Here is a 57,671-nt window from a genome sequence, read left to right as displayed (position 1 = left end):
CCTGAGAGGAATCCCACATCACATCGTCATCACAAACCGAGTGAATCGGCCTGGAACGCAGCTCACTCGCTGTAACGTCGATTGAGTGCGTACCGAACGAAACCTCACCCGTCTGGACCGGGTCTTCGCCCGGCTGGACCGTGAGCCGGAACGACCGGCCCACATCGATGTGCCGAAGATGAGTCGGCACAGGGTTGTCCTCTTCGCGGCGACCCTGGCCTTCTACCTGGCGATCGTGTGGGCCGTGGCGATCACGTCGTGGCTGGTCCGGTTCGACTGGCAGGTCATGTTCTTCCGGCCCTATCAGCAGTGGCCGGAGATCCACGCGTTCCTGGACTACTACGTGGTCCTCGGCCAGCGCGGCCCCACCGCCGTGATGGTCGCCGCCTGGCTGGGCTGGCGCTCCTGGCGGCAGCACACGCTGCGCCCGCTGCTCACCCTGGGCGCGTCCCTGCTGCTGCTCAACATCACGGTCGGCGCCGCGAAGCTCGGCATGGGCCGTCTCGGCCCGCACTACGCCATCACGATCGGCTCGAACGAAATGGGCCTGGGCGGCGATATATTTCCGTCGGGCCACACCGCCAACGCCGTCGTGACCTGGGGAATCCTGGCCTATCTGGCGTCGACCCCGAGGGCCAGACGCTGGCTCTCCGCACTGTCCGCCGTGACCTCCCTCGGCGTCGGCCTCACCACCGTGTACCTGGGTACGCACTGGCTGAGCGACGTCCTGCTGGGCTGGGCGGCGGGCCTCCTGATCCTGCTGGCGCTGCCCTGGTGCGAGCCGCTGATCGCCCGCGCCGAGGCCTGGATCTTCGCGCTGCGCGACATCCTGCGCTCCCGTCCCGGTGCAACCGCGCCCGCACCGGCGCCGTCGCCGGTCGGCGCACCGGTCATGGCCACGCGCCCCGCCCCCGTGGACGGCGACGTGCCGGCCCGCGATCCGGTCGCGTCCCGTCCGACCAGAGCCCCCGTCCACCTGGCTCCGGGCCCGCACACCGCCCGCTCGGAGCGCACCCCGGTGACGCCGGTGGGCAGTCGTCGCCCGCCGCACGCGGACCGTGCGCGCGGGGCCACGGCCGTCTCGGCCCGCCCGCTGACGGGCGGCTGAAGACTGCGGGGCCGGTACGCACACCCTCGCCCCGCACCGCGAAGGCCCCCGCTCGACGAGCCGGGGGCCTTCGCACATCCCGTCCAGGCGCCCGCTCGGCGCCGGCGCCTGCACGTCACAACGGGCGCATCTCCCGCCGCGGCCGGGCGCTCAGCCCTTCCAGCAGCGCGTCACCCTGCCGTCCCTGACCTCGAAGTTCAGCCGCCCCACGAGGTATTCCATCGTGATGATCGCGCCGGGCGGCAGCGAGCGCACCGAGGACCAGCCGTGCTCCCGCGCACGTTCCTCCGCGCTGCTCACCTCCAGTCCGACATAGCTCTCCGGACTGTCCTGCGGCTCTGTGTGTGAGGGGTGAATGGGTGCCATGACCGCCACGTTAGGCGGAGCGCCCCGGCCGTGGAAGCCCGATCGGCGACCAACCGTCCCCTGTCCCCCGCCGGTCACACTTCTGTCACAGGATCACGACACACGTTTCGCCGAACTCCGTCACACGTATGAGGGGTTGCCCACGTGTTCCGCACGCCTTCGAACGTAATTCGGAGTCATCCCGAGAGCATCCCGAATAGCCCTGCGGAATGCGCGGAACCATACATTCGATGGCGCCTTTCCTTTCAGGTCCGCTCCGATTCCGCCGCGTACCGCGAAATCTGACGCCGCATAGGAAAAACACGCTCCGGACACAGAACCCCCGCATGATCTCCGTCGGCACCCCCAGGGTCCGCTACGGCGCGCGGACCGTGTTCGGCGCCCCCTGGGATCCCGGCCTCTCCAGCGCCCGGGACAGCCGGTCGCGAGCCGTCCTGATCGCGTCGGCGAGCTCGGCGGGTTCCAAGATCTCGAACTCGAAACCCATCAGCATCACGTGAATGACCATGACGTCGAGGCTCGCCGCCCCGGTGCGCAGAACGCAGCTGTCCGTCCCGGAGGCCTCCAGGGTCCCGGTCGAGGGTGAGATCCGCGCGGCGGCCTCCTCCAGCGGCACGAGCAGCCGGACGACGGCGTTCGTGGCGTACGCGCGGGTGGAGACGCCCTTGGAGACGTACTCGGCCAGATTCTCCGCCGGTGGGGTACGGGGCGTGAAGCGCGGTCCGTGCGGCGGCCTCGGCGTGACGCGGTCGGCCCGGAACGTACGCCAGTCGTCGCGGTCCACGTCCCAGGCGACCAGGTACCAGCGGTGCTCGGTGCACACCAGCCGGTACGGCTCGACGGTACGGCGCGACGAGGAGCCCTCGTGGTCGCGGTACTCGAAACGCAGCCGCTCGCTGTCGCGGCAGGCGTTGGCCAGCTCGGTCAGGACGGCGGGGTCGACGGCGGAGGGCTGCGGACCGCGCAGCATCGGCACGGTGAAGGCGTTCAGGGCGCCGACCCGGCGGCGCAGCCGGCTCGGCAGGACCTGCTCCAGCTTGGCGAGGGCGCGTACGGAGGACTCGCCGATGCCCTCGATGCCCTGCCCGGCCGCCGTGCGCAGTCCGACGGCCACGGCGACCGCCTCGTCGTCGTCCAGGAGCAGCGGCGGCAGCTCGGCCCCCGCGCCGAGCTGGTAACCGCCGCCCGTACCCGGGCTGGCGTTGACGGGATAGCCCAGCTCGCGCAGCCGGTCCACATCACGGCGGACCGTGCGCGGGGTGACGCCCAGCCGCCCGGCGAGGTCCGCGCCCGACCATTCGCGGTGGGCCTGCAGCAGTGAGAGCAGGCGCAGCAGTCGTGCGGATGTCTCCAACATGCGGCCGAGTCTGCCAGCCCTTGCGGACAGCCACTGTCCGCAAGGACCTCACGGACGGTAGGCGATCTGCGGTACGTCGAAGCAGGTCGCGTTCATGTCGCCCTGGGAGACCCACCCCCGGCCGTCGCGCCAGCGGGCCACCGAGAGACAGGTCCGACGCGTCGCCGGCGGCTCGCTCAGTCGTTCGTACGTGACGGGAATCAGGAGCCCACCCGCGGTGTAGGGCTTCCCGCGGTCCATGAACGCGTCGACGCACGCCCGCGTGACGCCGGCCGGAGCGCAGGACCTCGCCGCGTCCGTGAACCACCGCGCCGCCGCCCACCCTTCCAGCTGCCACTGGGAATGGGTCTTCAGTCCCTTCGTCGCGTCGCGGAACTCCCGTACGGCGGGATCGCCGACGTCCTCGTAGTCGCGGCTCGACCCCGTGGCCCACAGCGCGTTGCGGCAGCGCGGCGCGTCCTTGTAGTCCTCGGGCACGGTGGACGTCCAGTTCTGGACGTTGGTGACCTTGGCGATGACATGGGCGCCGACGTCGTCCATGGCCTTGCAGAGCTGGGCGTTGCCGTGGGTGTCGATGGCGTCGAAGACGAGATCGGCGCCCTGTTCCTTCAGGTCGGCCGCGGCGGCACGGAAGTTGGGCAGTGCGAAGTCGACCTGTTCGGTGACGACCCGGTAGCCCTCGGCCTTGAGCCCCTGGGCGACGAGCCGGGCGTAGGCGGCGGAGGCGGACTGGTTGTAGGAGACGACGGCGGCGGTGCGGGCGCCCTGGACGCGCTTGAAGTAGCGGTAGACCTCGGTGCCGCCGTACAGCCTGCCGTTCCAGCCGGGGGTGCCTGCGCGCGGCGCGAGGCTGCCGTAGATCCCGTAGAGGTGCGGATAGGTGTCGTACGCGGGCCCGATGGGCTGACCGCCGATGTCCGGCACGCGCGCGTGGGACACCCGGGAGGCGCCCGCGTAGTCGAGGGCGGTGGTGGCGACGAGGGCGACGACCTTGTCCTCGTCGACCAGCCGGTGCACGCACGCGTTGTTGCCGACACCGCTGCCGCCGTCGTCGCACAGCCGCACCTCGACCGGCCGCCCGTCGATGCCGCCGCGGGCGTTGAGCCGCTCGAAGTAGGCCTTGGCCCCGTCACGCGGTCCGGTGAAGGCGGAGCCGCCGACGGGGCTGGTGGCGCTGCTGATGACGCCGACGCGGATCGGCTCGGCGGCCGGCCGGGATGTGGGCGTGGCGCGGTTCTCGAAGTCGCTCTCGGGGAGCCGGCTGCCGCAGGCCGTGCCCAGCAGGAGCAGCAGGCCCGCGACGGCGGCCCCGGTCGCTGTGCGCCGCACCGCTGCTCAGCAGCCCGGGGCAGCGCTCGAGGATGCGTCGCCGCTCAGCTGGACCAGCGCGCAGAGCGTGTTGACGGAGACCTTCCAGGTGCCGTCCTGCTCGACGGCCGTCCCTGAGGCGTTCGGCAGGGCTGTGGCGCCCTTCAGGGTCAGCGTGTAGGTCACGTTCGCGTCGGTCGGCGAGGTGAACTCGATCTTCTCGACGTTCGCCTTCACCTGCTGACCGCGCTGGTCGCCGTTGAAGCCCTGCAGCACCTGCGCCATCTGGTCGCCGTTCTCCAGAACGGCCTGCTTGTCCTTCGTGGAGACGGCCGGGTCGAAGAACTTCTCCCAGTTCTGCTTGATCTCCTTCTCGGCCGCCGCCGGGTCGGCCGGGGCCGTGGCGCTGGGCTGTGCGCTGGTGGACTGATCGACGGAGGGTGTGGGCGGAGCGGTACTCGCACCGCCGCTGTCGTCGCTGCATGCCGTGAGGGCCGCGGCGAGGACGAGAACCGCCGTCGCCGCCACCCCCCGGATGTTCCCTCGCCTGAGGTCGCTCCCGAGAACCATCTGGCTCACCACCGGGTGTCGGACCGGGCCATGTGCGCCCGGTGCTTTCAGGGTCAGCTTCCAGAAGGCATAGTGCAAGCCATTGGCTGACATGGACAGATACACGACGTGTGGGAGTCCGGATGCGGACAGCTCGACTGCGGACCGTGCACCCCGTCCTGTGGGCCGGCTGGGCCGCGCTCGCCGCCGGGGCGGTGCTGTGCGTCATCGGCTGGTACGGCATCTCCGGCGAGCGGTACGCGGAACGTCAGCTGCCCTACCTCGCCTCCTGCACCGTGCCCGGTGCCGCGCTGATCATCGCCGGCGCGGTGCTGCTCACGCACGGCAGGAACGCGCTGGCGGCGGCCCGCGTCGAGGAGCTGTACGGGCTGCTGGTGGCCGCCGGGCCCGCCGACGCCGAGGATTCCGGACAGGTGGCGGCCGCCCCTCTCGCAGTCAGCGGCGACCTCCTGATGGTGCCCGGCGGCACCCTGTACCACCGCGCGGACTGCCCCTTGGTCGCCGGGAAGCCGGAGGCCGTACCGGTGGACTCGCGCGTCCTGGCGAGCGGTGACCTGGGCCCGTGCCCGATCTGTGAACCGGACGCCGACGACGACCCCGTCGGCGAGAGGCCCTCCCCCGCCGCCGGTGGGCCGCCCCTCGCCGAGCGTCCGTCCGCCCTCGAACGGCCCTCCCCGCACGATCGCCCGTCCGCCCCCGAGCGGCCGCCCGCCCCCGGTCGCCCGCCCACCGCTCCGGACGACTGATGGCGTCGCTGACGTACGACCTCACCCTCGCCGGTCTCTCGGTCGGCAGTGCCGCCGCGCTCACCGGGATCGGGCTGATCGTCACCTACCGCGCCACCGGTGTGCTCAACTTCGCGCACGGCGCGATCGCGATGGTGTGCGCGTATCTGCTGCGCCAGTTCACGGTCGAGTGGGGCTGGCCGCTCGCCCTCGGCGCCTCGGTGACCCTGCTGCTGGTGGCACCGGCCCTCGGCATGGCCCTGGAGCGCTTCGTCTTCCGGCCGCTGTCCCTGCTCGGCGGCGACCCGGCGCAGACCCTCGTCGCGTCCATCGGTGTCTTCGTGCTGCTGGTCGGCGGGGCGGCGCTGGTGTGGGGCACCGGGGCGCGGGCCGACGCGCCGACACTGGTGTCGGCGGATCCGTGGGGGCAGCTGGCGGTGGCCGTCGCACTGGCCGTGGGCGTGGGCGCGGTGACGCGCTGGACCCGCTTCGGCACGGAGCTGCGGGCCGTCGTCGACGACCGCTCGCTCGCGGTGCTCGGCGGGATCGACGCGGACCGGGTGGCCGCGGCGGGCTGGGCCTTCGGCTCGTTCACGGCGGGCCTGACGGGCGTGCTCCTCGCGCCGTACGTGCGGCTCGACCCGTACGGCATGCCGCTGCTCGTCATGGAGGTGATGGCGGTCGCGGTGGCCGCCCGGATGCGTAGTCTCCCGGTCGCCGTCCTGGTCGCCCTCGGCATCGGCGTCGCCCAGAGCCAGCTGACCCGGCTGCACCCATCGGGCTGGGCGGAACCGCTGCTCCAGGCGGTCGGCGCCAACCTCTTCGTGGTGGCGCTGCTGGTCGCCGCGCTCGTCCTGCCCGGCATCGGCACCCGCGACGCGCTCCCGCGTACGGCGACGGCCCGCGTGACCACGCCGCCCGGGGCCTGGGCCGTGGCCGTGGTCCTGTTCCTGCTGCCCCTCGGTTTCGCGGGCTCGGACCTGCACACCTCGGTGCAGGTGCCCGCGCTCGGTGTCGTCCTGCTGTCCCTGGTCGTCGTCACCGGCCGCGGCGGCCAGATCTCGCTGGGGCAGGCCGCGTACGCCGGTCTGGGCGCCCTCTTCACGGCGCTGCTGGCGGCGGGCCGGTTCCCGGGGGTGCCACGGCTGCCCGAGCTGGCCGCGCTGGCGGTGGCCGTGCTCCTGGTGGCCCCGCTCGGCGTGCTGACCGGGTGGCCGGCCATCAAACGGCACGGCCTGGCGCTCGCGGTGGCCACCTTCGCGGTGGGCGTGGGCGTCAGCCGCTTCGTCTTCGCCCAGCCGTACGCGGTGGCCGGCCTGGCCCTGGACCGTCCGGCCGGATTCGACGGCGACCGCGCGTACTACGTCCTCGAACTCGTCCTGCTGGCCGCCGCGCTGCTCGCGGCGCACACACTGCGCCGGGGCCGGACGGGCCGCGCCCTGGCCGCCATGCGTGACCACGAGGCGGGCGCGTCGGCGGCGGGCGTCCGCGTCCCGGCCCTGAAACTGACCGCGTTCGTCGCGGGGGCCGCGCTGGCCGCGCTGGGCGGCGCCATGCTCGGCATGGGCCTGCGCGCCTTCGACGCCACCGCGTACGACCCCGTCCGCGGTCTGCTCTGGTTCGCGGCGGTCGTCGTGCTCGGAGCCGACAGCGTCCTCGGCGCGCTCGTCGCCGCGGCTCTGCTGGTCGGGCTCGACGCGGGGGCCCGCGGCGGAGTGGCGGCGGCCCTGATCGGTGTCCTCGCCGTCCTCGTCGGCCGCTTCCCCGAAGGCCCCTACGAGGCCCTGCGCGCGGCGGCGTCCCGGCTTCGGCTCCGCCGCGGGGCGACCCTGACACCCTTGGGCGCGCGCGTCCGCCGGCACCTGCGCCGGGCGGACCGGGCCCGGCCCGGGACGCTCGTGCCGCGGGCCGTCACGGGGGCGAAGGCATCGGTCGACGGGGGGCGGGGCGTACCAGGGGCATCCGGGCGGCTGCTCCCCGAGTCGCCCGACTCGCCCGACTCGCGCGGTCCGGGCGAGGAGGCCTACGGGCCGGGGCGCCCGCCGTCCTCGTCGCCTCCGCCTCAGGGTGCGCACCCGACACGAGAGTCACGCCCGGCACAGCAGTCGCGCCCGGCCCGACCGGCGCCTCCGACACCCGCGGCCACCGCCGCGCCGCCCGCCGGTGCTCCTCCGGCGGCACCGGCCGGTTCTCCCCACGGTCCGCCCCGTGCCGAATCCCCGGGCCCCCCGGTACCGGCCGCGCCTCCGAGCCGGCCCGGCGCGACGAGGCCGGCCGAGGACGGCGCCCGGCGCCCCGCCCGGACCGCGTCGCGGCCGCTGGCCGCCCGTCGGCTCCACGTCGGCTACGGCGGGTTCACCGCTCTCGACGGGGTCTCTCTCGACATCCCGCCGGGCCGGGTCACCGCGGTCGTCGGACCCAACGGCGCGGGGAAGAGCACCCTGTTCCACTGTCTGGCGGGGACCCTGCGTCCCTCGGACGGACAGGTGCTGCTCGGGGGGCGGGACATCACCCGTCTCGCGGCGCACGCGCGGACGCGGCTCGGGATCGCGCGGACCTTCCAGGAGCTGGCGGTCTTCCCGTCGCTGACCGTGGCCGAGAACGTGCGCGTCGGCGCCGAGCAGGGGCGGATCGCCGATCCGGGGGCGGTGGAGCGGGCGTTGCGGCTGCTCGCGCTGGACGGGCCGGTCAGGTCGCTGCCCGCGGCGGGGCTGCCGACCGGGACGCTGCGGCGCGTCGAACTGGCCAGGGCGCTCGCCGGGAGCCCCCGGGTGCTGCTGCTCGACGAACCCGCGGCCGGCCTCGACACCGGCGAAGTCGACGCGCTGGCCCGCGTGCTGCGGGCGCTCGCCGCGGACGGCATGGCCCTCCTGGTCGTCGAGCACGATCTCGATCTGGTCGCCGACCTGGCCCACACCGTGCACGTCATGGCGGCCGGACGGATCGTCGTCTCTGGGCCCGCCGACCGCGTCCTGGACCCGCGGACCGGCGGATGAGCATCGCCCTGCGGCACGCGCGCGTGCGCTACGGCCCCCTGGAAGCCCTGCACGGCGTCACCCTGGTCGCTCCCGGCCCCGGCCTCACCGTCCTGCTGGGCCGCAACGGCTCCGGCCGTACGACCGCGCTGCGCGCCCTCGCCGGAACCGTCCCGCTGTCCGCGGGCGCCGTCGTCTGGGACGGCGCCGACGTGACGCGTGTGCCCGCGTTCGAGCGGGCCCGGCGCGGGCTCTGTCTCGTCCCGGAGCGCCGGGCCGTGTTCGGTTCGCTGACCGTCCGCGAGAACCTGGAGCTCGCGGCGGCCGACCTCGCGGCCGCCCTGGACGCCTACCCGCAGCTGGCGCCGCTCCTCCCCCGCCGCGCCGGCACCCTCTCCGGCGGCGAACAGCGCATGCTCGCCCTCTCCCGCGCCCTGCTGACACACGCGCGCGTGGTGCTCGTCGACGAACCCGCGCAGGGCATGTCGCCGGCGGTCGCGGCCCGGACGTACGCGTTGCTCGGCGCTCTCGACGCGTGCGTGGTGATCGCCGAGCAGCGACTGCCGCCGGGGCTGCGCGAGCGCGCGGGCCGGACGACGTACGTCCATGAACTGCGCCGTGGCGCGGTCGTGTTCAGCGGAGAGGCGGCCGAGGCGGCGGCGCGGCGCGAGGGACCTCAGGGGCGGGGGGCGGGCCGAACAGGGCGGGGTCCGTGGCCCGGGCGCCGCCCGCCGCCCACGGGATGACGAGCCGGGCGCCCGGCTGAAGCCGGTCCGGACGGACCGGGTTCAGCCGGTCCGGACCGCCGCGGGGCGTCTACGGGATGACGAGCTGTGTGCCCGGGTTCAGCCGGTCCGGACTGCTGCCGATCTTCTTCTTGTTGGCCTTGTAGAGAGCCTGCCAGCCGCCCTTGACCCGGTACTTGCGGGCGATCGACGAGAGCGTCTCGCCCGTCTTCACCACATGGACGCGGACCTGCAGCGCGTACTTCTTCGAACAGGCGGGCCAGGCACCCCATCCCTGGACGGCCAGCACCTTCTTGGCCACCTTGATCTGCTCCGCGCGCGTGGCGAGATCTGCGCGGGGAGCGTAGGTCAGCCCCCCGAACGCGATCCAGGTGGGCTGCCAGAACTGGAGCCCGCCGTAGTAGCCGTTCCCGGTGTTCGCGTGCCAGCGCCCGCTGCTCTCGCACTCGGCGAGACAGCCCCAGGGCCACTCGTCGTCCGCGCAGTCGTAGGACACCCGGGCCGTCCGGGAACCCGGAAGCGGGGACGACGGCACGGCGGACGCGTCCTGGGGAACGAGAGCGGCCAGCACCGCGGCGACCACGGCCGCGTACCGGACTCGTCTGCTCGACAGCCCGGACACGGTCCACGTGGTCGGCAGGGTCCGCCTGGTCGGAATGGTCGGCATGGGAGGCATCGGGCCACGCTAAGCAGCCCGTCCCGCCCGTCGGCCCAGCCGCGCCCGGCACGCCCAGGGCCCCACCCGGTCGGACGACCGGGCGGGGCCCCGTGCCCGGGACGAGGGGGAGCGCGGCTCAGATGTCGAGCCGCTGCCCGGGCACGATCAGGTCGGGATCACCGCCGATGACGGCCTTGTTGGCGGCGTAGATCTTCCGCCAGGTGGTCCCGTGCCGCGCGGCGATGGCGCTCAGGGTGTCGCCGTCGCGGACGGTGTAGTCGCCGCGGCCCGAGCCGCGGTCGGTGTGGCCCGGCGGACGGGCCGGCGTCTTCGCCGGCTCCTGCTTCGTCGGGGCGGACCTGGGCGCCGAGTCGGTTGTCGACCTGGGCGCCGACTTGGTGGTCGCCGATCCTGTGGCCGGCCCGGCCCCCGAGGAGGCGGGCGCGTTTCCGTAGGCCCCGGCGCGGGCCGAGCAGGTGGGCCAGGCCCCCCACCCCTGTGCGCTCTGGACCTTGCTCGCGACGGCGATCTGCGCGCTCCTGGACGCCTTGTCGGCGGTCGGCGCGTAGGCCGTGCCGCCGTACGCGCGCCAGGTGCCGGCGGAGAACTGGAGCCCTCCGTAGTAGCCGTTGCCGGTGTTGATGTGCCAGTTGCCGCCGCTCTCGCACTGGGCGATGCGGTCCCACACTCCACTGTCGGCCGCGGCGGCGTCGCCGGTCGCGGCGAGCAGTCCGAGCGGGGCGAGCAGCGCCGCCCCGGTGAGGACCGCCGTCGTACGCGTTTTGTTCGCCGTACGAGCCTTGTGACTGTTCTCGTGAGTGCTGTCGGCACATGCGGACATGTAATTCCCTCTCGAAACACCCGGGGTCCCCCAGGACGGGACGCGGCTGCCTGCGTGTAGGACGCGGCCGTCGCGCTCCGCCCCCGTCCGCCGAAGGCTGTGCTGTGGTCCGGATGTGGTTCGGCCGGCGGACGTACCCGAGCGGTGCTCTGTGCACACGGTGCAGGAATCTATGGAGCCGGGCGCCCCGATATCAACCAACTCTTTGTCATTCGAGGCCAGTTAGCCGTTACCGCGGGTATCATCGATTTTCAGCCACCCACTTCATTGGGTGATTTCCGGATTTGTCGACCTGCTCCCCTTGTGATCTGTGACCCACTTCACCCAATCAACTTCCTCTGGACTCCTGGAAGTTGACTCGGAGTAACCGATTCCGGGGGTGACTTCACCCTGGGCGTCGGATGGTTCGATTCCGTTCGCTCTCGAGCGTGACTCCGGCCACAGATCACCCGTTGACATCTTCATGAGCCGGGAACCCCCGATTCATGGGCCGGGAGCCACCCGGCACCGCCACGCACCGCATCCCGAGGAGCCACCGTGCCGCGCATGCTCGACGTCAGCGACGACGTACGCGCCGAGATCGGCGACGAAGAAGCCGACCGGCTGCTCGCCGGAGAGAACGCCCCCGGCAGTTACGACTGCACGTCGTGCCGCACCCCGGGCGACTCGGAACAGGAGCGCACCAGCACCGTCCTGTTCATCGGCGACGAGACCGCCGTCCTCGCCTTCGCCCACGCCACCTGCCTGCCCTCGCAGGTCGTACAGGTCACCGAGGAACAGCTCCAGGGCGCCGTCCGCTCGATCCACCCCGACGGCGCTCCCGCCGACACCGGACCCGAGCAGGCCGTGCTCGGTGTCACCAGCGGACTCGTGCTGATCAACGGCGAGTTGCACCCGGCGCTCGTCGTCGAACCGACCGGGCCGATCGTGCGCCCCGGCTCGACCGACATCGGCGACGACTTCCTGCCGCTGCTGATCGAGCAGGGCTTCATGCCCGCGACCGAGCTGAACTCGGTGCCGCCGGTCCTGCACGGCTGGTCCGTGCTGCTCGCCATGGGTCAGCTGCACGCCGTGCTCCAGCCGGGCACCGGCGGCGGCTCGCAGGTCGCCTGGTGGCAGGCCCACCAGGCGCTCCAGGTCACCGAGAGCTGGCGCGCCGCCGCCAACAAGCACCAGCAGGTGCTCCTGTTCGCGGCGCCGGTCGGCTCGATCGGCCGTCAGCCCCGGGAGGACCTGCTGCGCGACGCCCTCGACAAGGCGGCCGCCAACGGCAAGCTGGTCGCGGCCGCGATGCCCCTCGCCGGTACGTGAGGGCACGGCGCCGCGCGAGCGCTCGGCGGAGTCGGCCGGGAAACCCGGGGCACGGGGTCGGCACCGACTGCCGGCGGGTTGTCCGCACGGTTCCCCGCGCCCCCGTGCGCGCCGCACGCTCCGGGTGACCCGCGAAATGACCGTGTGGGCCGCATCCGTTGGTTGGTGGGGTCGTTGGCACGTACGTGCACACCTACGACGCCCACCGCCACCGGCCCTTCCAGCCGGTCCCTCCCTCGGGCTCCCCCCTCCGTGCGAGCAGAGAGGTGCCGGCGTCGCGACCGGTGCAGGACACTCGGGGCGGCCCCTCACCCACGCCGATCTACGACGCGCTCTACGCCGAGTGGGTCAGATCCTTCAGGACGCTGCCCGGCGACCGGCACGGCGAGGAGGAGCTGGGGTTCACGGCTTTCGGGAGCCTCGGACGCGGTGCGAACTCGTACAGCGCGTCGAGCACCTACAGCTCGTACAGCGCGGGGGCGCACACCGCACGGCAGATCGCCGCGCAGCACGGACCCACCACGACGACGACCGCTGTCTGGCAGCCGGGCGCACGCCAGCACGGCACCGGGATGCACCACATCCCGGCCGCGCTGCCGCCCGCACCACGCAGGGGTCTGTGAACAGCGAGCTCTTGAGCGGCGACGCGTGAGGGGCGGCTCCCCCAGGAGCCGCCCCTCACGCGTCGCCGTCAGGCGCTACTTCTTCTTGTTGGCGCCGCGCTTCTCGCGCACCCGCACCGAGATGTGGATCGGCGTGCCCTCGAAGGCGAACTCCTCGCGCAGCCGGCGCTCGATGAAGCGCCGGTAGCCGTGCTCGATGAAGCCCGAGGCGAAGAGCACGAACCGCGGAGGCTTGGTGCCCGCCTGCGTACCGAACAGGATGCGGGGCTGCTTGCCGCCGCGGACCGGGTGCGGGTGGGCGGCGACCAGCTCGCCGAGGAAGGCGTTCAGACGGCCGGTCGGGACGCGGGTCTCCCAGCCGTCCAGGGCCGTCTCGATCGCCGGGACGAGCTTCTCCATGTGGCGGCCGGTGCGGGCCGAGACGTTCACCCGGGGCGCCCAGGCCACCTGGGCGAGCTCGGTCTCGATCTCCCGCTCCAAGTAGTAGCGACGCTCCTCGTCGAGGGTGTCCCACTTGTTGAAGGCCAGGACGATGGCGCGGCCCGCGTCGACGGCCATGGTGACGATGCGCTGGTCCTGCACGGAGATGGTCTCGGACGCGTCGATCAGGATGACCGCGACCTCGGCCTTCTCGACGGCGGCGGCGGTGCGCAGCGAAGCGTAGTAGTCGGCGCCCTGCTGGAGGTGGACGCGCTTGCGGATGCCCGCCGTGTCGATGAACTTCCAGGTGATGCCGCCGAGTTCGATGAGCTCGTCGACCGGATCACGGGTGGTGCCCGCGACCTCGTTGACGACCACGCGGTCCTCGTTGGCCACCTTGTTCAGCAGGGAGGACTTGCCGACGTTCGGGCGGCCGATGAGGGCGATGCGGCGGGGGCCGCCCACCGCGGTGCCGAAGGTCTGCTCAGGGGCCTCGGGCAGCGCCTCCAGGACGGCGTCCAGCATGTCGCCGGTGCCGCGGCCGTGCAGCGCGGAGACCGGGTGCGGCTCGCCGAGACCGAGGGCCCAGAGGTACGAGGCGTCGGACTCGCCGCTCATGCCGTCGACCTTGTTGGCACACAGGACGACGGGCTTGCCGGCCTTGCGGAGAAGGCGTACGACCGCCTCGTCGGTGTCGGTCGCGCCGACCTTGGCATCGACGACGAAGACGACCGCGTCGGCGGCCTCGATCGCGTATTCGGCCTGTGCGGCGACGGACGCGTCGATGCCGAGGACGTCCTGCTCCCAGCCGCCGGTGTCGACGAGCTTGAAGCGGCGGCCCGCCCACTCGGCCTCGTAGGTCACCCGGTCGCGTGTGACGCCGGGCTTGTCCTCGACGACGGCCTCGCGGCGGCCGATGATGCGGTTCACCAGGGTCGACTTGCCGACGTTCGGGCGGCCTACGACGGCGAGGACGGGCAGCGGGCCGTGGCCCGCCGCCTCGATCGCGCCCTCGACGTCCTCGACGTCGAAGCCCTCTTCCGCGGCGAGCTCCATGAACTCCGCGTACTCGGCATCGCCAAGCGCCCCGTGCTCGTGTTCCGCCGAGCCGTCGGGCTGGATGTGGTCGTTCATGAAGTCCGTACCTCGTCGTTCATTCGTGGTGATCGGTGGAACACCCGTAAACCGGGTGATCCACTACTAAGTGTCGCCTAACGCCCTACGGGGCGCCCGACGTTTTCCGGGCGTCCGGTCAGACGCCTGGCGTTGTCCAGGTGGGCGCTGAGCTGTTTCTGGATGCGGCCGGTGGCCTCGTCCAGCGCGTGGCGCGTACGCCGTCCGCTGCCGTCGCCCGCTTCGAAGGGGTCGCCGAAGACGACGTCGACCCTGCTGCGCAGTGGGGGCAGCCCCTTTATCAACCGGCTGTTCCTCTCGGAACTTCCCAGTACCGCCACCGGGACGATCGGGGCTCCGCTGCGCACCGCGAAGTACGCGAGCCCGGCCCGCAGCGAGGCGAAGTCGCCCTCGCCCCGGGTGCCCTCCGGGAAGATCCCGAGGACGCCGCCGGACGCCAGGACGCCGAGGGCGTCGGTGATGGCCGTGCGGTCGGCGATCTCGCGGTCGACCTTCAGCTGGCCGATGCCCAGCAGAAACGGGTCGAGCGGGCCGATGAACGCTTCCTTCTTGATCAGGAAGTGTGTGGGCCTGGGCGCGACGCCCATGACCATCGGCCCGTCGATGTTGTGCGAGTGGTTCACGGCGAGGATCGCCGGGCCGGTCGCGGGGACCTTCCAGGCGCCGAGCACGCGCGGCTTCCACAGCCCGTACATCAGGCCGACGCCGATCCGGCGCCCCACCTCGGCGCCTCTCGCGGAGGGTGCGGTCACTTGGCGGCCCGCTTCTCCTCGACGAGGGTGACGACGCACTCGATGACCTGCTGGAGCGTGAGGTCGGAGGTGTCCACCTCGACCGCGTCGTCCGCCTTGGCGAGCGGGGAGGTCTTGCGGCTGGAGTCGGCAGCGTCCCGCTTGATCAGGGCCTCGCGGGTCGCGTCGATGTCCGCGCCCTTCAGCTCACCGCTGCGCCGGGCGGCACGCGCCTCCGGGGAGGCCGTGAGGAAGATCTTCAGGTCGGCGTCGGGCAGCACGGTGGTGCCGATGTCGCGGCCCTCGACGACGATGCCGGCCGGCGCGGACCCGGCGAGGGTGCGCTGCAGCTCGGTGATCCGGGCACGCACCTCGGGCACGGCGCTGACCGCGCTCACCCTGGAGGTGACCTCCTGCGTACGGATCGGGCCCGCGACGTCGGTCCCGTCGACCGTTATGGTCGGCGCGTCCGGGTCGGTACCGGAGATGATCTCCGGCTTCTCGGCCACGGCGGCGATCGCGGAGGGGTCGGTGATGTCGATGCCGTTGCTGACCATCCACCACGTGATCGCGCGGTACTGGGCCCCTGTGTCCAGGTAGCTCAGACCGAGCTTCGCGGCCACGGCCTTCGAGGTGCTCGACTTGCCCGTGCCGGAGGGGCCGTCGATGGCGACAATCACAGCCGGAGCGGTACGGGCGGCGCCGTTGTCCACGGTGGGAACACCTTCCTGGTGCGGGGTGGAGGTCTCTGCGGGACGCGATCGCGCCCCGCACAAGGTTACTGGCTCCACGGACCCCGTATTACTGGCCCGTCCCCGGACCGGTCACGGAGCCCTGCCGGCACGGCGCCCGGCCCCGCACCGATCCTCGCCGCAGCGCCCGAACCGCTCGGCGCCAGGGCGCCTCCCGGGCCTCGTACGCCCGCGAACGGCTGTCGGCCGCCGGCGACCGGCAGCGGGCTGTCGCAACGGCCCGCCGCGCGGGCAGCCCCGGGCGGACTCCGGCCTCACTGCCGCAGCGCCCAGCCCCGCTCCCGCAGCGCCGCGCCGAGCACCGGCACGGCCTTCGGCTCCACCATCAGCTGCACCAGACCGGCCTGCTGACCGGTCGCGTGCTCGATGCGTACGTCCTCGATGTTGACCCCGGCCATCCCCGCGTCGGCGAAGATGCGGGCGAGCTGACCGGGCTGGTCGTCGATGAGGACGGCCACGACCTCGTAGGCGCGCGGCGCGGAACCGTGCTTGCCGGGGACACGGACCTGGCCCGCGTTGCCGCGGCGCAGGACGTCCTCGATGCCGGTGGCGCCGTCGCGCCGCTTGGCCTCGTCGGAGGACTGCAGGGCGCGCAGTGCCTGGACCGTCTCGTCGAGGTCGGAGGAGACGTCCGCGAGGAGGTCCGCGACCGGTCCCGGGTTCGCGGAGAGGATGTCGATCCACATCCGGGGGTCGGAGGCCGCGATCCGGGTCACATCGCGGATGCCCTGCCCGCAGAGCCGTACGGCCGCCTCCTCCGCGTGCTCCAGGCGCGCGGCGACCATGCTGGACACCAGGTGCGGCATGTGTGAGACGAGCGCCACGGCGCGGTCGTGGGCGTCAGCGTCCATCACGACGGGTACGGCACGGCAGAACGACACCAGTTCCAGGGCGAGGTTCAGGACCTCGGTGTCGGTGTCGCGGGTCGGCGTGAGCACCCAGGGCCGTCCCTCGAAGAGGTCGCCGGTCGCGGCCAGCGGGCCGGACTTCTCGCGGCCCGACATGGGGTGCGTGCCGATGTACGGGGCGAGGTCGAGGCCCAGGGCCTCCAGCTCGCGGCGCGGACCGCCCTTGACGCTGGCGACGTCCAGGTAGCCACGGGCGACGCCGCGCCGCATGGCGTCCGCGAGGGTCGCGGCGACGTGCGCGGGCGGTGCGGCGACGATCGCGAGATCGACGGGCCCCTCGGGTGCCTCGTCGGTGCCGGCGCCAAGCGCGGCCGCCGTTCGGGCCTGCTCCGGGTCATGGTCGGCGAGGTGGACGACGACGCCGCGCGCGGCGAGCGCGAGGGCCGCGGAGGTGCCGATCAGCCCGGTTCCGATGACGAGCGCGGTCCTCACTGGGCGATGTCCTTGCGGAGCGTGCCCGCGGCGCCCAGGTAGACGTGCACGATGTCGGCGCGCGGCCGGTCGGACTCGATGTGTGCGAGAACACGTACGACGCGGGGCATCGCGCCCTCGATGTCCAGCTCCTGCGCGCAGATCAGCGGGACGTCGACGATGCCGAGCTTGCGCGCGGCGGCCGCGGGGAAGTCGCTGTGCAGATCGGGCGTCGCCGTGAACCAGATACTGATCAGGTCGTCCGTGGTGAGCGCGTTCCGCTCCAGGATGGCGGTCAGCAGCTCGCTGACCTGCTCGTCCATGTGGCCGGCCTCGTCCCGTTCCAGTTGGACGGCGCCCCGGACCGCTCGTACCGCCACGGTGATACTCCTCGCTGATCTGCGTACACGTCGTGTCCCACCAGCGTAGTCAGCCCCCCGCGCGCGGGTGCGCGGCGCCCGCCTGACGAGACGGGGGCCGCGCACCGCAGGACCCGGCCGGAAGCGGGTCCTGCCGCCTCTTCAGCGCGACTGCCGCTCGATGAGGTGACCTCCCGGCCTCACGCTCGGCCAATGTCACCTGAATCGCCTTATTCCGTCACTTGTAGTGAGAACACACCCGTGTGGCTCTGGACGCGGGCCCAGGAGTCCGCTCTCATGGCAGGAGACTCGCCTCGGGGGAGGCCCGAATGAAACGTCCAGGACCCCTTCTCACCCTTCTCGCAGGGCTCGTGCTCGGCGTGTTCATGCTGTCGCTCAATGCGACGACGGGGGCGAAGACCGCGTCGACGTACCGGGAGTCGCCGGGCGTCTCGGTGTCGCCCAGTTCGCCGCCGACCTCCGCCTCGCCGTCGCCGAGTCCGTCGCCGACCTCCAGCCCGGTGCCCAACGCCGACTACGCGGGCCGCACCGACGACAATTCCTCGGCGGTCGCCGTCTCCCTGCGGGGCGGCAAGGCGATCGCGTACTTCTGCGACGGGCACGACAAGGAGTCCTGGCTGAAGGGTGACGTGAAGGACGACGGCACCATGAAGCTGACGGGCAGCAACGGCGACGAGCTGGACGGGACCCTCCAGGACGGCAAGCGGATCCGCGGCACCGCCGACATCGGCGGGCAGCGCTATAGCTTCACGGCCGACAAGGCGGCCAAGCCCTCCGGGCTCTACCGGGCGACGGCCACCGTGCGCGGCGCGAAGCTCGACGGCGGCTGGATCGTGCTCCCCGGCGGCAAGCAGGTCGGCGTCGTCACCCGCGACGGCACTCCCTCGGCGGCACCGGTGATCGATCCGGAGACCGGCGCCGTGACGATCGACGGACAGAAGATCATCGCGCGTCCTGTCACCCCCTGACCCCTTCTCCGCAGGGAGCCGATCATGACCGTGAACCCGAACGCCGCCACTCAGGGATTCCCCTCTCCGCCGCCCGCCCGCAGCCGCCCGAACCCGGCCCGCTATCTGGTCCCGGCCCTGGTCGCCGCAGCGGTCGCGGTCGGTCTCGGCGTCTACGGCAAGGTGCACGACCCGGCGGGAACCGCCTTCAATCTCGCCGGTTTCAGCAGCACGGGCGCCGTGAAGTCCTGGCTGGCGACGACGGCGTTCTTCTTCGCGCTCGTCCAGCTCGTCTCGGCGCTCATGATGTACGGAAAACTGCCGGGCCCGAGCTGGGCGCCGACGCTGCACCGGTGGTCGGGGCGGATCGCGTTCCTGGTGGCGGTACCGGTCGCGGTGCACTGTCTGTACGCTTTGGGCTATCAGACGTACGAAACACGCGTTATGTGGCACTCGCTCCTGGGTTGCTTCTTCTTCGGTGCCTTCAGTGCCAAGATGCTGCTGCTCCGCTGGGAGCGCTTGCCCGGCTGGCTTTTGCCGATCGTCGGCGGCCTTGTCTTCGCCGTGCTCACGGCCATCTGGCTGACGTCCGCCTTCTGGTTCTTCCGTACATTCGGAGTGACGACATGACCCACCGCTCGACGCGGCGCACGGTGATTCTCGCGACGGGGGCGTCCGCGCTGCTCGTGGGGTGCAGCGAGTACAGCGACAGCAACAGCTCCTCGGACTCGTCCCCGAAGGCGTCCAGCGGTGAGGAGCTCGCGGCGACGAGCGCCATCCCGGTCGGCGGAGGCAAGATCTTCAAGGACCAGAAGGTCGTGGTCACCCAGCCGGCGAAGGGCGACTTCAAGGCCTTCTCGGCGATCTGCACGCATCAGGGCTGCACGGTGAACAAGGTCGCTGACGGCACCATCGACTGCCCCTGCCACGGGAGCAAGTTCAGCGTCGAGGACGGCGCGGTCAAGGCCGGACCCGCGCCGCGACCGCTGCCCGCGGAGAAAATCACGGTGGAAGGAAATTCGATCCGCCTGGCGTGAGACGGCCCGTACGCTCCGGGCATGCGTTCCGAGCCCCCCGTACCCCAGACGCCCCAGACACCCCAGACACCCACGGTGTCGACAGCGCCCCAGGCAGCGTCGGCGCCGGCCCTCTCGCTGGTGCGGGACCACACCGTCTACTCCTGCGTGATGGGCTCACGCGCCTTCGGGCTGGCCACGGACGGCAGCGACACGGACCGCCGGGGCGTCTTCCTCGCTCCGACCCCGCTCTTCTGGCGCTTCGAGAAGCCGCCGACGCATGTCGAGGGCCCGGCGGAGGAGCAGTTCAGCTGGGAGCTGGAGCGGTTCTGCACGCTCGCGCTGCGCGCGAACCCGAACATCCTGGAGTGTCTGCACTCCCCTCTCGTCGAGTACGTGGACGACACCGGGCGCGAACTCCTCGCCCTCCGGCAGGCGTTCCTCTCCCGCCGGGCGCACGAGACGTTCGCCCGCTATGCCCAGGGCCAGCACAAGAAGCTGGAGGCCGATGTCCGCACGCACGGCGCCCCACGCTGGAAGCACGCCATGCATCTGCTGCGCCTGCTGATGAGCTCGCGCGATCTGCTGCGCACCGGGTCCCTGACGATCGACGTCACGGAGCAGCGCGAACCGCTGCTCGCCGTGAAGCGGGGCGAGGTGCCCTGGCCCGAGGTGGAGAACTGGATGTCCCGGCTGGCGGCGGAGGCCGACGACGCGGCCGCCCACAGCCCGCTCCCGCCCGAACCGGACCACGCACGCGTGGAGGACTTCCTGATCCGGGTGCGGCGCGCCTCAGCGCTCCAGGACCCCGCCGGTGCCCTGCGGCCCCCGGACACCGTCCTGACCTCCCCGGACGCCGTCCAGGCGGACCCTGACGACGAAGGCGTGCAGGGCGTCGTACGCGGAGGGGGCGTCGGGCAGAGCTGAGGCGTCCTGCGCCTCGTCGAGGAGCACGTGCAGCCGCTCCACGTCCTCCTCCACGCGTGCGTGGGGGACATCCGCGGACCCGTGCTCCCGCTCCGCCTTCGCGGCGATCAGGTCCGGCAGATACGCGGGGGACGCGACCTGCCCGGCCAGCGTGGGCAGGTCGGCCTGGACCTCGCCGCTGCGCATGAGGTGGATGCCGGTGAGCAGCACACGGAACGTGTAGAGCAGCGGCTTGAGTTCGCCGGTCTTCTCGAAGAGCCGCCACTGCGTGGCCGCGAACCCCCGGTAGTGGTGGGCGTGATGGTGCGTGATGACCCCGGGGGCGAGCGAGACCAGCTCACGGTGTTCGTCGCCGGTGCGCACGACGAGCGGCGAGAGAAGCTGCTCCAGCACATAGCCGTTGCGCCGCAGCATCAGTCGTACGAACTTGCGCAGGTCGTGGGTGACCAGGTCCATCTCGACCCCGTCGCCGTCCCACCACATGCGGGACCGGGTCTCCTCCGGCTCGCGCAGCCCGACCAGGTCGGCGGTCGGCAGCAGGTGGACGCCGCGCAGGTCGACGTCGGAGTCGCGCGAGGGGAAGCCGTACAGGTGCGCTCCGGAGACGGTGGCGAAGAGCACGGGGTCGGGCTGTTCGTCGACCACGCTCGCGAGGTCGGTGCCGATGCCGAGGACGTCTGTCATCGCTCAAGCGTCCCAGAGCGCCCCCAGCGCCATGAGGTCGCCCTGGTACTCGATGCGGTCGGCCCAGGAGGACGGCCAGGCCTCCGAGCCGTGGTGGGCGCCCGCGAACGCCCCGGTCAGACAAGCGATGGAGTCGGAGTCCCCCGAGGTGCAGGCGGCCCGGCGCAGCGCGGTGACGGGTTCGTCGACGAACAGCAGGAAGCACAGCAGGCCGGTGGCGAACGCCTCCTCGGCGACCCAGCCCGCGCCGGTGGCAAGGCAGGGGTCGGCCTCGGGCGAGACGGTGCGTACGGCCTGGCGGAGGTTGTCCAGGACGTCGATGCACTCGTCCCAGCCGCGGGAGATGTAGCCCTCCGGCGAGGCGTCGTCGCCGAAGGTCCACAGGTCGCCGAGCCAGCGGGAGTGGTAGCGGTGCCGGTTCTCGTGCGCGTACGAGTTCAGCAGGCCGATCAGTCCCCTCGGCTCGACGCCCTGGGTGAGCAGCCGGACGGCGTGCGCCGTGAGGTCCGAGGCGGCGAGCGCGGTGGGGTGGCCGTGGGTGAGCGCGGCCTGGAACTGGGCGGCGCCCGCGCGCTGTTCGTCGCTGAGCCCGCGGGCGAGCCCGACGGGTGCCACGCGCATGTTGGCGCCACAGCCCTTGGAGCCGATCTGGCTGGCCTCCTGCCAGCGGCGCTTCTCGTTCTTGAGGAGGTCGCAGGCGACGAGGCAGGTCCGGCCGGGCGCGCGGTTGTTCTCGGGCGACTGGTACCAGTCCACGAACTCCTCGCGCACCGGCCGTTCCATCCGCAGTGGGCCGAGGAGACCTCGGTCCATGGCCGTGCGCAGCCCCTTCGCCAGCGCCAGTGTCATCTGGGTGTCGTCGGTGACGAACGCGGGCTCGGGCAGCGCCATCCGCCGCCAGGGGCCGCACTTGTCGAGGATGGCGGGCACGGAGTTGAACTCGGTGGGGAACCCGAGGGCGTCGCCGAGGGCCAGCCCGATGAGGGAACCGGTGGCGGCGCGCTTCGCGAGGGTCGTGCTGGTCATCGGGGCCGTCCTTACGCGGTGGGCCGCAGCAGGGGTGGGTGCAGGGCTTTGGCGCCGCCCGCCCGGTAGAGGGCGGCGGGCTTGCCGCGGCCGCCGGTGAGGCGCGCGGCACCGGGGACCTGTTCGACGAATCCGGGCGTGGCGAGGACCTTGCGCCGGAAGTTGGGCCGGTCGAGCGCGGTGCCCCACACCGTCTCGTAGACCTGCTGCAGCTCTCCGAGGGTGAACTCGGGCGGGCAGAAGGACGTGGCGAGACAGGAGTACTCCAGCTTGGCGCCCACGCGTTCGTGGGCGTCGGCGAGGATGCGGTCGTGGTCGAAGGCGAGCGGGCCGAGCGCGTTGAACCGCAGCCACTGGGCCTGCGCCGCGTCGCCGCCGCCGCGGGGCTCGGGAGGGTCGGGAAGGAGTGCGGCGAACGCGACGGAGACGATCCGCATGCGCGGGTCGCGGTCGGGCTCGCTGTAGGTCCGCAGCTGTTCCAGGTGGAGTCCCGAGATGTCCGACAGGCCGGTCTCCTCGGCGAGTTCGCGGCAGGCCGCCGCCTCGGCCGATTCGTGGGGCAGTACGAAGCCGCCGGGCAGGGCCCAGCGGCCGGCGTACGGTTCCTGCCCCCGCTCGACGAGCAGCACCTGGAGTGCGCCCGCGCGCACCGTCAGGACGGCCAGGTCGACGGTGACGGCGAAGGGCTCGAAGGCGTACTTGTCGTAGCCCTCGGGCGCTGTGCCACCCGGTGCGCGGTCCTCCCCCGTCGCCACCCCCCGCGCCCCCTCTTTATGGTCAGCCTGACTATGGTCAGTTCGACTTTAAAGGGGCGGGAGGATGCCAACAAGGCTCTCGGTCAGGGAAGTTGCGGCTTCTCGAACCCGGCGCGGGAGCTGTGGCGGCGCCGGGGACGGGACGGTGGAAGGTGGGGCGGCCCCTAGACCCGGGCGCGTGACGCCTCCGGCCGCCGGGCCTCGGCACGGCGTGTGTCCGGTTCCTGCGCCCGAGCGCGCGCCGGAGCGAGGGCGGCCACGAGCGCTCCGGCGGCCGCGACTCCCGCGGAGACCCACAGGGCCGGACCGCAGCCGTCGACGAAGTTCTCCGCCGAGCCGTAGCCCCCGTAGCGCGTGAACACGGCCGCGGCGACGGCGATTCCGAAGACTCCGCCCAGCTCACGCAGCGCGTTGTTGACGCCGGCCGCGACGCCCGCGTCGGCCGACGGCACGGCGGAGGTCACCGCGTTCGCGACGGTGGGGAAGACCATGGAGATACCGACGCCCGCGATGATCAGCGGCAGCACCAGCCGTCCGTAGCCGACACCGGGCTGCACCTGCCAGGCCAGCAGTCCGAGGCCGGTCGCCTGGAGGACGAGTCCCCCGAGCATGAAGGGCCGGTTTCCGAACCGGTCGGCCAGCGCGCCCGCGAGCGGTGCCACGAGCAGGGGCATGCCGGTCCACACCAGGATGCGGACACCGGCCTGCAACGGCGAGTTGCCGAGGCCGAGCTGGAACAGCTGCGTGATCATGAACAGGGAGCCGAGCAGCGACATGAACGCCAGGAAGACGACGCCGTTGGCGGTGGAGAAGGCACGCCTTCGGAAGTACCCGAGGGGCAGCATCGGGTAGCGCGCCCCCGACCGCTCCCAGCCGAGGAAGGCCGCCATGAAGACGACTCCGACGGCCAGCGCGCCCAGCACCTCGGCGTTCCCCCAGCCCGCCTGCGGGGCCCGCACCGGCGCCCAGGCGAGGCCGGTCAGTCCGACGGCGGCCAACAGCAGCCCCACGACATCGAGTTGTGGACGGGGGCCGTGGCTCTCGCGCAGTTTCAGCGCGGCCAGCGGCAGCATCGCGAGCCCCGTCGGCACGTTGATCCAGAAGATCCACTGCCAGGACAGGCCCTCGGTGACGGCACCCCCGAGCACGGGCCCGGCCGCGACACCGAGGCCGGTCACGCCGCCCCAGACCCCGATGGCGACGCCCCGCTTCTCGGCCGGGAACGCCTCACTGATCAGGGTCAGGGTGAGCGGCAGCAGAACGGCGGCGCCGGCTCCCTGGAGCACCCGCGCGGCGATGAGCTGGCCCGGTCCCGCGGCCAGCGCCGCGAGGGCCGAGGCCAGGGTGAACACGGCGAGCCCGACGACGTACATGCGCCGTCGCCCGAAGCGGTCGCCGAGCGCGGCACCGGTCAGGGTGAGGCAGGCGAAGACGAGGTTGTAGGCGTTGATCGTCCACTCCAGGTCGGACAGGCTCGCCCCGAAGTCGGCCCGCAGGGCGGGCAGCGCGGTGGCCACGACGACCACGTCGAGAGAACAGAGCAGCGCCCCGAGTCCGGCCAGGATCACGGTCCACACCCGGCGTGCCGGCACGCCGGACGGCTGCTGGACGGGGGCGCGTGCGGTGGTGTCGGTCATGACGGTTCCTTCCGTGAGGATCACTCACGGAAGACGGACCGGACCCGCGCCGAAAAGGAATCGCGGCTGGGGGCGCCGCCCGAGGAACGCGAGGAGCACACCGCCGGGCCCCGTCCGCACCGGTACGTCGACCGGGTCGGCGAACCGCACACCGCGGTCGGCGTCCGCGACCACCATGTACGCGACGGGCAGCAGTTCGGCGGCGAGCGCCGAGGGGATCGGCCGTCCCTGCCCGCAGGCCCGCGCGACGTCCCAGCCGTGCACCGCGATCTCCAGGGCACCGACGGCCGCCAGCAGCCCCGGGTCCATGCACCGGTCACCCACGGCCGGGGCGGGCCGCGCGGCGGACATCGCCGCCCAGGCGCCGAGAAGGGCGCCGGCCCGTTCCCGGAAGGCGCACACCGGATCGGCGGCGGGCGGGGAAGGGCCCAGCCCGACCCGCCCGTCCGCGACGCCTTCGTAGAGGGCGTCCACCGAGTCGTCGAGGTGGTGGAGCAACTCCCCGAGGTCCCAAGCCGCGCACGGCGTCGGCCACCGCAGACCGTCACGCGGCACGACGGCGACGCTGCCCAGCGCGTACGCGAGCGACCGCTCCAGGAGCTCTCCGGGGTTCACGGGAGGATCCGGGGCAGGCCGAAGGCGGCGAACAGCTCCGGGTCCAGGAAGACGGTGAGCCGTGCGACGCCGCCTTCCTCGACGGTGAGCACCTGCACGGAGTGCGCCCGGAGCACCCCGTCGATGCCGCGCTCGTACGCCGCCACCGCGGGCTGCCCGTTGGCCCGGACAGGCAGCATGCGGATCCATCCCGTCTCGCGCCCCGACAGCACCCGTACGCGCAGGAACCGCAGGACGTCCTTCCTGCCGCTGAACCATTCCAGGTGGGGCGGCATCTCCAGCTCGACGCCGTCCCGCAGCAGCCCCAGCAGCGACTCCATGTCGGCGTTCTCGAAGGCCGACATGTAGCGGTCGAGGAGTTCGCGGTCGTCGGCACCGGCGGGCTCGACCACCAGGTCCTCGTCCGGCGCGACCTCGTCGAGCCGGGCACGCGCGCGCTGGAGGGTGCTCTTGACCGCCGCGGTCGACGTGTCGAGCAGGGCCGCGACCTCGGACGCCCGCCAGGCCAGTACGTCCCGCAGGATCAGCACGGCCCGCTGCCGCGCGGGCAGGTTCTGCAGCGCGGCGACCAGGGCGAGCCGCAGAGTCCCGCGCGCCGCGACGACCGTCGCCGGGTCGATGAGCCTGTCGGGCAGCGGCTGGAGCCACGGAATGTCCGTCGCGGAGGCCCGCAGAGGCTCCTCGGGCGCGTCTCCCGGCCCGCCGAGCCCGGTGGGCAGCGGACGGCGCCCCCGCCCCTCCAGCGCCGTCAGGCACGTGTTGGTGGCGATCCGGTAGAGCCAGGTACGCAGGGAAGCCCGGCCCTCGTACCCCTCGTAGGACCGCCAGGCCCGCAGATACGTCTCCTGGACGAGGTCCTCGGCGTCGTCGACCGAGCCGAGCATGCGGTAGCAGTGGGCGAGCAGCTCCCGCCGGTACGGATCGGTCAGCCGGACGAAGTCGTCGCGGTCCGTCGTCGCGGTCATCGCCGCTCCCTTCGTTCGCACCGGGGCACACCGTGACGCACCGGTGGTCCGTTCACCGGTACAGACCGGCGGGACGGCGAAAACGAATCGGCCGGCCCCGGAGAAGTTCCGGGACCGGCCGTCTGCGCTTGAGGCGTCCGAGGGCTTCGAGAGCCGCGGACGCCGCTCCGAGGGCTAGAGGCCGACCTCGGCCATCAGCATGCCGACCTCGGTGTTCGACAGGCGGCGCAGCCAGCCCGACTTCTGGTCGCCCAGGGTGATCGGGCCGAACGCGACGCGCACCAGCTTGTCGACCGGGAAACCGGCCTCGGCGAGCATGCGGCGCACGATGTGCTTGCGGCCCTCGTGCAGGGTCACCTCGACGAGGTAGTTCTTGCCGGTCTGCTCGACGACACGGAAGTGGTCCGCCTTGGCGTACCCGTCCTCCAGCTGGATCCCGTCCTTGAGCCGCTTGCCCAGGTCACGCGGGATCGGGCCCACGATGTGCGCGAGGTAGACCTTCTTCACGCCGTACTTCGGGTGGGTCAGCCGGTGCGCCAGCTCGCCGTGGTTGGTGAGCAGGATCACGCCCTCGGTCTCGGTGTCGAGCCGGCCCACGTGGAAGAGCCGCGTCTCGCGGTTCGTCACGTAGTCGCCGAGGCACTGACGGCCCTCGTTGTCCTCCATCGTGGAGACGACACCGGCCGGCTTGTTCAGCGAGAAGAACTGGTACGACTGCGTCGCGACCGTCAGGCCGTCGACCTTGATCTCGTCCTTCTCCGTGTCGACACGGAGGCCCTGCTCCAGGACGATCTCGCCGTTGACCTCGACCCTGGCCTGCTCGACCAGCTCCTCGCAGGCGCGCCGGGAACCGTAGCCGGCGCGCGCGAGGATCTTCTGCAGGCGCTCACCCTCCTGCTCGGCGCCCGGGAACGTCTTGGGCAGCTTGATCTCCGGCTTGCCCGCGTACCGGTCGCGGTTGCGCTCCTCGGTCCGGGTCTCGTACTCACGGGAGCGCGCGTTCTCCGTCCGGCCGCCGCGCTGCTGGCCCTGCTTGGGGCCGCCCTTGGCGCCACCGCGCGCTGACGCTCCGCGCCCGGACTTCGGGCCCTCATGCGTGCCCCCGGGGCCTACGTCGTAGCGACGCTCCTCGGGACGGGGCTTGCTGGGACGCTTCGGCTGGTCGTCGCGTCCTGCCGCCGCGCTCCTGGGCTGGGAGCCGGTCCCACCGGTTCCCCGCGCGCCGCCCCCGCCCGTCCCACGGGTGCCGCCTCCGCCGGCCCCACGCGGGCTGCCGGTGCCACGCGAGCCACCGCCTCCGCCGGTACCCCGCGGGTTGCCGCTGCCACGTGAGCCGCTGCTCCCGCCGGTTCCCCGCGGGTTGCCGCGCCCGCTGTTCCTGCCATTGCCGCTGCCACTGCTTCGCATCAAAGTTCCGTCGTCGTCGTGTCGTCTGCATCTGCATCCGGTGCATCCGGATCGAACGACGGGACCCCTTCCAGCGTCTCGGCCTCGATCGCGTCCGCCTCGGGGAGGAAGGGCGCGAGCTCCGGGAGCTCGTCCAGACCGCGCAGGCCCATTCGCTCCAGGAAGTAGTTCGTCGTCGTGTACAGGATCGCACCTGTTTCGGGTTCCGTGCCCGCCTCCTCGACCAGACCCCTCTGGAGGAGGGTGCGCATCACGCCGTCACAGTTGACTCCGCGGACCGCCGAGACCCTGGATCGGCTGACCGGCTGGCGGTACGCGACGACCGCCAGCGTCTCCAGGGCCGCCTGGGTGAGCCGGGCCTGCTGGCCGTCCAGGACGAAGCGTTCGACGGCGCTCGCGTACTCGGGGCGCGAGTAGAAGCGCCAGCCGCCCGCGATCAGCCTGAGCTCGAAACCGCGGCCCTGGACGGTGTACTCGTCGGCCAGGGCGCGCAGCGCGTCCGCGATCTGCCGCTTGGGCCGCTCCAGGATCTTGGCCAGGTGTTCCTCGGTGGCCGGCTCGTCCACCACCATCAGGACGGCCTCCAGGGCGGGCCTGAGATCGAGGTCGGCGACGGTGCGCGGCCCCGCGGGGGTGTCGGTGGTCTCCTCGCTCACGCCTTCTCCTCCTTGGTCCCGCGCCGGGCCTCGTCCTTCACCGCTTCCGCGGGCCGGTCGAACTCGTCGGTCACCCTCGGCCGGTCGTCGCCCTCTCCGCCCGTCCAGCGCACCATGAGGTCCCCGAGGGCCTCCTTCTGGTCCAGGGCGACGACCTTCTCCCGGTAGAGCTCCAGGAGGGCCAGGAACCGGGCGACCACGGTGAGGGTGTCGTCGGTGTCCTCGACGAGCGAGCGGAAACTGGCCTCGCCGCGTTCCCGGAGCAGCGCCACCACGATCTGGGCCTGTTCCTGCACGCTGACGAGCGGCGCGTGGATGTGGTCGACGTACACCTGCGGCTTGGGTCTCGGCTGCATCGCCTTCACGGCGAGCTTGGCGAACCCCTCCGCCCCGATGCTGATGACGACCTCGGGCAGCAGCTCGGCGTGATGCGCTTCCAGGCCGACGGTACGGGGGTAGCGGCGGGCCTCCTCTTCGAGCCGCGCGTTGAAGATGTCCGCGATCTGTTTGTACGCGCGGTACTGGAGCAGCCGCGCGAACAGCAGGTCCCGCGCCTCCAGGAGGGCCAGATCGGCCTCGTCCTCGACCTCGGCGGTCGGCAGCAGCCTCGCCGCCTTCAGATCGAGCAGCGTCGCCGCGACGACCAGGAACTCGGTCGTCTGGTCGAGGTCCCAGTCCGGGCCCATCGCCCGGATGTGCGCCATGAACTCGTCGGTGACCTTGGACAGCGCCACTTCGGTGACATCGAGCTTGTGCTTGGAGATCAGCTGGAGCAGCAGGTCGAAGGGCCCCTCGAAGTTCGAGAGCCGCACCTTGAAGACACCGTCACCGGTTGCGGCGGCAGCACCGTCGGAAGCCTCCGCGGACACCCCGGACGGCCCGAGGGGCGCCCCGGACGGCCCAGGACCCTCTGGGGACGCTTCCGGCGGCCCATCCGGTGTCCCGGGGCCCGCGGACGACTCGTGGCCTCCTCCGGGCACGTCCGACACCTCGGACGGCTCGGACGACTCGGCCTGCTTCTCCGACGGCTCTACGGTCCTCGCGGGCCCCGGAGCCGCCTCGGCGATCCCTCCGGACGGCTCGACCGGTGTCCCGGGCTCGGCGGACGGCTCAGCACCGTCTCCAGGCGTCCCCGACGGCTCGACCGGTGTCTCGGGCCGCGCGGGCCTCCCGGCGCCCTCTCCGGGCGCCTCGGACGGCTCGGCGGGTGTCTCCGGCGGTTCGGCGGGCGCCTCGGACGGCTCGGGGGGTGCCTCGGCCGGGGCGGCCGGGGGCGTACCCGGCCCGCGTCCCAGCGCACGCCGACGGCCGCCGGAGGCGGCGGACGGGGGCGGGACGTTCGAGGTCATAGCCGTCGCAGGCTACCGCTACCGCCCACGCAGTCGTCGTACGAGAATGCTCGCGTCCCCGCGGGATTCCAGATCGGCGAGCACCACGGCGACCGCCTCACGGACGATCCGCCCGCGGTCGACGGCGAGCCCGTGCTCACCGCGGAGCACCAGACGCGCGTGTTCGAGGTCCATCAGCTCCTCGGCGGACACGTACACCGTGATCTTCTCGTCGTGCCGCTCCCGCCCGCTGGGCCGGCGGTTGGCGGCACGCGCCCGCTTACGGGAGGCCTGCCCGGAGGCGGCAGGGGCGGCAGAACCTTCCTGCGTCGTCTGACGTCGCCCCGAGCGATCCGCGGCGCTGCCCCGGCTACGGGATTCTCCCGCGCCGGACGACTCGGCGTCGGCGGCGACATGTTCGTCGCCCTCGCCGTCACCGCCCTGGACGGGAACCGACTGGGGCGCGTCCTCCCCGGCCGCCGCGTCGCTCTCGCCGGCCGGAGCCGGCACCCGGGCCTCGCCGTTGGTCCGACGGTTGGGGCTGGACGACTGGAGCGCCATGCCCCCGGTGGTACGGAACAGTTCGTCGGCCCCCGGCAGACTCACTCGGCGTGACACCGGGCGAGCACCTCCCTGGCGAGCTGGCGATAGGCGGCGGCACCGACGGAGTTGGAGGCGTACGTGGTGATCGGCTCACCGGCGACCGTGGTCTCCGGGAAGCGGACGGTCCGGCCGATCACGGTGTGGTAGACGTGATCGTCGAAGGCCTCGACGACGCGCGCGAGCACCTCACGGCTGTGCACCGTGCGGGAGTCGTACATCGTGGCGAGGATGCCGTCGAGCTCCAGCTCGGGGTTGAGCCGTTCCTGGACCTTCTCGATGGTCTCGGTGAGCAGGGCGACACCGCGCAGCGCGAAGAACTCGCACTCCAGCGGCACGATCACCTTGTGGGCAGCCGTCAGCGCGTTCACGGTGAGCAGGCCGAGCGAGGGCTGACAGTCGATCACGATGTAGTCGTAGTCGGCCATCAGCGGCTTCAGGGCGCGCTGCAGTGTGGACTCGCGGGCGACCTCGCTCACCAGTTGTACCTCGGCGGCGGACAGGTCGATGTTGCTGGGCAGCAGGTCCATGTTCGGGACCGCTGTCTTCAGGAGCACCTCGTCGGCCGCCATGCCCCGCTCCATGAGCAGGTTGTAGACGGTGAGGTCGAGCTCCATCGGGTTGACGCCGAGACCCACGGACAGCGCGCCCTGCGGGTCGAAGTCGACGAGCAGCACCCGGCGTCCGTACTCCGCGAGCGCCGCACCCAGGTTGATGGTCGACGTGGTCTTGCCCACGCCGCCCTTCTGGTTGCACATCGCGATGATCGTCGCGGGGCCGTGGCTGGTCAGCGGGCCCGGGATCGGGAAGTAGGGCAGCGGGCGCCCCGTCGGGCCGATGCGCTCACGGCGCTGGCGGGCCGCGTCGGGCGCGAGCGTGGCCGCGTACTCCGGATCGGGCTCGTACTCGGCGTCGGGGTCGTAGAAGTGCCCCTCGGGCAGTTCGTCGTAGTCGGCGAAGTGGGTGTGGTTCTCGCCACTTCCGTTGCCGGCCATGGCGTTCACGTGATGGCCATCCATGCTCGGGTGTGCTGTCTGCGTCATCCGGGGACTCTGATGGGCTGCGAAGGTTCGGACAGCGACGGAGCCGACAGCCTCGAGCCCCGTGGGGCCCTGGCCCCGCGCCGGCATTCCTGGTTGACCACCCCCGGGAGTAAATGTCGACTCATTCACAAGTCGTCTTACCTCCTTGGTGACCAGGAAACTTCTAGATAGGTCAGCGTGGCACCATGCCGACGATTGGCGACTCTATGGCGTGTCACCGGTCCGCAGCAACACAATCCGCCGGACCCGACCCGATGTGTCGGCAACCGAACACCCCTCTGTCAAGGGCGTAAGGCCGTCGCACGGCAGGTTTCACCGGTGTGCGAATCGGTTGAGGAGTTACGTTCGTGGCGAGTTGAACGAGTGTCGCAAAGTGACCCGACACACACCCGGCCGGACCTTGTCGGGCAAGGTCCGGCCGGGTGCGCGGTGTTGACGACCTGTGTTGACGTATCGCCTTTTGTCAGCCCGGAGTCGGCCGGAATGTCGACTCCTGGAGCCACCGGCTTCTCAGCCGAGCAGGCTCTCCAGGGCGACGTGCTCCAGCCCGTGCGCCTCGGCGACCTCGCGGTAAACAACCTTGCCGTCATGGGTGTTGAGACCCTTGGCCAGCGCGTTGTCACGGCGCAGGGCCTCGACCCAGCCGCGGTCGGCGAGCTCGACGATGTACGGCAGCGTGGCATTGGTCAGCGCGTACGTCGAGGTGTTGGGCACCGCGCCGGGCATGTTGGCGACGCAGTAGAAGACCGAGTTGTGGACCGGGAAGGTCGGCTCGGCGTGCGTGGTGGGACGCGAGTCCTCGAAGCAGCCGCCCTGGTCGATCGCGATGTCGACAAGAACACTTCCCGGCTTCATCCGCGAGACGAGCTCGTTGGTGACCAGCTTCGGAGCCTTGGCGCCGGGGATTAGCACGGCGCCGATCACGAGGTCGGCCTCGAGGCAGGCCTTCTCCAGCTCGAAGGAGTTGGACATGACGGCCTTGACCTTCGTGCCGAAGATCTTGTCGGCCTCGCGCAGCTTGTTGATGTCGCGGTCGAGCAGCGTCACCTCGAAGCCCATGCCGATGGCGATCTGCGCGGCGTTCCAGCCGGAGACACCGCCGCCGATCACGACGGCCTTGGCCGGCAGCACACCCGGGACACCGCCGGGCAGGACACCGCGGCCGCCGTTGGCGCGCATCAGGTGGTAGGCGCCGACCTGCGGGGCGAGGCGGCCCGCGACCTCGGACATCGGGGCCAGCAGCGGCAGCGCGCGGCTGGGGAGCTCGACGGTCTCGTAGGCGATCGCCGTGGTGCCGGACTCCAGGAGGGCGTCCGTGCACTCCTTGGAAGCGGCCAGGTGCAGGTAGGTGAAGAGCGTCTGGTCCTTGCGGAGGCGGTGGTACTCCTCGGCGATGGGCTCCTTGACCTTCAGCAGCAGGTCGGCGGTGGCCCAGACCTCGTCGGCGGTGCCCAGGATCTGCGCACCGGCGAAGACGTACTCCTCGTCCGTGATCGAGGAGCCGACACCGGCGTTCTGCTCGACGAAGACCTGGTGGCCGTGGCGCACCAGCTCGTGCACACCGGCGGGGGTGATGGCCACCCGGAACTCGTTGTTCTTGACCTCGCGGGGGATGCCGACCTTCACGTCGATCACGGTCCTTGACTCAGAGGGCTCTGGGGCTATGCGTGCCGAGGCGATGCAAGCCAGGCAATGCATGACATACCCGACGTACGGGAGCACACCGGGAGACACCACGGAAGAACGCGGCGGAGCCAGTCTAATGAAGGGATTCTCTCTGTCTAGCCTTTCAATGCGTCAATCTTCAGCGGATGCACTACGGATTTCGCAGGCATTAGCGTCGTGTTCCATGCCGGATACGTTCTCCGGGAGCTCATCTCCCAGCATGCGCTCGGCAGCCGCGCGGTGCAGCCGGGCGGCGGCGGGGTCGCCGAGCCGGTCCAGGGTGTCGGCCAGCCTGAGCTGCAACGCCGCCTGCAGGCGTACGTCGTCCGCGCGGCGCGCCCACTCGACGGCCTCCTGACAGGTGCGCAGCGACTCCTCGGGCCGTCCCGCGTACTCCTGGACGCGCGCCGTCTCGCTCAACGCCCTTGCCTGGGCGGCGACATCGCCGTTCTTGCGATGCCCCGCGACCGCGGCGCGCCAGTTGACGAGCGCCTCGCCGTAGCGGCCCGCGTAGGTGTGCGCGGTGGCGATGCGCCCGTACAGCCGGGCGGCGTCCACCCGCTCGTCCCGCGCGAGTCGCTGGGCGAGCGCCCTGCCGTACCAGTCGGCGGCCCGGTCGTGGTCCCCGAGCTCCTGGTGGGCACCGCCTACGGATTCCATCGCGCGGCCGGTCGCGTACGGGTCGTTCGCCTCGCGTCCGGCGTCGAGCGCGGCCCGGTAGCGGGCGAGGGCGTCGGTCGTACGGCCGGTCTGCGCGTCCAGGTCCGCGAGATTGAGCAGGGCCGCGGCCTTCTCGCGGGGCAGGTTCCGGCGCTCGGCGACGTCCAGGACGAGACGGTGGATCCCGTACAGCTCGGCCGCCGCGGCCCGGGTCCCGAAATGGACGACCATCGCCCGCACCAGGGCGGCCATCAGCCGTCGGGCGAGGGTGTCGAGCTCCCCGTCGGCGACGGCCAGCCGGGCCGACGCGAGCAGTGCGGGCTGCCGGACGCGCAGCCAGTCCTCGGCCGCCCGGGGGCTGGGAAAGCGCAGGGCACGCGGCATTCCGGCGAGCTTCTCGCGGGCGGGCGAGCTGTCGGTCTCGGTGATGGCGCGGCAGGACACCAGCAGCCGTACGGTCCGCTCCAGCATCCGGGCGCGGGCCAACTGCACCTCCGCGGGCCGGTCATGGGCCTCGACGAGCGCCTGGAGCAGGGACTGGAAGCAGCCGGGGACCTCGTACTGCGGCAGCGGCGAGGGAATCGACCGCAACAGGCCGAGAGCGACGAAGTCGTCCAGCGTGGTGTGCGCCGCCTGGACCGAGCAGCCGGCCAGCGCGGAGGCGGTGTGCGGGTCGACGAGGCCCGCGGGGGCCAGCGAGAGCAGTCGCAGTATCCGCGCGGCGGTGCTCGGCAGCGAGGCGTACGAGAGCCGGAAGACACGGGCCAGCGGTGTGCCGTCCTCGCCCTCGGTGCGCAGGTGCTTGGCGAGGTCGGCGACGGCGGAGGCGGGACGCGCGGCGAGCCAGCCGCCGGCCAGCACCAGCGCGGTCGGATGGCCCGCGCACAGTTCGACCAGCCCTTCGGCGGCGAGCGGGTCGACGGTGATGCGCACCGAGCCGGTGAAGTGGTCCAGGAGTTCGAGGGCGGACTTGGTGTCCAGGCCGCCGAGGGTGCAGGGACGGACGTCCGCGATACCGGTCAGCGGCCCGCCGGAGACGGCGATGACCAGGCATTGCGGGGAGTCGGGCAGCAGCGCGTCGACCTGTTCGGCGTCGGCCGTGTCGTCGAGCAGGAGCACCGCCCGGCGGACGGCGAGGGCCTCGCGCAATCGCTCGCCGAGGTCGTCGGGCCCGGCTCCGGGCGGTGCGGACAGTCCGAGGGCGGTGAGCAGTTCACGCGCGGTGGCCTCGGTGGGCACCGGGGTGCCGTCGGGTTCGGTGAGCCGGGCGCGCAGTATGCCGTCGGGGTAACTCTCGGCGACCTGCTCCGCGAGCTGACCGGCGAGTGCGGTGCGGCCGGAGCCGGGCTTGCCCGCGATGAGCAGCACCCGTGCCCGCGGTGCCTTGCGGCCGGAGATCGTGTCGAGGCCGGCGCGCTCGATGTCGGCCCGGAGTTCCTTCAACTCTCTTGTACGGCCCAGGAACTGACTCTTCGTAGGAGCGGACCCGGCAGCCGGGCGCTGCCCCTTGGCCGACACCTTGGTGCCGCCGCCGTCCACCGCCTGATCCGCCACGGGCCACGCTCCCGTTCCACTGCGCGCGCAAGCCCGCCGGGACTCCGGTTCGGGCGTTTCCAGAGCCTAGTTCACGCTCTGCGACGATCCGGGCGGAGCGCGGCGGAGACGTCCCCCGATCGGATCAGGCGATCGTAGGACCGGCGTCCTCGGACGGGCGTACGCGGCCCGTCCGAGGCGGGGCACAGGTGGGTCGGGGGGACGGCGAAGGCGGTCCGGAAGCGGGTCAGGCCTCGAAGGGGCGCGCGGGCCAGGGTGCCTCGGCCGGGCGCAGCGCGTCGAGTCCGTCGCCCTGCCGCGCCGCGACGAGCGAGAGGACGCCCACGACCAGGCAGTTGTTGTGCAGGTCGCCGGCGAGCACGCCGCGGACGAGGTCGTCGAGGGGGACGCGGGCCAGTTCCATGTCGGCCTCCTCGTCCTCGACCTCGAAGCGCTCGCCCTCCGCCGCGGCGAGGTCGCGGGCCAGGAAGATCCGGACGGCTTCGTCGCAGCCGCCGGGCGTGGTGTAGACGTCGGTCAGCACACGCCAGCTGTCCGCCTTGACGTGCGCCTCCTCGTAGAGCTCGCGCTGGGCGGCGTGCAGCGGGTTCTCACCGGGGATGTCGAGCAGACCCGCCGGGATCTCCCACAGCTTGTGGCGCACGGGGTGGCGGTACTGGCGCAGGACCAAGACACGGTCCTCGTCGTCGAGGGCGAGGACGGCCACGGAGCCCGGGTGGACCTGGTAGTCGCGGCGGACGACCGATCCGTCGGGCATGACCACGTCGTCGGTGCGCACCGAGGTCTTGTTGCCCTTGAAGGGGGTCTCGGTCGCCCGGACCTCCCACTCCTCGGGGGTGTCCTTGATCGTCATGGCCTGTCCTCCCACACGCGCAAAAAAGAAACCGGTCCGGTGACGGAACCGGGGCACGCGCCCGGCGGGAGAACCCGCGGACACGCACCCCGATCACCGTACAGCCCTGGTGTCACTTGCCCGTCTTGCGCTCCACAGCGGCCTTCACCAGGCCCGCGAAGAGCGGGTGCGGTCGGGTCGGGCGGGAGCGCAGCTCGGGGTGCGCCTGGGTCGCCACCAGGTACGGGTGGACGTCGCGCGGGTACTCGACGTACTCGACGAGCTTGCCGTCCGGGGAGGTGCCGGAGAACTGCAGACCGGCCTTCTTCTCCAGCTCGGCGCGGTAGGCGTTGTTCACCTCGTAGCGGTGACGGTGGCGCTCCTCGACGTACTCCTTGCCGTCGTACACCTCGCGCACGATCGAGCCGTCGGCGAGCTTGGCCGGGTACATGCCCAGGCGCATGGTGCCGCCCATGTCGCCCTCGCCCGCCACGATGTCGAGCTGCTCGGCCATCGTGGAGATGACCGGGTGGCCGGTGCCGGAGTCGAACTCGGTGGAGTTGGCGTCGGGGATGTCGGCCAGGTTCCGCGCGGCCTCGATCACGATGCACTGCAGGCCGAGGCACAGGCCGAGCAGCGGGATCTTGTTCTCGCGGGCGTACTGGATCGCGCCGACCTTGCCGGACACACCGCGGTCGCCGAAGCCGCCGGGGATACAGATCGCGTCGACGTCGCCGAGCTGCTTGGCCGCGCCCGCGGGGGTCTTGCAGTCGTCCGAGGTGACCCACTTGATCTTGACGCGGGCCTTGTTGGCGAAACCGCCGGCGCGCAGCGCCTCGGTGACCGAGAGGTAGGCGTCGGGCAGGTCGATGTACTTGCCCACGAGCGCCATGTTGATCTCGTGGACGGGGTTGTGGACGCGGTCGAGCAGGTCGTCCCAGGTCGTCCAGTCCACGTCGCGGAACGGCAGGTCCAGCTTGCGGACCACGTAGGCGTCCAGGCCCTCGGTGTGCAGGACCTTGGGGATGTCGTAGATCGACTTGGCGTCGATCGCGGCGACCACGGCGGCCTCGTCGACGTCGCACATCAGCGAGATCTTCCGCTTGATGGCGATGGGCACCTCGCGGTCGGCCCGCAGCACGATCGCGTCCGGCTGGATACCGATGTTGCGCAGTGCGGCGACCGAGTGCTGCGTCGGCTTGGTCTTCAGCTCGCCGGACGGGCCGATGTACGGGAGGAGCGAGATGTGCACGACGAACACGTTGTCGCGGCCGACCTCGTGACGGACCTGGCGGACCGTCTCCAGGAACGGCAGGGACTCGATGTCGCCGACCGTGCCGCCGACCTCGGTGATGACGACGTCGACGTCGTCGGCGGCCATGCGGCGGATGCGGTGCTTGATCTCGTTGGTGATGTGCGGGATGACCTGCACGGTGTCACCGAGGTACTCGCCGCGCCGCTCCTTGGCGATGACGGTGGAGTACACCTGGCCGGTGGTCACGTTGGCCGAGCCGTCCAGGTCCACGTCGAGGAAACGCTCGTAGTGACCGATGTCCAGGTCGGTCTCGGCGCCGTCGTTGGTGACGAACACCTCGCCGTGCTGGAACGGGTTCATGGTGCCGGGGTCGACGTTCAGGTACGGGTCGAGCTTCTGCATCGTGACCCGCAGACCGCGGGCCTTGAGCAGCGCGCCCAGGCTGGAGGCGGTCAGTCCCTTGCCGAGGGACGAGGCGACACCCCCGGTGACGAAGATGTGCTTGGTCGTCGTGGCTGTGCTGTTTCGAAAAGCACTGGGCGGCATGGCCAAGAGGGGGCTCCCGTGGTCGCGGTCTGGGGTGCGTGCCGGCGTGGGGCCCGGAGATTTCCGGGGGTGCCGTCGCTGCGGTTCGGGGGTTTCTTGCCCACCGGTCCACGGGCTACCAGGGTATCAGCGACAGGACGAGGCCGCTTCCGGCCACGCTCCGCGCACACCCGGGCACACACCTCGCACACCGCTCACTCGATCGGCTCAGCCGGGTTGCCCGGAGCGGCACGCGGATCTTCCACGTGCGTCGTATCCTGCTCGGACACTCGCTGCCGAGCCTGTCCGGCACACGGCACCATCCCCGTCCGTACCCCGGAACAAAGAGGGCTTGTCAGTTCGTTTCGAGACGAGATTCGTATCGCCCATCGCACCGACAACTGACGTTTCCAAGCGAGGCACGACCGACGTCCCCCACCATGACGTTCCGCAGTTACCGACTTTCCCACTGCAGATTTTTCCGCACTACCAACGTTCCCTTTGACCGCAAGAGCGACCGCCCCGCGAAGGGGCGACGTGGCCGTTCGACTGGAGATGCACGTGGCCGGGCGCATCGAGGACTACGCACTCATCGGAGACATGCAGACAGCCGCGCTGGTCTGCCGGGACGGCACAGTCGACTGGCTGTGCCTGCCCCGCTTCGACTCCCACGCCGTCTTCGCAGGACTGCTCGGCACGGAGGAACACGGATTCTGGCGGCTCGGACCCGCGCACGCCTCCGACGCCGAACCGCCCACGGCGGCGCGCCGCCGGTACCGCGGCGACTCGCTGATCCTCGAATCCGAGTGGGACACACCGCGCGGCACGGTCCGGGTGACCGATTTCATGCCCCCGCGTGACGGCGCGCCGCAGCTGATCCGGATCGTCGAGGGCGTCACGGGCCGGGTGCCGATGCGCTCCGCGCTGCGGATGCGTTTCTCCTACGGCCGCGTGGTGCCCTGGGTGCACCGGCACGAGGGGCGTACGGTCGCGGTCGCCGGACCGGACTCGGTCTGGTTCGACACGGACTGCGAGACGTACGGCAAGGATCTGACCACGTACGCCGACTTCACGGTGGCGCCGGGTGACCGGATCGCCTTCACGATCTCGTGGGAGCCCTCGCACAAGCAGCCGCCCGCGCTGCCCGAGCCGGAGCAGTCCCTGGAGGCGACCGCGGAGTTCTGGCGCGACTGGGTCGACCAGTGCACGTACCACGGCCCCTACCGCGAGGCCGTCGTCCGCTCCCTGATCACGCTGAAGGCCCTGACGTACGCGCCCACGGGCGGCATCGTCGCCGCGCCCACCACCTCCCTCCCGGAGGAGATCGGCGGCGTACGCAACTGGGACTACCGCTACACCTGGCTGCGCGACGCGGCCATCACCCTCTCCTCGCTGCTGCGCACCGGCTACCGCGAGGAGGCCCGCGCCTGGCGCGAGTGGCTGCTGCGCGCGGTGGCGGGCGACCCGGAGAACCTCCAGATCATGTACGGCATCGCGGGGGAACGGGAGTTGGGCGAGGCCGAGCTCGACTGGCTTCCCGGGTACGAGGGTTCGGCGCCCGTACGCGTCGGGAACGGCGCCGCGCACCAGCTCCAGCTCGATGTCTACGGCGAGGTCACCGAGGCCCTGCACCTGGCCCATATGACGGGCCTGTCGCGCAACGACTACGCCTCGCTGCTCCAGTTGAAGCTGATCCGCTACCTGGAGAGCCACTGGGACCAGCCGGACGAGGGAATCTGGGAGGTCCGGGGTCCGCGGAGGCACTTCGTGCACTCCAAGGTGATGGCCTGGGTCGCCGTCGACCGCACCATCAAGCTCATCGAGTCCGGGGACGCGGACGGCCCGCTGGAGAAGTGGCGCGAACTGCGCGACGACATCCACCGGGACGTGTGCGAGAAGGGCTACGACAAGGACCGGAACACGTTCACGCAGTCGTACGGCTCGAAGGAACTCGACGCCTCGCTGCTGCTCATCCCGCAGATGGGCTTCCTGCCGCCGGACGACAAGCGCGTGATCGGCACCATCGAGGCGATCCAGCGCGAGCTGTCCACCTCCGACGGCTTCATCCTGCGCTACCCGACCTCCGGCGAGAACGCGGGCGTGGACGGCCTGGAGGGCGACGAGGGCGCCTTCCTCGCCTGCTCGTTCTGGATGGCCGACGACCTGGCGATGATCGGCCGGGTCGACGAGGCCCGCAAGCTCTTCGAGCGCCTGCTGGCCCTGCGCAACGACCTCGGGCTGCTGGCCGAGGAATGGGACCCCCGTCTCCAGCGCCAGGTCGGGAACTTCCCGCAGGCCTTCAGCCACGTTCCGCTGATCGACACGGCCCTGCGGCTGACAGCGAGCGGGGCGTACGGCGGCTGAGCCCGTCCTGACCGGGCGCGCCGGGGCGGAACTCCCCGCCGCGCCCCATCCGCCGCGCCCGCCTAGCCTGGAAGAAGTCCTGTCCCCTCATGGAAGGGGGCGGCTGCCATGGCTCCCCTTTCGAAGGCGGGCGTGGCACTTGCCGCGCTCCGCGCCGATCTGTCCGGTGACGTGCTCACCCCCGGCGATCCGGGGTACGACGAAGCCCGGACGATCTTCAACGCGATGATCGACCGGCGGCCCGCCGTGATCGTGCTGTGCGAGGGCGAAGCCGACGTGACGCGTGCGGTGCGTTTCGCACGTGATCTGGATCTGCCGATCGCGGTACGCGGCGGCGGCCACAGCGTCTCGGGCATGTCGCTCAACGACGGCGGTCTGGTCATCGACCTCAGCCGGATGCACGCCGTCACGGTCCACCCCGGTTCCGAGACGGTACGGGTCGAGGGCGGAGCCCTCATGAGCCATCTCGACCGGGCCGCCCAGCCGTACGGCCTCGCGACCACCGGCGGCCGTGTCTCGACGACCGGCGTCGGCGGCTTCGTGCTCGGCGGCGGCAGCGGCTGGCTGGACCGGTCGCTCGGCCTCGCCGTGGACAATCTGCTCGGGGTCGAACTGGTGACCGCCGACGGTTCGCCGGTGCGGGCCACCGACCAGGAGAACCCGGAGCTGTTCTGGGCCCTGCACGGCGGCGGCGGGAACTTCGGCGTCGCCACCGCGCTGACCCTCAAGCTGCACCCGCTGCCCGAGTTCTCGATCGCCATGGTGATGTTCCAGCCGGACGCCGGCCCCGACGTGGTCCGCATCTACCGCGAGATCATCGAGAACGGACCGCCCGAGGCGAGCGGCGGCATCATCTATCTGACCGGCCCGCCCGAGGAGTTCATGCCGGAGCACCTGGTCGGCAAGCGCCTGTGCGGCGCCCTGGTCGCGTACGCGGGCGGCGAGGACGACATGCGCAAGGTCGCCCAGCCGCTGCTGGCCCTGCCGCACGAGGTCGAGATCGTCACCGCCCTGCCCTACCCCGACTTCCAGTGCATGCTCGACGACCCTCCCGGCATGCGGAACTACTGGTCGGCGGAGTACCTGACCGGCGCGCCCGACGAGTTCGTGGACGTATTCTGCGCCCTCGGCGACGCCATGCCGGTCCCCACGGGCAACCAGCACGTGCTGTTCCCGCAGGGTGGCGCGATCGCCGCCGGTCCTTCCCGGTTCCCGGTCCCGTACCGGAACGCGCCCTGGGCCGTGCACCCCTTCGGGATCTGGGAGGACCCGGCCGACGACGAACGGTGCGTCGAGTGGGTCCGGAAGGTCCGCGCCGATGTCCAGCCGTGGAGCACCGGCGCCGTCTATCTGAACTTCATCGGCAACGAGGGCGCGGACCGCGTGATCGCCGGCCTCGGCGCCGAGAACCTGAGGCGGCTGGCCGCGGTGAAGGAGGAGTACGACCCGGACAACGTCTTCCGCTTCAACCACAACATCACCCCGGCCCCGGCCGTCTGACCCACGGCGACCGCCCGATCGGGCCTCTCCGCACGGGTCCGGGCGCGGCACGGGATCGGGCCCGGGCCGCCCACGACGGCGTTCGTCATCGGCCGGAGATGCCTCCGGAACCCGTCCGCGGGTAGCGTCCGCTGCATGGACAGCCGTTACGACACCCAAGGCGCCGGAATCACCGTGCAGCGGGCCCTTGAGCTGCCCGGGCTGCGCAGCGGGCTGCCCGAGATCATCGCGGGGGCCGACCGGCTGCAGCGGACCGTGCGCTGGGTGCACGCGGGCGAGGTCCCGAACATCGCCTCGCTGCTCAAGGGCGGCGAGCTGCTGCTGACCACGGGATACGGCCTCGGCACCCGCCCGGCCGACCAGCGCGCCTTCGTCCGCACCCTCGCCGAGCGCGGTATCGCGGCGCTCGTCGTGGAGCTCGGACCGCGCTTCACCCGGCTGCCGGCCGCGCTCGTGGAGACGGCACGGTCCACCGGTCTGCCGCTGGTCCAGCTGCACCGCGAGGTGCCCTTCGTGACGGTCACGGAGGAGGTCCACACCGAGATCGTCAACGGCCACTACGCACTGCTCCAGCAGGCCGAGGAGGTGCACCGGCGCTGCACCGAGGCCCTCCTCGGCGGCGGCGGAGTCCCCCAGGTCCTGCGCATCCTCGCCGACTTCAGCGGCAACCCGGTCTTCCTGGAGACGGCCGACGGGCAGCTCCTGTACGCCGCCGGGGCCGGCTCCTCGGGCGCCGACCCGCTCCAGGTCTGGGAGGGACTGCGCGGCCAGCACAAGGAGGAGCCGCCCGCGGGGACCACCCTGGTGGACGTTCCCGGAGGCGGCCCGGGCACCGGTTCCGTACGGGCCCGCCTGGTTCTGCTGCCGGTCGGCGCCCCGGTCGCCCCGGTGCACCGGATCGCCGCCGAGCGGGCCGCCGGCATCCTGGCCGTCGTGCTGATGCAGGCCCGCCAGGAGGAGGAACTGGCCGCGCGCGGACGCGGCGACTTCCTGACCGACCTCGCCGAGGGCCGTATCGAGGCCGAGGACGCGCCCGCGCAGGCCCGGGTGCTCGGCTTCAAGCCCGGCGGCAGCCCGCTCCTGCCGGTCGTGATGCGACTCGCCGACGGTCTCGCCCCCGGCGGCGGCTGGGCGGTCCTGGCCCGCGCGGTCGCCGAGGAGCTGGCCTCGGTGGGTGTCCCGGTCCTGCTGGGCGTACGTCCCGTCGAGGGCCGTGTCCCGCTGCTGCTCGGCCTGCGCTCGGAGTCGGAACGGGCGGCCGTGGCGGACCGCGTCGCGGCGGCACTGCGCGCGGGTGTGGAGCGTGCGGGCATGCAGCGGCCCGGCGCGCAGCCGCCGGTGGTGGTGGTCGGGGTCGCGGGCGGCTGGGCGGCCGCGTCGGCGGGCCTGCGGCACGCGGCGGAGACGGCGACGGCGGCGCAGGGCCTGTCGGACCGCCCCTGGTACGACGCCCGCCGCCTGGACATCGACCTGTTGCTGTGGCGGCTGCGCGAGCACCCCGACCTGGCCGCCTTCGTGGAGCGCGCGATCGGCCCGCTCCGCGACCACGACAACCGCTCCAAACCGCCCCTGCTGCCCACCCTGCAGACGTACTTGGCGCACGCGGGCCGCAAGGCAGAGACCGCCCGCGAGCTGCATCTCAACCGGCAGACCCTCTACAACCGGCTCGCCAGGATCGGCGAGTTGCTGGGGACGGACCTGGACGACCCGCAGACGGTACTGGCGTTGAGCCTGGCACTGCGGGCGCGCAGGCATGTGACCTAGCGGGCGGCGCCCGGACCGCCCGGGTCCGCGCCACCGGGCACAACCCGAATCCGGCTGACCCGAACGACTCCCCGGGTCAGCCCAGCGGCCGGGTTTGCGTCAACTCGTCGTAGACGCTGAGCACTTGGGCGACCGTCTCGTCCTCCGTCGGCCAAGTGGCGGCCTGCCAGGCGCCCTTCTCCCGCAGGACCTCCTGGCGCGCCGGATCGGCGAGCAGGCGTACGACGGCGTCGGCGAGCGCCTTCGCGTTCCCGTAGGGGACGAGTTCGGCCGCGTCGCCGACCATTTCGGGGATGCCCCCGACCGCCGTGGCGACGAGCGGCACGCGCACGTGGAGTGCCTCCTGCGCCAGCACCGAACGCGACTCCCACTTGCTCGGCAGCAGCGCGAGGTCGGCGGCCGCGAGCAGTTCCGTGATGTCGTCGCGTCGGCCGATGAGCCGGACCGGCAGCCCCTCGTCCTCGATCCGGCGCTGGAGAACGGCGCGCAGCGGCCCCTCCCCCGCGATCACGAGCAGCGGCACGGGATCGAGGCGGCACCAGGCGCGGGCGGCGTCCAACAAGGTGTGGTAGCCGCGGTGCCGGTCGAGCGACCCGACCGCCATGAGCAACGGACGGTCGGTCGAACCGAGTTCGGCCCGCGCCTTGTGCCGGAACCGGTCGGGTTCCGCGGACTCGACGGGCGGGCGCGGCGCGGGAAGCGCGACCGCGGCGAGCCGCGCGTCACGTGCTCCCCTGCTGCGTGCCCGGTCCACCAGGTCGGACGAGTTACCGAGCACCACCGCGGCGGCTCGGGCGACCCTCCGCTCGAGGAGCCGCAGTACATGGGCCCGTGCGCCGTCGGCCTCCGAGCGGGTGTGCCAGGTGACGACGAGGGGAACGCGCCGCCCGCTGAGTGCCAGCGCCGCCCGCAGCGCCGCGTGCAGCCCGTGCGCGTGCACGAGATCGGCGTCCGCGCAGGCCGCCCGCAGCGCGGACACGGAGGCGGGGTCGCTGCTGCGGGGCACGGGAACGTGGTGCGCGCCCACCCCGGTGAACCCGTACACCCGATCCGCCTCGGTGGGAGCGCACACGGTGACCCGTACCCCCCGGGCGACCAGACCCGAGGCCAGCGACCGCACATGCGCGCTGCTGCCCGCGCTTCCGCCGCCGAGCACCTGCACGGTGCGCAGCGGCGACTGGCCGTGCGGTGAGTGGCTGCTCACGTGGCTCACGTGGCCGGGGCTCCTGGTTCGGCGTCGGACGGTCACGAAGGAACGTACGGAAGGATCGAGCGGAGGGGGTGTACCGCACGTCGTGCACCGCGTACTACGCCAAGGATGCCAGGCCGCCCGGGGGTTCCGGCACCGCCATCGCGACGAGGGCACGTCAGACGGGGCAACTCGGCGACGACGGTCACCCGCACGAGTGACGAATAGGCCATTCCGGGGAGGCCCGAAGCACAACAGGACGCACCCGGCACCCACGAACACCCCCGCATCGCGGGCCCCTCCGGCCCCAAAGAGGCGCCTCCGCATCACGAGCATCCTCGGCACCAAGGAGAGGCCCACGCATGACGAAACGCCTCAATGCGGCAGACGCACCCGCACATCGTGAGCCACCCCGGCGCCGGAGATGCACCCACACATCGCGAGGCGCACCCCGCACCACCCGGCGCACCCCGGCCACCCCACTCCCCGGCGCACGCCGCCCACCTCACACCCCGCCCCGCCCCAACCCCCTCGCCGCTTCGCTGACCTTCTCGCCGAGCAGCGTCGCGGGGACGGGCAACCCGGCCCGCGCGGGGACGGCCAACCCGGCCCGTCCGGGGGCGGGCAGGGCCGCTAGCCGTCGGAGCGGGCCGTCGCCAGGAGTTCCTCCGCGTGGGCCCGAGCCGTCTGCGAGTCCTCCTGGCCGGCGAGCATCCGGGACAGCTCGCGAATCCGCTCCTCGCCCTCCAGCACCTTCACACCGGACCGCGTCACCGACCCGTCGTTCGTCTTCTCGACCAGCAGCTGCCGGTCGGCGAAGGCGGCCACCTGCGGCAGATGCGTCACGACGACGACCTGCGCGGTCTTGGCGAGCCGCGCCAGCCGTCGTCCGATCTCGACGGCGGCCTTGCCGCCGACGCCGGCGTCGACCTCGTCGAAGAGATACGTCGGCACGGGGTCCACCCCCGCGAACACGACCTCCACCGCGAGCATCACCCGCGAGAGCTCACCGCCGGACGCACCCTTGGCGATGGGCCGCGGAGGCGCCCCGGGATGCGGGGCGAGCAGCAGCTCCACCTCGTCGACACCGGCCGGGCCGTAGGCCACCGTGCGTCCGCCGACCTCCACCCCCTCGGGGTCGTCGGCCTGCCGGATCTCGAAGGACACGCGCGCGTGCGGCATGGCGAGCGAGGCCAGTTCGGCGGTCACGGCGGCGGCGAAGCGCTCGGCCGCCTCCGTACGGGCGTCCGTCAACGCCTGGGCGAGTCCGCCCAGTTCGCCACGCAGCGCGTCCCGCTCCGCGGTCAGCTCGCCGAGCCGGTCGTCGTCGCCGTCGAGTTCGGTGAGTCGCGCGGCGCTCTGCTCGGCCCAGGCGAGCACGGTGTCGATGTCCTCGCCGTACTTCCGGGTCAGCTGGGTGAGTGCGGCCCGGCGCTCCTCGACAGCCGCCAGCCGCAGCGGATCGGCGTCGAGGTCGTCGGCGTAGCCCGCGAGTTCCCCCGCGACGTCGCCGAGCAGGATGGCGATCTCCCCGATCCGCCCGGACAGCACGGCAAGGGCCGAGTCGTGCGACCGTACGGCCTCCAGGGCCCGGTGAGCGCCCGCGACGAGCGTGGCCGCGTCGATGCCCTCCGGGTCCTCGGGGTTGCCCGCCAGCGCGGCGTGCGCGGCCGTGGCGGCCGATGCCAGCGCCTCCGCGTGACCGAGCCGCTCCGCCTCCGCCGCCAGTTCCACGTCCTCACCCGCGCGCGGCTCCACGGCCGCGATCTCGTCGAGTCCGAAGCGCAGCATGTCGGCTTCCTGGGCCCGTTCCCGCGCGCGCGTGGTGATCTCGTCCAGCTCGGCCGAGACGGCCCGCAGCCGGCGGTAGGCACCCGCGTACTTGGCGAGCGGCACGGCGACCGCGTCACCCGCGTACCGGTCCAGGGCCTGCCGCTGCCGGGACAGCTTGAGCAGCCCCTGCTGGTCGGTCTGGCCGTGCACCGCGACGAGCTCGTCGGCGAGTTCGGCGAGCACACCCACCGGCACCGAGCGCCCGCCCAGATGCGCCCGTGAGCGCCCCTCTGCCGAAACGGTACGGCTGATCAGCAACGCGCCGTCGTCGAGCTCGGCGCCGGCCTCCTCGGCCCGTACGACGGCCGTCCCGCCCGCGGGTACGGTGATCCGCCCCTCCACGACCGCGCTCTTGGCGCCGATCCGGACGAGGGCCGGGTCCGCGCGCCCGCCCAGCAGCAGCCCAAGGCTGGTGACCACCATCGTCTTGCCCGCACCGGTCTCACCGGTCACGGCGGTGAAGCCTGGTGACAGCTCGACGACCGCGTCGTCGATGACTCCGAGCGACCGTATCCGCATCTCCTCCAACACGCCCCCGACCATACGAGGTTTTCCCAGCCCCGTGCGACGCCGCCCCCCGCAAAGAGAACCGAGCGTTACCTTCCGGGGGTGATCTCGTTCGCCGATGCCTCCCGCGCGGGCGGGATCATCCGCTCGCCTCCGTGGTGGAGGAGCAGTCATGGAGGAGCCGTCGCGGCGGAGCAGGCCGGAGGAATGCCGGAGGAATGCCGGACGCGCCGGTCCCCGCCCGTGTGTCGGAGGGCGGCCCGGCACCCGGGCAGGACCCGAGTGCCGGGCTCGCTCCTAGTGCGGCGCCCCGCGCCACCCGGAGACCGGCAGCGCGAACTTGGCGACGAGCCGGTCGGTGAAGGACGCGTGGTGCAGCCGGGCCAGTCGCACGGGCACGGCCCCGCGCCGCACCTCGACCCGCGCGCCGGGCGGCAGCTCCACCGTCCGCCGCCCGTCGCACCACAGCACGCCCGGCGGAACGTGCGGCAGCACCTCCACGGCGAGTACCGAGTCCGGTGAGGTGACCAGCGGTTTGGCGAACAGGGCGTGCGCGCTGATCGGCACCATCAGCAGCGCCTCGACCTCGGGCCAGACCACGGGCCCGCCCGCGGAGAAGGCGTACGCCGTCGACCCGGTCGGGGTCGCGCAGACGATCCCGTCGCAGCCGAACCCGGTGACGGGCCGCCCGTCGATCTCCAGCACCACTTCGAGGAGCTTCTCGGCGGACATCTTCTGCACGGCCGCCTCGTTCAGCGCCCAGTCGGTGTGCACGATGTCGCCGTTGCGGTGCACGACGACATCGACCGTCATGCGCTCCTCGACCTCGTACGCCCGGGTGACGACCCGGTCGACGACCTTGTCCAGGTCGTCGCGCTCGGCCTCGGCGAGGAAGCCGACGCGTCCGAGGTTGACGCCGAGCATCGGCACGCCGGAGGCCCGGGCGAACTCGGCGCCGCGCAGCAGCGTCCCGTCACCGCCCAGGACGATGAGCAGCTCGCAGCCGTCGAGACACTGCGGAGTCGCCTCCTGGACCAGCTCCACCTCGTCCGGCAGCGGCAGATCGGCCGCCTCCGCCGCCAGGACCCGTACGCCGATCCCGGAACGCAGCAGCCCCTGGACGACCAGCTCGGCGCTGCGGATGGCTGCCGGCCGCCCGGTGTGGGCCAGCAGAAAAACAGTACGAGCTCGGGTCTGGGTCAACGCGGCCCCTCCGCCACTGCACGGTCAACGTCGGCCGGGTCGAGTTCGGGTGCCCCGGCCCGCAGCCAAAGAAAGTACTCGACATTGCCCGACGGTCCGGGCAACGGACTTGCGGTCACGCCCTTCACTCCGAGCCCCAGCTCTCGGGCTCGCCCCGCCACACCGCGCACGGCCTCGGCGCGCAGCTCCGGGCTGCGCACGACACCGCCGCTGCCCAGCCGGTCCTTCCCCACCTCGAACTGCGGCTTGACCATCATCACCAGGTCGGCATCCGGCGCCGCGCACCGCACAAGGGCGGGCAGCACCAGTCCGAGCGGGATGAAGGACAGATCCCCGACAACAAGGTCCACGGGCTCCCCATCGATCGCCTCCAACGTCAACTCGCGTACGTTCGTACGGTCCTTGACGGTGACGCGTTCATCGCTTTGGAGAGACCAGGCGAGTTGTCCGTAACCGACGTCCACGGCGACGACCCGGGCGACGCCCGCGCGCAGCAGAACGTCGGTGAAGCCTCCGGTGGACGCGCCGGCGTCCAGCGCCCGCCGCCCATCGATCTTCAGGCCCTCGGGCACGAAGACGGCGAGCGCGCCGGCGAGCTTGTGTCCGCCGCGCGAGACGTAGTCGGGGTCGCTGTCGTCCTTGCTGACCACGATCGCCGCGGCGGTCTCGACCTGCGTGGCGGGCTTGGTCGCGAGGGTCTTGCCCACGCTGACCCGGCCCGCGGCGATCAGTTGTCCGGCGTGCTCGCGCGAGCGGGCGAGCTTCCTTCGGACCAGCTCGGCGTCGAGGCGGCGGCGTGCCACTCCTGCCACGTTCGGTTCAGCTCCTGCGGTCGTACGGCCATGGACGGATGTGCCCCGAAGGGTCTCATTGAGGGGCGGAGCCCGGACGACCGGTGGGCGCCGGAACGCCCGGGCGGACGTCCAGCGCCGTGAGCGCGTCGCGCAGCCCCCGGTGCACATCCTCGTACACCTCGACGTGTCCGTCCGTGGCGAGGTGGTCGGCGTCGGCCAGCCGGTCGAGCCGGGCGTCGACGTTGCCCGAGGGGACGCGCGGGACGTTCAGCGGGGCCGGCGCGGCGGGGTCGTACGCGGGTTCCGGCACCGCTTCGGCGGGCGCGCCGGGCTCCGCCGCCGTGGCGGTCTGCGGGACCTCGTCCTCGGGCACTGAGTCGTTCATGCCCCGACGCTACCGCGAAGGGCTGCGGTACCGTCGATCACGATGGCGACGACTGAGGAGTGCCGTACCGCACTCGACAAGCTTTCGGACAACATGGCGAGCGCCGAAGGGGACGTACGCACCGCTGCGGCCCTGGACCGCTCACTGAGCTGCCGTATCACCGACCTGGACATCACCTTCGTGGGCCGTATGAAAGGCGGCCGGATCGAGGTCCTCGACACGCTCCAGGGCCCGCCCCCCGAGCGGGCCCAGATCCGTCTCACCATGAAGGGTGACGACCTGGTGTCGATGGTGAACGGCGAGCTGAACTTCGCGAAGGCCTGGGGCTCGGGCCGGGTGAAGCTGGAGGCGGGCCTGCGCGACCTGTTCCGGCTCAGGACCCTTCTGTAGCGGCCGCGGCCGCCGCTGCGCCCACCCTTGCCCTGCGTGCCGCGGGCACCACGAGCGGTGTCCCGGTCTCCGGGTCGTCGATGACCTGGCAGCGCAGCCCGAAGACCTCCTCCACCAGTCCGGCCGTGACGATGTCGTTCGGCGCTCCCTCGGCGATGACCTCGCCGCCGCGCAGGGCGATCAGGTGGGTGGCGTACCGGGCCGCGTGGTTCAGATCGTGCAGGACGGCGACCAGGGTGCGGCCCTGTGTCTCGTGAAGCTCGGCACACAGGTCGAGGACGTCGATCTGGTGCTGGATGTCGAGGTAGGTCGTCGGCTCGTCCAGGAGGAGCAGCGGGGTCTGCTGCGCGAGCGCCATCGCGATCCACACGCGCTGGCGCTGGCCACCCGACAATTCGTCGACATAGCGATCGGCGAGCTCGGCGACACCGGTCGAGGCCATCGACTCCTGGACCACCCGCTCGTCCTGAGCCGACCACTGGCGCAGCAGGCCCTGGTGCGGGTAGCGGCCCCGGCCGACCAGGTCGCCGACCGTGATCCCGTCCGGCGCGATCGACGACTGCGGGAGCAGCCCGAGGGTGCGCGCCACCTTCTTCGCGGGCATCGAGTGGATGACCTGTCCGTCGAGCAGCACCCGCCCCGCGGAGGGCTTCAGCATGCGCGAAAGGGCGCGCAATAGCGTGGACTTGCCGCAGGCGTTCGGGCCGACGATCACGGTGAAGGAGTTGTCGGGAATCTCCACCGACAGCTTCTCCGCGATGACGCGCTGGTCGTAGCCGAGGGTGACGTTGTCGGCGGACAGGCGGTTCACAGTGCTCCCTTGGATGTTCTCGCGCGCCTGGTCGTCCGCACGCGTCGCGTTCTTCGATCCGCTCACGGCCAGGCTCTCCGACCCGCTCACCGTCGGGTTCGCCGGGCCGTTCACAGCCGGGTTCGTCGGCCCACTCACATCCGGGTTCGCCGGGCCGCTCATATCCGGCCGGCCTTGCGCTCGGTGACCAGCAGCCACAGCAGATAGACGCCGCCGAGGACTCCGGTCACGACGCCGACGGGCAGCTGGTCGGCGCCGAAGGCCCGCTGCGAGGCCCAGTCCGCGACGACGAGCAGGGTCGCGCCCATGCACATCGACGGCACCAGGTTCGGTCCGGGCGACCGGGTGAGCCGCCGGGCCAGTTGCGGAGCGGTGAGCGCCACGAAGCCGACCGGTCCCGCGGCGGCCGTGGCGCCCGCGGTGAGCAGCACGGCGGCCACCATCAGCAGCAGCCGCGTCCGCTCGACGCTCACTCCGAGGGCGTACGACACGTCGTCGCCCATCTCCATCATCCGCAGCCCGCGCGCGTTGCCGAGGACGAGGGGGACGAGGACGGCGCACATGATGAGCAGCGGCCAGACCTGCGCCCAGTCACGGCCGTTGAGGGATCCGGTCATCCAGACGACGGCGCGGGCCGCGTCGACGATGTCGGCCTTGGTGAGGAGATAGCCGTTGACGGCCGTGACGATCGCGGAGACCCCGATCCCGACGAGGACCAGTCGATAGCCGTGCACTCCCCGCTTCCACGCGAGCAGATAGATGGCGAGCCCGGTCACGATTCCACCGACGAGTGCCCCGAGGGCGACCTCGGTCGCGCTGCCCGAGAACAGCACGATCATGATGAGCGCGCCGGCCGTGGAACCCTGTCCGAGCCCGAGTACGTCCGGGCTGCCCAGCGGATTGCGGGAGATGGACTGGAAGAGCGCTCCGCCCAGTCCGAGCGAGGCCCCCACCAGCAGCCCGACGAGAACGCGCGGCAGCCGCAGGTCGTTGACGATGAACTCCTGGCTCGCGCTGCCTTCGCCGGCCAGGGTCTTGAGCACGTCGCCGGCCGGGATCGGGAAGTCGCCGGTCCCGATGAGCACGACGCTCGCGACGGCCGCGGCCACCAGCAGCAGCACGACCACGGTGAACGTCCGGACGTCGAGACGGACGGACAGCCCGCCGCCCGTGCGGACGGCTCGGACGCGCCCGGTGGGAAGTGCCTGGCCACGTGCTGCGCGGCCGGTTCGGATCCGTGGGGTCGTCACAGCTGCGCCGTCCTCCGTCGCCGTACGAGAAAGATGAAGACCGGACCGCCCAGCACCGCGGTGACGATGCCGACCTGAAGCTCCGCCGGCCGGGCGACCATCCGCCCGAGAACATCGGCGCCGAGCAGCAGGACGGGCGACAGAACGGTCGCGTACGGCAGGATCCAGCGCAGGTCGGGCCCGGTGAAGGAGCGGACGACGTGCGGGACCATCAGCCCGACGAACACGATGGGTCCGCAGGCGGCGGTCGCGGCGCCGCACAGCACGGTCGCGGCGGCCATGGAGAGCGCTCGGGTGCGGTTCAGGTTGGCGCCGAGCGCGCGGGCGGTGTCGTCGCCCATGGCCACGGCGTTCAGCGGCCGGGCCAGGGCCAGCGCGAGAACGGTGCCGACGGCGAGGAAGGGCGCCACCTGTCCGATCGTCGAGTCGGTCGCCGAGGCGAGCGAACCGACCGTCCAGAAGCGCATCTTGCCGAGCGCCGCGTCATCCATGATCATCACGGCCTGCAGATAGCCGTACAGCGCGGCGCTGATGGCGGTTCCGGCCAGCGCGAGCCGTACCGGGGTCGCGCCCCGGCTGCCGCCCAGGAACCAGACCAGCGCTCCGACCGCGGCCGCCCCGACGAAGGCGAACCAGACGTAGCCGCTCAGTGAGGTGACACCGAAGTAGGTGATCGCCGTGACAACTGCGGCGGACGCGCCCGCGTTGATCCCGAGCAGACCGGGGTCGGCCAGCGGATTGCGGGTGAGCGCCTGGAGGACGGCACCGGACAGCCCGAGCGCGGCGCCGACCAGCAGCCCGAGCACGGTCCGGGAGATCCGGTCACCGACCACGACGTCGGAGTACGTCCCCGAGTCGTGGAACAGGCCGTGCCACACCTGGTCCAGCGGCAGCGCTTTCGCCCCGATCGCGATACTCGCCAACGCGACCAGGAGCAGGACACCCACGGACACGAGGAGCCCAAGGCTCCGTATCGCCCTGCGGGTTGAGGGCGCGGGGGCGGTTTCCGCGCGCTGTTCAGGAGGACTCTCGACCAACACGAGGTTAGGTTAGCCTACCCTCGCATTGCCTATCGATCCGCCTGCGCACCCGGTCCGCCACCGCCGCCCAGGTCAGCCCCTGCATCCGGCCGACTGCACCGGCGCTGGTGCTGGTGCTGGTGCTGGCACCTAAAGTCCCAGCCGCGCCAGCGCCTTGCCCCCGTCCAGGTCGCAGCTGCCCTCTCCCGCGGCGGTCCACGCCGCCGCGCACAGGGCCCGCAGACCGTCGAGGGCCTCGCCGTCGCCCGCCAATTCGAGTTCCTCACTCCCCGCCGTCGCCGTAAAGCCGCCACAGCGGAACCCGTCGCCCGCCTCGACGACCTCGGGCTGCCCGGTGAGCATCCCGCGCAGATCGGCGTCGACATACGTCGGCCGGTGCTGCGGCGGCGCGGCGAGAAGCTGCGCGCCGTCCGTCACGCCGGTGAGGACGAGCAGCGAGTCCACCTCTCCGTTGAACGCGCCCTCGATGTCCGTGTCCAGCCGGTCACCGACCACCAGCGGCCGCTCGGCCCCGGTGCGCAGGATCGTCTCGCGGTGCATCGGGGGCAACGGCTTGCCCGCCACCTGCGGCTCGGCGCCCGTGGCGATGCGCACGACCTCCACCGCCGCGCCGTTCCCCGGCGCGATCCCGCGCGCGCCCGGAATCGTCAGATCGGTGTTGGAGGCGAACCAGGGCACCCCGCGCGCGATGGCGTAACACGCCTCCGCGAAGCGCGACCAGGTCAGATCGGGACCGCCGTACCCCTGCACGACTGCGACGGGCTCGTCGTCCGCCGAGTCGACCGGCTCCAGCCCGCGCTCGCGGAGCGCGACCCGCAGCCCGTCACCGCCAATGACCAGCACCCGCGACCCCGCGGGCACCTGCTCGCTGATGAGCCGGGCCACGGCCTGCGCCGAGGTGATGACGTCCGAGGCCACCGTCGGTATGCCCAGCTCCGTGAGGTGCTCGGCGACCGCGTCCGGGGTGCGCAGCGCGTTGTTGGTGACGTACGCGAGGTGCATTCCGCCCGCGCGCGCCGTCCCGAGGGAATCCACGGCGTACGCGATGGCGTTACCCCCCGCGTACACCACCCCGTCCAGATCCAGCAGGGCGGTGTCATACGCCTCGCTCAGGGCCTGGCCACTGCCTTCGGGCCGCGTCCTGACGGTCTGGCTCATTGCACATCGCTCCTCGTTCGATCCCTTTCCCCCGATCATCGCTCATGCCACTGACACACTTACGATGCCTCAATGAACTATGCAGGTCCCGAGGAGGAAACACCGGCAGGGAGCGGCCTCGAACTCACCCCGTTCCGAGGCCTGCGCTACGACCCCGACCGGGTCGGCAGCCTGGCCGCCGTGACATCCCCGCCGTATGACGTCATCGTGCGGCCCGACGGACTGCTCGAACTCGAATCGGCCGACCCCCACAACATCGTCCGGCTGATCCTCCCGCAGGACGGCACGCCCGCGGCCCGCAACCAGCAGGCCGCCGACACGCTGCGCGACTGGCTGTCCGAGGGCGTCCTGACCACCGATCCCGAGCCGGGCCTGTACGTGTACGAGCAGCGCGACGGGGATCTGTTGCAACGGGGTGTGATCGGCAACCTGCGCCTGTCAGAGCCGGCCGACGGCGTCGTCCTCCCGCACGAGGACGTGATGCCGCACGTCATCGCGGACCGAGCGGCTCTGATGCGCGCCACGTCCGCCAACCTCGAACCCCTGCTGCTGACCTATCGCGGCAACGGTTCCGGGTTCGGTGCCGCCGCCGTCATCGAACGCACCGCGCTCCGGCCGCCGCTGCTGTCCACCACCACGGAGGACGGCATCACCCACCGTCTGTGGGCGGTCACGGACCCGGCGGAGCTCTCCGAGATCCGGACAGATCTCGGCCGGCACCAGGCCCTGATCGCCGACGGCCATCATCGCTGGGCGACGTATCTTCGTCTACGCGCGGAGCACCCCTCGCCGAGCCCCTGGGACTACGGTCTGGTCCTCCTGGTGGACACCGGCCGCTACCCGCTGCGCGTCCGGGCCATCCACCGCCTGCTGCACCGCCTGCCGGTCGCCGAGGCGCTGGCCGCCCTCGGGGACTCGTTCCGCGTACGCCACCTCGACGTACCCCTCGCCGAAGCGCTGGAGGCGCTCTCCGCGGCGGCCGCCGAGGGAAACGCCTTCCTCCTCGCCGGCGACGGCACGTTCCACCTCGTCGACCGCCCGTCGCCGGACCTCCTGGCCCGTACGATCCCGGCCGACCACCCGGAGGCCTGGCGCACCCTGGACGCCACGGTCCTGCACGCCGCCCTCCTCGACCATGTGTGGGGCATCCCGGAGGACTCCCCCGCTCACATCGCGTACATCCACGACACGGTCGCCACGGTCGAGAAGGCGGAGCACGACGGTGGTACGGCCGTCCTGATGCACCCGGTCCGCGAGGAGGTCGTACGCGATCTCGCCCGCCAGGGTGTCACCATGCCGCGCAAGTCGACGTCCTTCGGCCCGAAGCCGGCGTCGGGCCTGGTCCTGCGGGCGCTCACGCCCGAAGGGCCACGGGCCGCGGGCTGCTGAAACGCCACGTGGGCGGCGGCACACCTTCCGGTGTCCCGCCGCCCACGTGTTGTGTTCCGCCGCGCTACCCGGCGTCAGCTCTGAGGCCGCTGAGGAGCGTCGTCCTCGCTGTCGTCCTGACCGTCGAGTTCGACGTCTTCGTCATCGTCGTCGTCATCGGCCTCGTCTTCGAGGTCGTCGACGTCGTCCGTGACCGTGACCGTGGTCACGGACTCGATCTCGTCGTCCTCGTCATCCTCGTCGTCCTCGTCATCCACGACGTCGTCCTCGGCCAGGACCTCCGTCGCGGCCTCGGAAACGGTCATCTGTCCGCTGTCGTCCGCGTCCTCGACGAGCGCGTCGACGAACTCGACGCCGTCGATCTCGGCGAGCCGGTCGGAGGCGTCCGTGCTGCCGTCCTTGTCGGACTCGACGGCCTTGGCGAACCACTCGCGTGCCTCGCCCTCACGCCCGGCGGCGAGGAGCGCGTCTGCGTAGGCGTACCGCAGTCGCGCGGTCCAGGGCTGGACGGAGTTCGAGGCGAGCTCCGGGCTCTGGAGGGTGACGATGGCGGCTTCCAGCTGATCCATGTCGCGCCGGGCACCGGCGGCCACGAGCCGCATCTCGACCTGGCTGGCCTTGTCCAGCTTCTGCACCTCGGGCGCCCCGGCCATCTCCAGCGCCTTCTCGGGCCGGCCGAGACCCCGCTCGCAGTCCGCCATGACGGGCCACAGCTCCACGCTGCCGGTCATCCGACGCGCGGCGCGGAACTCGGCGAGCGCCTCACTGAACTTCTGGTTCGCGTACGCGGCGAACCCGGCCGCCTCACGCACGGCGGCGACACGCGACGCCAGTCGCAGGGCGATCCTCGAGTACTCGTAGGCGCCTTCGGGGTCCTCGTCGATGAGCCGGGCGACCATCACCAGGTTGCGGGAGACGTCCTCGGCCAGGCCCTTGGGCAGGCTCTGGAGCTCCTGTCGTACGTCCTTGTCGATCTCCTCGCCCGTGACCTCGTCCGGGATCGGCAGCCGCTTGATCGGCTCACGGTCCCGGTCCCGCTCGTCGCGGAAACCGCCGCCACCGCGCCGGTCGTCGCGGCCACGGAAGCCACCGGGGCGCTCGCCCCTGTCGTCACGGCGCGGCCCACCACGGCCACGGTCGTCGCGTCCGCGGTCGTCACGGCCACGGAAGCCACCACCCCGGCTGTCGTCACGACGGAACCCGCCACGGTCGTCATCGCGGCGCGGGCTGCTGGGCCGCTCGTCACGACGGAACCCACCGCGGTCGTCATCGCGGCGCGGGCTGCTGGGCCGCTCGTCACGACGGTCGTCACGGCGGAACCCACCGCGATCGTCATCACGGCGCGGGCTGCTGGGCCGCTCGTCACGACGGAACCCGCCACGGTCGTCGTCACGGCGCGGGCTGCTGGGCCGCTCGTCACGACGGTCGTCGCGACGGAACCCACCGCGATCGTCATCGCGACGCGGGCTGCTGGGCCGCTCGTCACGACGGTCGTCACGGCGGAACCCACCGCGATCGTCATCACGGCGCGGGCTGCTGGGCCGCTCGTCACGGCGGAAGTCGCCGCCACCACGGTTGTCATCGCGACGGAACCCACCGCCGCTACCACCACGGTCGTCGCGGCGGAACCCGCCACGGTCGTCATCGCGGCGCGGGCTGCTGGGTCGCTCGTCACGACGGAAGGGCGGACGGTCCCCATCACGACGCGGACCACGGTCGTCGCGACGGAAGTCGCTACGGTCGTCGCGGCGGAAGCCGCCGCCACTGGCACCGCCACGGTTGTCGTCACGGCGGAAGCCGCCACCACTACCGCCACCACGGTTGTCGTCACGACGGAACCCACCGCCGCCACTGCCACTGCCACTGCCGCCACGGTCGTCACGGCGGAAGCCGCCACCACCACCGCCACCACGGTTGTCATCGCGACGGAACCCACCGCCACCACCGCTGCTGCCACCACGGTCGTCACGGCGGAAGCCGCCACCACTGCCGCCACGGTTGTCGTCACGGCGGAAGCCGCCACCACTACCGCCACGGTTGTCATCGCGACGGAACCCACCGCCGCCACCGCTGCTGCCACCACGGTCGTCGCGACGGAAACTACCGCGATCGTCGTCACGGCGCGGGCTGCTGGGGCGATCGTCACGGTTGAAGGCAGGACGGTCCCCGTCGCGACGGGGGCCGCTCGCACGGTCGTCACGACGCGGACCACTCGGACGGTCGTCACGACGGAACGGCGGTCGGCCACCGCCGGCGCCGCCACCGCGGTTGTCATCACGTCGGTTGTCGTCACGGCGGAAGCCGCCGCGGTCACCGCCGCGGCTGTCGTCACGCCGGCCGGAGCCGCCGCGGTCATTGTCACGGCGCGGGCCCCCGCGGCTGTCACCGCGGTCACCACTGTCACGACGGCGCTGGTCGCGCTCCGGTCGCTCGTCGGGAGAGTTGGTGGACATGGTGACTCCTGTCATCGGTACCGCAAGTCATTCTCGCGCAGCCGGGTACTCGGCGCGCTTCGGAAAAAACAAAAAAGGACCCCTGGTCCCAGCGAGTCGCTGGGACCAGGGGTCCTCCAAAGATTGTTCGGCGGCGTCCTACTCTCCCACAGGGTCCCCCCTGCAGTACCATCGGCGCTGTGAGGCTTAGCTTCCGGGTTCGGAATGTAACCGGGCGTTT

At 72.0% G+C, this 57,671-nt stretch carries 48 protein-coding genes, 1 rRNA gene and 4 pseudogenes; 15 read left to right on the top strand and 38 right to left on the bottom strand.

What is annotated here, in order from left to right; translation table 11 throughout:
* Positions 1–85 precede the first annotated feature (85 nt).
* Complete coding sequence (locus ABZX90_RS29810; protein ID WP_355209827.1) at positions 86–1,108, top strand: phosphatase PAP2 family protein; 1,023 nt, start codon at positions 86–88, stop codon at positions 1,106–1,108.
* 150 nt (positions 1,109–1,258) lie between these two features.
* Here the strand turns inward: ABZX90_RS29810 and ABZX90_RS29805 are convergent, their stop codons facing one another.
* From ABZX90_RS29805 to ABZX90_RS29790, 4 genes and pseudogenes are all read right to left on the bottom strand, one after another.
* Complete coding sequence (locus ABZX90_RS29805; RefSeq protein ID WP_351129867.1) at positions 1,259–1,474, bottom strand: I78 family peptidase inhibitor; 216 nt, start codon at positions 1,472–1,474, stop codon at positions 1,259–1,261.
* Between the two features lie 403 nt (positions 1,475–1,877).
* Positions 1,878–2,831 (bottom strand): annotated as a pseudogene (locus ABZX90_RS29800) (YafY family protein); the annotation flags it as partial.
* Positions 2,832–2,879: 48 nt separating this feature from the next.
* Complete coding sequence (locus ABZX90_RS29795) at positions 2,880–4,160, bottom strand: ABC transporter substrate-binding protein (RefSeq protein WP_355209824.1); 1,281 nt, start codon at positions 4,158–4,160, stop codon at positions 2,880–2,882.
* A 6-nt stretch (positions 4,161–4,166) separates the two neighbouring features.
* Positions 4,167–4,721 carry a hypothetical protein gene (locus ABZX90_RS29790; RefSeq protein WP_355209962.1) on the bottom strand — a complete coding sequence of 185 codons (555 nt, stop codon included), beginning with the start codon at positions 4,719–4,721 and terminating at the stop codon, positions 4,167–4,169.
* A 110-nt stretch (positions 4,722–4,831) separates the two neighbouring features.
* Between ABZX90_RS29790 and ABZX90_RS29785 the strand changes: the two are divergent.
* The 3 genes and pseudogenes from ABZX90_RS29785 to ABZX90_RS29775 form a co-directional block, all read left to right on the top strand.
* Positions 4,832–5,305: pseudogene (locus ABZX90_RS29785) on the top strand (hypothetical protein); the annotation flags it as partial.
* Positions 5,306–5,454: 149 nt separating this feature from the next.
* The gene (locus ABZX90_RS29780) at positions 5,455–8,430 is read left to right on the top strand and encodes an ATP-binding cassette domain-containing protein (protein ID WP_355209821.1); all 2,976 of its coding nucleotides are present in this window, start codon (positions 5,455–5,457) and stop codon (positions 8,428–8,430) included.
* A complete protein-coding gene (locus tag ABZX90_RS29775; RefSeq protein WP_355209818.1) occupies positions 8,427–9,155 on the top strand; it encodes an ATP-binding cassette domain-containing protein in 729 nt (242 codons plus the stop codon). Before ABZX90_RS29780 ends, ABZX90_RS29775 begins: the two co-directional genes overlap by 4 nt.
* 70 nt (positions 9,156–9,225) lie before the next feature.
* Here the strand turns inward: ABZX90_RS29775 and ABZX90_RS29770 are convergent, their stop codons facing one another.
* Positions 9,226–9,831, bottom strand: coding sequence for a transglycosylase family protein (locus tag ABZX90_RS29770; RefSeq protein WP_355209815.1), 606 nt, complete (start codon positions 9,829–9,831; stop codon positions 9,226–9,228).
* A 118-nt stretch (positions 9,832–9,949) separates the two neighbouring features.
* On the bottom strand, positions 9,950–10,654 hold the full coding sequence (locus ABZX90_RS29765) for a transglycosylase family protein (protein ID WP_351129879.1): 705 nt from the start codon (positions 10,652–10,654) through the stop codon (positions 9,950–9,952).
* Positions 10,655–11,191: 537 nt separating this feature from the next.
* Between ABZX90_RS29765 and ABZX90_RS29760 the strand changes: the two genes are divergently transcribed.
* Positions 11,192–11,965, top strand: coding sequence for a hypothetical protein (locus ABZX90_RS29760; protein WP_351129881.1), 774 nt, complete (start codon positions 11,192–11,194; stop codon positions 11,963–11,965).
* Between the two features lie 284 nt (positions 11,966–12,249).
* A complete protein-coding gene (locus ABZX90_RS29755; protein ID WP_355209811.1) occupies positions 12,250–12,588 on the top strand; it encodes a hypothetical protein in 339 nt (112 codons plus the stop codon).
* 75 nt (positions 12,589–12,663) lie between these two features.
* On the opposite strand, the gene der is transcribed toward ABZX90_RS29755, so the two are convergent.
* From der to aroH, 5 genes are all read right to left on the bottom strand, one after another.
* Entirely contained in the window at positions 12,664–14,142 is a 1,479-nt protein-coding gene (der, locus tag ABZX90_RS29750; protein ID WP_355209808.1) for a ribosome biogenesis GTPase Der, read from the bottom strand.
* 77 nt (positions 14,143–14,219) lie between these two features.
* Positions 14,220–14,933 carry a lysophospholipid acyltransferase family protein gene (locus ABZX90_RS29745; protein ID WP_351133302.1) on the bottom strand — a complete coding sequence of 238 codons (714 nt, stop codon included), beginning with the start codon at positions 14,931–14,933 and terminating at the stop codon, positions 14,220–14,222.
* Positions 14,891–15,586, bottom strand: coding sequence for a (d)CMP kinase (gene cmk, locus ABZX90_RS29740; protein ID WP_351133300.1), 696 nt, complete (start codon positions 15,584–15,586; stop codon positions 14,891–14,893). Before cmk ends, ABZX90_RS29745 begins: the two co-directional genes overlap by 43 nt.
* Before the next feature lie 293 nt (positions 15,587–15,879).
* Positions 15,880–16,965: a prephenate dehydrogenase gene (locus tag ABZX90_RS29735; protein ID WP_351133298.1), complete on the bottom strand. Its 1,086-nt coding sequence runs from the start codon at positions 16,963–16,965 to the stop codon at positions 15,880–15,882.
* Entirely contained in the window at positions 16,962–17,324 is a 363-nt protein-coding gene (gene aroH, locus ABZX90_RS29730; RefSeq protein WP_351133297.1) for a chorismate mutase, read from the bottom strand. Before aroH ends, ABZX90_RS29735 begins: the two co-directional genes overlap by 4 nt.
* A 308-nt stretch (positions 17,325–17,632) precedes the next feature.
* Between aroH and ABZX90_RS29725 the strand changes: the two genes are divergently transcribed.
* From ABZX90_RS29725 to ABZX90_RS29710, 4 genes and pseudogenes are all read left to right on the top strand, one after another.
* A complete protein-coding gene (locus ABZX90_RS29725; protein ID WP_355209804.1) occupies positions 17,633–18,292 on the top strand; it encodes a hypothetical protein in 660 nt (219 codons plus the stop codon).
* A 24-nt stretch (positions 18,293–18,316) separates the two neighbouring features.
* Complete coding sequence (locus tag ABZX90_RS29720) at positions 18,317–18,901, top strand: DUF6529 family protein (protein WP_355209801.1); 585 nt, start codon at positions 18,317–18,319, stop codon at positions 18,899–18,901.
* A complete protein-coding gene (locus ABZX90_RS29715; protein WP_355209798.1) occupies positions 18,898–19,308 on the top strand; it encodes a Rieske (2Fe-2S) protein in 411 nt (136 codons plus the stop codon). Before ABZX90_RS29720 ends, ABZX90_RS29715 begins: the two co-directional genes overlap by 4 nt.
* A 21-nt stretch (positions 19,309–19,329) precedes the next feature.
* Positions 19,330–20,052: pseudogene (locus ABZX90_RS29710) on the top strand (nucleotidyltransferase domain-containing protein); the annotation flags it as partial.
* Between the two features lie 27 nt (positions 20,053–20,079).
* Here the strand turns inward: ABZX90_RS29710 and ABZX90_RS29705 are convergent.
* From ABZX90_RS29705 to ABZX90_RS29635, 15 genes are all read right to left on the bottom strand, one after another.
* Positions 20,080–20,898 carry a nucleotidyltransferase domain-containing protein gene (locus ABZX90_RS29705; protein ID WP_355209795.1) on the bottom strand — a complete coding sequence of 273 codons (819 nt, stop codon included), beginning with the start codon at positions 20,896–20,898 and terminating at the stop codon, positions 20,080–20,082.
* A gap of 3 nt (positions 20,899–20,901) precedes the next feature.
* The gene (locus ABZX90_RS29700; RefSeq protein ID WP_351133287.1) at positions 20,902–21,924 is read right to left on the bottom strand and encodes an ADP-ribosylglycohydrolase family protein; all 1,023 of its coding nucleotides are present in this window, start codon (positions 21,922–21,924) and stop codon (positions 20,902–20,904) included.
* A gap of 11 nt (positions 21,925–21,935) precedes the next feature.
* Positions 21,936–22,679, bottom strand: coding sequence for an NUDIX domain-containing protein (locus tag ABZX90_RS29695; protein WP_351133285.1), 744 nt, complete (start codon positions 22,677–22,679; stop codon positions 21,936–21,938).
* A gap of 164 nt (positions 22,680–22,843) precedes the next feature.
* Positions 22,844–24,316, bottom strand: a complete 1,473-nt coding sequence (locus tag ABZX90_RS29690) for an MFS transporter (protein ID WP_355209792.1) — start codon at positions 24,314–24,316, stop codon at positions 22,844–22,846.
* A 24-nt stretch (positions 24,317–24,340) separates the two neighbouring features.
* Positions 24,341–24,931 (bottom strand): TIGR03086 family metal-binding protein, encoded by a 591-nt coding sequence (locus ABZX90_RS29685; RefSeq protein ID WP_351133281.1) that lies wholly within the window; start codon positions 24,929–24,931, stop codon positions 24,341–24,343.
* On the bottom strand, positions 24,928–25,917 hold the full coding sequence (locus ABZX90_RS29680) for a sigma-70 family RNA polymerase sigma factor (protein ID WP_355209788.1): 990 nt from the start codon (positions 25,915–25,917) through the stop codon (positions 24,928–24,930). The genes ABZX90_RS29685 and ABZX90_RS29680 overlap by 4 nt, the downstream gene beginning before the upstream one ends.
* 153 nt (positions 25,918–26,070) lie before the next feature.
* A complete protein-coding gene (locus ABZX90_RS29675) occupies positions 26,071–27,303 on the bottom strand; it encodes a pseudouridine synthase (protein WP_351133277.1) in 1,233 nt (410 codons plus the stop codon).
* Positions 27,303–27,959: an SMC-Scp complex subunit ScpB gene (gene scpB / locus ABZX90_RS29670; RefSeq protein ID WP_351133275.1), complete on the bottom strand. Its 657-nt coding sequence runs from the start codon at positions 27,957–27,959 to the stop codon at positions 27,303–27,305. The genes ABZX90_RS29675 and scpB overlap by 1 nt, the downstream gene beginning before the upstream one ends.
* Complete coding sequence (locus ABZX90_RS29665) at positions 27,956–29,308, bottom strand: segregation/condensation protein A (RefSeq protein ID WP_351133273.1); 1,353 nt, start codon at positions 29,306–29,308, stop codon at positions 27,956–27,958. Before ABZX90_RS29665 ends, scpB begins: the two co-directional genes overlap by 4 nt.
* 18 nt (positions 29,309–29,326) lie before the next feature.
* Positions 29,327–29,905: a hypothetical protein gene (locus ABZX90_RS29660; protein ID WP_351133271.1), complete on the bottom strand. Its 579-nt coding sequence runs from the start codon at positions 29,903–29,905 to the stop codon at positions 29,327–29,329.
* The gene (locus ABZX90_RS29655; RefSeq protein ID WP_351133269.1) at positions 29,890–31,017 is read right to left on the bottom strand and encodes a ParA family protein; all 1,128 of its coding nucleotides are present in this window, start codon (positions 31,015–31,017) and stop codon (positions 29,890–29,892) included. The genes ABZX90_RS29660 and ABZX90_RS29655 overlap by 16 nt, the downstream gene beginning before the upstream one ends.
* Positions 31,018–31,440: 423 nt before the next feature.
* Positions 31,441–32,565: an alanine dehydrogenase gene (gene ald, locus ABZX90_RS29650; protein WP_351133267.1), complete on the bottom strand. Its 1,125-nt coding sequence runs from the start codon at positions 32,563–32,565 to the stop codon at positions 31,441–31,443.
* A gap of 162 nt (positions 32,566–32,727) precedes the next feature.
* Positions 32,728–34,809, bottom strand: coding sequence for a tetratricopeptide repeat protein (locus tag ABZX90_RS29645; RefSeq protein WP_355209781.1), 2,082 nt, complete (start codon positions 34,807–34,809; stop codon positions 32,728–32,730).
* A 226-nt stretch (positions 34,810–35,035) separates the two neighbouring features.
* Positions 35,036–35,662: an NUDIX hydrolase gene (locus ABZX90_RS29640; RefSeq protein ID WP_351133263.1), complete on the bottom strand. Its 627-nt coding sequence runs from the start codon at positions 35,660–35,662 to the stop codon at positions 35,036–35,038.
* A 112-nt stretch (positions 35,663–35,774) separates the two neighbouring features.
* Positions 35,775–37,442, bottom strand: a complete 1,668-nt coding sequence (locus ABZX90_RS29635) for a CTP synthase (RefSeq protein WP_351133261.1) — start codon at positions 37,440–37,442, stop codon at positions 35,775–35,777.
* A 540-nt stretch (positions 37,443–37,982) separates the two neighbouring features.
* On the opposite strand from ABZX90_RS29635, the gene ABZX90_RS29630 reads away from it, so the two are divergent.
* From ABZX90_RS29630 to ABZX90_RS29620, 3 genes are all read left to right on the top strand, one after another.
* The gene (locus ABZX90_RS29630) at positions 37,983–39,785 is read left to right on the top strand and encodes a glycoside hydrolase family 15 protein (RefSeq protein ID WP_351133310.1); all 1,803 of its coding nucleotides are present in this window, start codon (positions 37,983–37,985) and stop codon (positions 39,783–39,785) included.
* A 108-nt stretch (positions 39,786–39,893) separates the two neighbouring features.
* A complete protein-coding gene (locus ABZX90_RS29625; RefSeq protein ID WP_351133259.1) occupies positions 39,894–41,285 on the top strand; it encodes an FAD-binding oxidoreductase in 1,392 nt (463 codons plus the stop codon).
* Positions 41,286–41,420: 135 nt separating this feature from the next.
* Positions 41,421–43,049, top strand: coding sequence for a PucR family transcriptional regulator (locus ABZX90_RS29620; RefSeq protein WP_351133257.1), 1,629 nt, complete (start codon positions 41,421–41,423; stop codon positions 43,047–43,049).
* Between the two features lie 76 nt (positions 43,050–43,125).
* On the opposite strand, the gene ABZX90_RS29615 is transcribed toward ABZX90_RS29620, so the two are convergent.
* The 5 genes from ABZX90_RS29615 to ABZX90_RS29595 form a co-directional block, all read right to left on the bottom strand.
* Positions 43,126–44,262, bottom strand: a complete 1,137-nt coding sequence (locus tag ABZX90_RS29615; protein ID WP_355209777.1) for a glycosyltransferase family 4 protein — start codon at positions 44,260–44,262, stop codon at positions 43,126–43,128.
* Between the two features lie 609 nt (positions 44,263–44,871).
* The gene (recN, locus tag ABZX90_RS29610; protein WP_355209774.1) at positions 44,872–46,614 is read right to left on the bottom strand and encodes a DNA repair protein RecN; all 1,743 of its coding nucleotides are present in this window, start codon (positions 46,612–46,614) and stop codon (positions 44,872–44,874) included.
* A 261-nt stretch (positions 46,615–46,875) separates the two neighbouring features.
* The gene (locus tag ABZX90_RS29605; RefSeq protein ID WP_351133251.1) at positions 46,876–47,781 is read right to left on the bottom strand and encodes an NAD kinase; all 906 of its coding nucleotides are present in this window, start codon (positions 47,779–47,781) and stop codon (positions 46,876–46,878) included.
* Complete coding sequence (locus tag ABZX90_RS29600) at positions 47,778–48,593, bottom strand: TlyA family RNA methyltransferase (protein ID WP_351133249.1); 816 nt, start codon at positions 48,591–48,593, stop codon at positions 47,778–47,780. Before ABZX90_RS29600 ends, ABZX90_RS29605 begins: the two co-directional genes overlap by 4 nt.
* 55 nt (positions 48,594–48,648) lie before the next feature.
* Entirely contained in the window at positions 48,649–48,960 is a 312-nt protein-coding gene (locus ABZX90_RS29595; protein WP_355209770.1) for a hypothetical protein, read from the bottom strand.
* A gap of 42 nt (positions 48,961–49,002) precedes the next feature.
* Between ABZX90_RS29595 and ABZX90_RS29590 the strand changes: the two genes are divergently transcribed.
* Positions 49,003–49,350, top strand: a complete 348-nt coding sequence (locus ABZX90_RS29590; RefSeq protein WP_351133245.1) for an SCP2 sterol-binding domain-containing protein — start codon at positions 49,003–49,005, stop codon at positions 49,348–49,350.
* Here the strand turns inward: ABZX90_RS29590 and ABZX90_RS29585 are convergent.
* The 4 genes from ABZX90_RS29585 to ABZX90_RS29570 all read right to left on the bottom strand — a co-directional run bounded on the left by ABZX90_RS29585 (position 49,334) and on the right by ABZX90_RS29570 (position 53,609).
* Positions 49,334–50,323: an ABC transporter ATP-binding protein gene (locus tag ABZX90_RS29585; RefSeq protein WP_355209767.1), complete on the bottom strand. Its 990-nt coding sequence runs from the start codon at positions 50,321–50,323 to the stop codon at positions 49,334–49,336. The genes ABZX90_RS29590 and ABZX90_RS29585 overlap by 17 nt on opposite strands.
* On the bottom strand, positions 50,320–51,396 hold the full coding sequence (locus ABZX90_RS29580) for an iron chelate uptake ABC transporter family permease subunit (RefSeq protein ID WP_355209958.1): 1,077 nt from the start codon (positions 51,394–51,396) through the stop codon (positions 50,320–50,322). Before ABZX90_RS29580 ends, ABZX90_RS29585 begins: the two co-directional genes overlap by 4 nt.
* 11 nt (positions 51,397–51,407) lie before the next feature.
* Complete coding sequence (locus ABZX90_RS29575) at positions 51,408–52,451, bottom strand: iron chelate uptake ABC transporter family permease subunit (RefSeq protein WP_351133241.1); 1,044 nt, start codon at positions 52,449–52,451, stop codon at positions 51,408–51,410.
* A 129-nt stretch (positions 52,452–52,580) separates the two neighbouring features.
* Entirely contained in the window at positions 52,581–53,609 is a 1,029-nt protein-coding gene (locus ABZX90_RS29570) for an HAD hydrolase-like protein (RefSeq protein ID WP_355209763.1), read from the bottom strand.
* A gap of 72 nt (positions 53,610–53,681) precedes the next feature.
* Here ABZX90_RS29570 and ABZX90_RS29565 point away from each other — a divergent pair, with 72 nt between their 5' ends.
* Positions 53,682–54,998 (top strand): DUF1015 domain-containing protein, encoded by a 1,317-nt coding sequence (locus tag ABZX90_RS29565; protein WP_355209760.1) that lies wholly within the window; start codon positions 53,682–53,684, stop codon positions 54,996–54,998.
* Positions 54,999–55,072: 74 nt separating this feature from the next.
* Here ABZX90_RS29565 and ABZX90_RS29560 read toward each other — a convergent pair whose 3' ends face one another.
* The 3 genes and pseudogenes from ABZX90_RS29560 to rrf all read right to left on the bottom strand — a co-directional run.
* On the bottom strand, positions 55,073–56,014 hold the full coding sequence (locus ABZX90_RS29560; protein WP_355209955.1) for a hypothetical protein: 942 nt from the start codon (positions 56,012–56,014) through the stop codon (positions 55,073–55,075).
* 36 nt (positions 56,015–56,050) lie between these two features.
* A pseudogene (locus ABZX90_RS29555) lies at positions 56,051–57,424 on the bottom strand (hypothetical protein); the annotation flags it as partial.
* Positions 57,425–57,576: 152 nt separating this feature from the next.
* Positions 57,577–57,671: ribosomal RNA gene (gene rrf / locus ABZX90_RS29550) — 5S ribosomal RNA — on the bottom strand; the annotation flags it as partial.

Source organism: Streptomyces sp. NPDC002935 (genome assembly GCF_040611295.1).
Lineage (GTDB): Bacteria > Actinomycetota > Actinomycetes > Streptomycetales > Streptomycetaceae > Streptomyces.
The sequence above is the reverse complement of the archived record's forward strand: the minus strand, read 5'-3'. Positions and strand labels throughout refer to the sequence as shown.

Excerpts from the sequence above, each read along its gene's own strand:
- ABZX90_RS29805 (WP_351129867.1), bottom strand. The coding sequence starts at position 1,474 with ATGGCACCCATTCACCCCTCACACACAGAGCCGCAGGACAGTCCGGAG.
- ABZX90_RS29780 (WP_355209821.1), top strand. The coding sequence starts at position 5,455 with ATGGCGTCGCTGACGTACGACCTCACCCTCGCCGGTCTCTCGGTCGGC.
- ABZX90_RS29775 (WP_355209818.1), top strand. The coding sequence starts at position 8,427 with ATGAGCATCGCCCTGCGGCACGCGCGCGTGCGCTACGGCCCCCTGGAA.
- ABZX90_RS29770 (WP_355209815.1), bottom strand. The coding sequence starts at position 9,831 with ATGCCTCCCATGCCGACCATTCCGACCAGGCGGACCCTGCCGACCACG.
- ABZX90_RS29765 (WP_351129879.1), bottom strand. The coding sequence starts at position 10,654 with ATGTCCGCATGTGCCGACAGCACTCACGAGAACAGTCACAAGGCTCGT.
- der (WP_355209808.1), bottom strand. The coding sequence starts at position 14,142 with ATGAACGACCACATCCAGCCCGACGGCTCGGCGGAACACGAGCACGGG.
- ABZX90_RS29725 (WP_355209804.1), top strand. The coding sequence starts at position 17,633 with ATGAAACGTCCAGGACCCCTTCTCACCCTTCTCGCAGGGCTCGTGCTC.
- ABZX90_RS29720 (WP_355209801.1), top strand. The coding sequence starts at position 18,317 with ATGACCGTGAACCCGAACGCCGCCACTCAGGGATTCCCCTCTCCGCCG.
- ABZX90_RS29715 (WP_355209798.1), top strand. The coding sequence starts at position 18,898 with ATGACCCACCGCTCGACGCGGCGCACGGTGATTCTCGCGACGGGGGCG.
- ABZX90_RS29705 (WP_355209795.1), bottom strand. The coding sequence starts at position 20,898 with ATGACAGACGTCCTCGGCATCGGCACCGACCTCGCGAGCGTGGTCGAC.
- ABZX90_RS29700 (WP_351133287.1), bottom strand. The coding sequence starts at position 21,924 with ATGACCAGCACGACCCTCGCGAAGCGCGCCGCCACCGGTTCCCTCATC.
- ABZX90_RS29690 (WP_355209792.1), bottom strand. The coding sequence starts at position 24,316 with ATGACCGACACCACCGCACGCGCCCCCGTCCAGCAGCCGTCCGGCGTG.
- ABZX90_RS29675 (WP_351133277.1), bottom strand. The coding sequence starts at position 27,303 with ATGCGAAGCAGTGGCAGCGGCAATGGCAGGAACAGCGGGCGCGGCAAC.
- ABZX90_RS29665 (WP_351133273.1), bottom strand. The coding sequence starts at position 29,308 with ATGACCTCGAACGTCCCGCCCCCGTCCGCCGCCTCCGGCGGCCGTCGG.
- ABZX90_RS29655 (WP_351133269.1), bottom strand. The coding sequence starts at position 31,017 with ATGCCGGCGCGGGGCCAGGGCCCCACGGGGCTCGAGGCTGTCGGCTCC.
- ABZX90_RS29640 (WP_351133263.1), bottom strand. The coding sequence starts at position 35,662 with ATGACGATCAAGGACACCCCCGAGGAGTGGGAGGTCCGGGCGACCGAG.
- ABZX90_RS29635 (WP_351133261.1), bottom strand. The coding sequence starts at position 37,442 with ATGCCGCCCAGTGCTTTTCGAAACAGCACAGCCACGACGACCAAGCAC.
- ABZX90_RS29625 (WP_351133259.1), top strand. The coding sequence starts at position 39,894 with ATGGCTCCCCTTTCGAAGGCGGGCGTGGCACTTGCCGCGCTCCGCGCC.
- ABZX90_RS29620 (WP_351133257.1), top strand. The coding sequence starts at position 41,421 with ATGGACAGCCGTTACGACACCCAAGGCGCCGGAATCACCGTGCAGCGG.
- recN (WP_355209774.1), bottom strand. The coding sequence starts at position 46,614 with ATGGTCGGGGGCGTGTTGGAGGAGATGCGGATACGGTCGCTCGGAGTC.
- ABZX90_RS29595 (WP_355209770.1), bottom strand. The coding sequence starts at position 48,960 with ATGAACGACTCAGTGCCCGAGGACGAGGTCCCGCAGACCGCCACGGCG.
- ABZX90_RS29590 (WP_351133245.1), top strand. The coding sequence starts at position 49,003 with ATGGCGACGACTGAGGAGTGCCGTACCGCACTCGACAAGCTTTCGGAC.
- ABZX90_RS29585 (WP_355209767.1), bottom strand. The coding sequence starts at position 50,323 with ATGAGCGGCCCGGCGAACCCGGATGTGAGTGGGCCGACGAACCCGGCT.
- ABZX90_RS29570 (WP_355209763.1), bottom strand. The coding sequence starts at position 53,609 with ATGAGCCAGACCGTCAGGACGCGGCCCGAAGGCAGTGGCCAGGCCCTG.
- ABZX90_RS29565 (WP_355209760.1), top strand. The coding sequence starts at position 53,682 with ATGAACTATGCAGGTCCCGAGGAGGAAACACCGGCAGGGAGCGGCCTC.